50 protein-coding genes and 3 riboswitches (1 of these 53 only partly in view) are annotated in these 57,671 nt (G+C 29.0%); of the genes, 42 read left to right on the top strand and 8 right to left on the bottom strand.

What is annotated here, in order from left to right; genetic code table 11:
* The first annotated feature begins 2 nt into the window (after window positions 1-2).
* The 4 genes from ATCC9714_RS15335 to fabZ all read left to right on the top strand — a co-directional run bounded on the left by ATCC9714_RS15335 (window position 3) and on the right by fabZ (window position 2,629).
* Window positions 3-683, top strand: coding sequence for a M23 family metallopeptidase (locus ATCC9714_RS15335; RefSeq protein ID WP_021122078.1), 681 nt, complete (start codon window positions 3-5; stop codon window positions 681-683).
* Between the two features lie 97 nt (window positions 684-780).
* Window positions 781-1,047, top strand: a complete 267-nt coding sequence (spoIIID, locus tag ATCC9714_RS15330) for a sporulation transcriptional regulator SpoIIID (protein ID WP_021122079.1) — start codon at window positions 781-783, stop codon at window positions 1,045-1,047.
* Window positions 1,048-1,149: 102 nt separating this feature from the next.
* On the top strand, window positions 1,150-2,199 hold the full coding sequence (gene mreB, locus ATCC9714_RS15325) for a rod shape-determining protein MreB (RefSeq protein ID WP_196333222.1): 1,050 nt from the start codon (window positions 1,150-1,152) through the stop codon (window positions 2,197-2,199).
* A 1-nt stretch (window position 2,200) separates the two neighbouring features.
* The gene (gene fabZ / locus ATCC9714_RS15320) at window positions 2,201-2,629 is read left to right on the top strand and encodes a 3-hydroxyacyl-ACP dehydratase FabZ (RefSeq protein WP_021127432.1); all 429 of its coding nucleotides are present in this window, start codon (window positions 2,201-2,203) and stop codon (window positions 2,627-2,629) included.
* Between the two features lie 51 nt (window positions 2,630-2,680).
* On the opposite strand, the gene yyaC is transcribed toward fabZ, so the two are convergent.
* On the bottom strand, window positions 2,681-3,190 hold the full coding sequence (gene yyaC, locus ATCC9714_RS15315; protein ID WP_021122083.1) for a spore protease YyaC: 510 nt from the start codon (window positions 3,188-3,190) through the stop codon (window positions 2,681-2,683).
* A gap of 139 nt (window positions 3,191-3,329) precedes the next feature.
* Window positions 3,330-3,434, top strand: a riboswitch (SAM riboswitch).
* Between the two features lie 134 nt (window positions 3,435-3,568).
* Between yyaC and metK the strand changes: the two genes are divergently transcribed.
* The 9 genes from metK (at window position 3,569) to ATCC9714_RS15270 (ending at window position 17,244) form a co-directional block, all read left to right on the top strand.
* Window positions 3,569-4,762 (top strand): methionine adenosyltransferase, encoded by a 1,194-nt coding sequence (metK, locus tag ATCC9714_RS15310; RefSeq protein WP_021127434.1) that lies wholly within the window; start codon window positions 3,569-3,571, stop codon window positions 4,760-4,762.
* Window positions 4,763-4,891: 129 nt separating this feature from the next.
* Window positions 4,892-7,120 carry an SF1B family DNA helicase RecD2 gene (gene recD2, locus ATCC9714_RS15305; RefSeq protein WP_057545802.1) on the top strand — a complete coding sequence of 743 codons (2,229 nt, stop codon included), beginning with the start codon at window positions 4,892-4,894 and terminating at the stop codon, window positions 7,118-7,120.
* A gap of 13 nt (window positions 7,121-7,133) precedes the next feature.
* Window positions 7,134-7,865, top strand: a complete 732-nt coding sequence (locus ATCC9714_RS15300; protein ID WP_057545801.1) for a ComF family protein — start codon at window positions 7,134-7,136, stop codon at window positions 7,863-7,865.
* A gap of 619 nt (window positions 7,866-8,484) precedes the next feature.
* Window positions 8,485-9,021, top strand: coding sequence for a ribosome hibernation-promoting factor, HPF/YfiA family (hpf, locus tag ATCC9714_RS15295; protein ID WP_057545800.1), 537 nt, complete (start codon window positions 8,485-8,487; stop codon window positions 9,019-9,021).
* A 133-nt stretch (window positions 9,022-9,154) separates the two neighbouring features.
* The gene (secA, locus tag ATCC9714_RS15290) at window positions 9,155-11,827 is read left to right on the top strand and encodes a preprotein translocase subunit SecA (protein WP_057545799.1); all 2,673 of its coding nucleotides are present in this window, start codon (window positions 9,155-9,157) and stop codon (window positions 11,825-11,827) included.
* 14 nt (window positions 11,828-11,841) lie between these two features.
* A protein-coding gene (gene prfB, locus ATCC9714_RS15285; protein ID WP_193387636.1) for a peptide chain release factor 2 occupies window positions 11,842-12,955 on the top strand; the annotation gives its coding sequence in 2 pieces (ribosomal slippage) (window positions 11,842-11,904 and window positions 11,906-12,955; 1,113 coding nt in all).
* Between the two features lie 52 nt (window positions 12,956-13,007).
* Window positions 13,008-15,152 carry a Tex family protein gene (locus ATCC9714_RS15280; protein WP_057545798.1) on the top strand — a complete coding sequence of 715 codons (2,145 nt, stop codon included), beginning with the start codon at window positions 13,008-13,010 and terminating at the stop codon, window positions 15,150-15,152.
* Window positions 15,153-15,166: 14 nt separating this feature from the next.
* On the top strand, window positions 15,167-16,336 hold the full coding sequence (locus tag ATCC9714_RS15275; RefSeq protein WP_054631091.1) for an amidohydrolase: 1,170 nt from the start codon (window positions 15,167-15,169) through the stop codon (window positions 16,334-16,336).
* A gap of 61 nt (window positions 16,337-16,397) precedes the next feature.
* Window positions 16,398-16,518, top strand: a riboswitch (FMN riboswitch).
* Window positions 16,519-16,638: 120 nt separating this feature from the next.
* Window positions 16,639-17,244, top strand: a complete 606-nt coding sequence (locus tag ATCC9714_RS15270) for an ECF transporter S component (protein ID WP_021127442.1) — start codon at window positions 16,639-16,641, stop codon at window positions 17,242-17,244.
* Between the two features lie 31 nt (window positions 17,245-17,275).
* Here the strand turns inward: ATCC9714_RS15270 and ATCC9714_RS15265 are convergent, their stop codons facing one another.
* A complete protein-coding gene (locus ATCC9714_RS15265) occupies window positions 17,276-18,130 on the bottom strand; it encodes a GNAT family N-acetyltransferase (RefSeq protein ID WP_057545797.1) in 855 nt (284 codons plus the stop codon).
* Between the two features lie 172 nt (window positions 18,131-18,302).
* On the opposite strand from ATCC9714_RS15265, the gene tsaE reads away from it, so the two are divergent.
* The 10 genes from tsaE (at window position 18,303) to ATCC9714_RS15215 (ending at window position 31,098) form a co-directional block, all read left to right on the top strand.
* Complete coding sequence (gene tsaE, locus ATCC9714_RS15260; RefSeq protein ID WP_021122111.1) at window positions 18,303-18,755, top strand: tRNA (adenosine(37)-N6)-threonylcarbamoyltransferase complex ATPase subunit type 1 TsaE; 453 nt, start codon at window positions 18,303-18,305, stop codon at window positions 18,753-18,755.
* The gene (tsaB, locus tag ATCC9714_RS15255) at window positions 18,755-19,471 is read left to right on the top strand and encodes a tRNA (adenosine(37)-N6)-threonylcarbamoyltransferase complex dimerization subunit type 1 TsaB (RefSeq protein ID WP_055332818.1); all 717 of its coding nucleotides are present in this window, start codon (window positions 18,755-18,757) and stop codon (window positions 19,469-19,471) included. The genes tsaE and tsaB overlap by 1 nt, the downstream gene beginning before the upstream one ends.
* Complete coding sequence (gene rimI, locus ATCC9714_RS15250) at window positions 19,461-19,919, top strand: ribosomal protein S18-alanine N-acetyltransferase (RefSeq protein ID WP_021122114.1); 459 nt, start codon at window positions 19,461-19,463, stop codon at window positions 19,917-19,919. The genes tsaB and rimI overlap by 11 nt, the downstream gene beginning before the upstream one ends.
* A 2-nt stretch (window positions 19,920-19,921) precedes the next feature.
* Window positions 19,922-20,935, top strand: a complete 1,014-nt coding sequence (gene tsaD, locus ATCC9714_RS15245; RefSeq protein ID WP_054631097.1) for a tRNA (adenosine(37)-N6)-threonylcarbamoyltransferase complex transferase subunit TsaD — start codon at window positions 19,922-19,924, stop codon at window positions 20,933-20,935.
* A gap of 251 nt (window positions 20,936-21,186) precedes the next feature.
* A complete protein-coding gene (gene glgB, locus ATCC9714_RS15240) occupies window positions 21,187-23,094 on the top strand; it encodes a 1,4-alpha-glucan branching protein GlgB (RefSeq protein WP_261291321.1) in 1,908 nt (635 codons plus the stop codon).
* 38 nt (window positions 23,095-23,132) lie between these two features.
* Window positions 23,133-24,260: a glucose-1-phosphate adenylyltransferase gene (locus tag ATCC9714_RS15235; protein WP_155485765.1), complete on the top strand. Its 1,128-nt coding sequence runs from the start codon at window positions 23,133-23,135 to the stop codon at window positions 24,258-24,260.
* 14 nt (window positions 24,261-24,274) lie between these two features.
* The gene (glgD, locus tag ATCC9714_RS15230) at window positions 24,275-25,402 is read left to right on the top strand and encodes a glucose-1-phosphate adenylyltransferase subunit GlgD (RefSeq protein WP_057545794.1); all 1,128 of its coding nucleotides are present in this window, start codon (window positions 24,275-24,277) and stop codon (window positions 25,400-25,402) included.
* A 13-nt stretch (window positions 25,403-25,415) separates the two neighbouring features.
* A complete protein-coding gene (glgA, locus tag ATCC9714_RS15225; protein ID WP_054631101.1) occupies window positions 25,416-26,861 on the top strand; it encodes a glycogen synthase GlgA in 1,446 nt (481 codons plus the stop codon).
* Window positions 26,862-26,875: 14 nt separating this feature from the next.
* Window positions 26,876-29,296: a glycogen/starch/alpha-glucan phosphorylase gene (locus ATCC9714_RS15220; RefSeq protein WP_155485763.1), complete on the top strand. Its 2,421-nt coding sequence runs from the start codon at window positions 26,876-26,878 to the stop codon at window positions 29,294-29,296.
* 35 nt (window positions 29,297-29,331) lie between these two features.
* Window positions 29,332-31,098, top strand: a complete 1,767-nt coding sequence (locus ATCC9714_RS15215) for a glycoside hydrolase family 13 protein (protein WP_057545793.1) — start codon at window positions 29,332-29,334, stop codon at window positions 31,096-31,098.
* Window positions 31,099-31,126: 28 nt separating this feature from the next.
* Here ATCC9714_RS15215 and ATCC9714_RS15210 read toward each other — a convergent pair whose 3' ends face one another.
* Both ATCC9714_RS15210 and ATCC9714_RS15205 read right to left on the bottom strand, forming a co-directional pair.
* Window positions 31,127-32,503: an MATE family efflux transporter gene (locus tag ATCC9714_RS15210; protein ID WP_021127453.1), complete on the bottom strand. Its 1,377-nt coding sequence runs from the start codon at window positions 32,501-32,503 to the stop codon at window positions 31,127-31,129.
* Between the two features lie 109 nt (window positions 32,504-32,612).
* A complete protein-coding gene (locus tag ATCC9714_RS15205) occupies window positions 32,613-34,526 on the bottom strand; it encodes an ABC-F family ATP-binding cassette domain-containing protein (protein ID WP_057545792.1) in 1,914 nt (637 codons plus the stop codon).
* 134 nt (window positions 34,527-34,660) lie between these two features.
* On the opposite strand from ATCC9714_RS15205, the gene ATCC9714_RS15200 reads away from it, so the two are divergent.
* The gene (locus tag ATCC9714_RS15200) at window positions 34,661-35,290 is read left to right on the top strand and encodes a redox-sensing transcriptional repressor Rex (RefSeq protein WP_021122140.1); all 630 of its coding nucleotides are present in this window, start codon (window positions 34,661-34,663) and stop codon (window positions 35,288-35,290) included.
* A gap of 66 nt (window positions 35,291-35,356) precedes the next feature.
* Here the strand turns inward: ATCC9714_RS15200 and ATCC9714_RS15195 are convergent, their stop codons facing one another.
* Entirely contained in the window at window positions 35,357-35,527 is a 171-nt protein-coding gene (locus ATCC9714_RS15195) for a DUF362 domain-containing protein (RefSeq protein ID WP_021122141.1), read from the bottom strand.
* A gap of 408 nt (window positions 35,528-35,935) precedes the next feature.
* Between ATCC9714_RS15195 and ATCC9714_RS15190 the strand changes: the two genes are divergently transcribed.
* The 8 genes from ATCC9714_RS15190 (at window position 35,936) to pyrE (ending at window position 44,374) form a co-directional block, all read left to right on the top strand.
* The gene (locus tag ATCC9714_RS15190) at window positions 35,936-36,742 is read left to right on the top strand and encodes an ATP-binding protein (RefSeq protein ID WP_057545791.1); all 807 of its coding nucleotides are present in this window, start codon (window positions 35,936-35,938) and stop codon (window positions 36,740-36,742) included.
* A 129-nt stretch (window positions 36,743-36,871) separates the two neighbouring features.
* Window positions 36,872-38,158 carry a Glu/Leu/Phe/Val family dehydrogenase gene (locus ATCC9714_RS15185; RefSeq protein ID WP_057545790.1) on the top strand — a complete coding sequence of 429 codons (1,287 nt, stop codon included), beginning with the start codon at window positions 36,872-36,874 and terminating at the stop codon, window positions 38,156-38,158.
* A 431-nt stretch (window positions 38,159-38,589) separates the two neighbouring features.
* Window positions 38,590-39,801 carry a C40 family peptidase gene (locus ATCC9714_RS15180; protein ID WP_057574397.1) on the top strand — a complete coding sequence of 404 codons (1,212 nt, stop codon included), beginning with the start codon at window positions 38,590-38,592 and terminating at the stop codon, window positions 39,799-39,801.
* A 240-nt stretch (window positions 39,802-40,041) separates the two neighbouring features.
* Complete coding sequence (pyrB, locus tag ATCC9714_RS15175; protein WP_021127458.1) at window positions 40,042-40,968, top strand: aspartate carbamoyltransferase; 927 nt, start codon at window positions 40,042-40,044, stop codon at window positions 40,966-40,968.
* Window positions 40,961-42,124 (top strand): dihydroorotase, encoded by a 1,164-nt coding sequence (locus tag ATCC9714_RS15170; RefSeq protein WP_057545788.1) that lies wholly within the window; start codon window positions 40,961-40,963, stop codon window positions 42,122-42,124. The genes pyrB and ATCC9714_RS15170 overlap by 8 nt, the downstream gene beginning before the upstream one ends.
* Window positions 42,124-42,816: a dihydroorotate dehydrogenase electron transfer subunit gene (locus ATCC9714_RS15165; RefSeq protein ID WP_057545787.1), complete on the top strand. Its 693-nt coding sequence runs from the start codon at window positions 42,124-42,126 to the stop codon at window positions 42,814-42,816. The genes ATCC9714_RS15170 and ATCC9714_RS15165 overlap by 1 nt, the downstream gene beginning before the upstream one ends.
* Complete coding sequence (locus ATCC9714_RS15160; protein WP_057545786.1) at window positions 42,809-43,711, top strand: dihydroorotate dehydrogenase; 903 nt, start codon at window positions 42,809-42,811, stop codon at window positions 43,709-43,711. The genes ATCC9714_RS15165 and ATCC9714_RS15160 overlap by 8 nt, the downstream gene beginning before the upstream one ends.
* Before the next feature lie 78 nt (window positions 43,712-43,789).
* Window positions 43,790-44,374 carry an orotate phosphoribosyltransferase gene (pyrE, locus tag ATCC9714_RS15155; RefSeq protein ID WP_021122156.1) on the top strand — a complete coding sequence of 195 codons (585 nt, stop codon included), beginning with the start codon at window positions 43,790-43,792 and terminating at the stop codon, window positions 44,372-44,374.
* A 49-nt stretch (window positions 44,375-44,423) separates the two neighbouring features.
* Here the strand turns inward: pyrE and ATCC9714_RS15150 are convergent, their stop codons facing one another.
* Window positions 44,424-45,308 carry a LysR substrate-binding domain-containing protein gene (locus ATCC9714_RS15150; RefSeq protein ID WP_057545785.1) on the bottom strand — a complete coding sequence of 295 codons (885 nt, stop codon included), beginning with the start codon at window positions 45,306-45,308 and terminating at the stop codon, window positions 44,424-44,426.
* Window positions 45,309-45,439: 131 nt separating this feature from the next.
* Between ATCC9714_RS15150 and ATCC9714_RS15145 the strand changes: the two genes are divergently transcribed.
* Window positions 45,440-46,444 (top strand): YeiH family protein, encoded by a 1,005-nt coding sequence (locus ATCC9714_RS15145; RefSeq protein WP_057545784.1) that lies wholly within the window; start codon window positions 45,440-45,442, stop codon window positions 46,442-46,444.
* A gap of 26 nt (window positions 46,445-46,470) precedes the next feature.
* Here ATCC9714_RS15145 and ATCC9714_RS15140 read toward each other — a convergent pair whose 3' ends face one another.
* Both ATCC9714_RS15140 and ATCC9714_RS15135 read right to left on the bottom strand, forming a co-directional pair.
* Window positions 46,471-47,124 (bottom strand): deoxynucleoside kinase, encoded by a 654-nt coding sequence (locus tag ATCC9714_RS15140; protein ID WP_021122160.1) that lies wholly within the window; start codon window positions 47,122-47,124, stop codon window positions 46,471-46,473.
* Complete coding sequence (locus tag ATCC9714_RS15135; protein WP_057545783.1) at window positions 47,117-47,779, bottom strand: deoxynucleoside kinase; 663 nt, start codon at window positions 47,777-47,779, stop codon at window positions 47,117-47,119. The genes ATCC9714_RS15140 and ATCC9714_RS15135 overlap by 8 nt, the downstream gene beginning before the upstream one ends.
* 166 nt (window positions 47,780-47,945) lie before the next feature.
* Between ATCC9714_RS15135 and ATCC9714_RS15130 the strand changes: the two genes are divergently transcribed.
* The 9 genes from ATCC9714_RS15130 to guaA all read left to right on the top strand — a co-directional run.
* On the top strand, window positions 47,946-48,821 hold the full coding sequence (locus ATCC9714_RS15130; protein WP_021127465.1) for a DNA-3-methyladenine glycosylase family protein: 876 nt from the start codon (window positions 47,946-47,948) through the stop codon (window positions 48,819-48,821).
* A gap of 14 nt (window positions 48,822-48,835) precedes the next feature.
* Entirely contained in the window at window positions 48,836-50,326 is a 1,491-nt protein-coding gene (gene cls, locus ATCC9714_RS15125) for a cardiolipin synthase (protein ID WP_057545782.1), read from the top strand.
* A 193-nt stretch (window positions 50,327-50,519) separates the two neighbouring features.
* Window positions 50,520-50,804 carry a co-chaperone GroES gene (locus ATCC9714_RS15120; RefSeq protein ID WP_054631999.1) on the top strand — a complete coding sequence of 95 codons (285 nt, stop codon included), beginning with the start codon at window positions 50,520-50,522 and terminating at the stop codon, window positions 50,802-50,804.
* 23 nt (window positions 50,805-50,827) lie between these two features.
* Window positions 50,828-52,450, top strand: a complete 1,623-nt coding sequence (gene groL, locus ATCC9714_RS15115; protein WP_057545781.1) for a chaperonin GroEL — start codon at window positions 50,828-50,830, stop codon at window positions 52,448-52,450.
* Between the two features lie 206 nt (window positions 52,451-52,656).
* On the top strand, window positions 52,657-53,400 hold the full coding sequence (gene larB, locus ATCC9714_RS15110; RefSeq protein WP_021121773.1) for a nickel pincer cofactor biosynthesis protein LarB: 744 nt from the start codon (window positions 52,657-52,659) through the stop codon (window positions 53,398-53,400).
* A 19-nt stretch (window positions 53,401-53,419) separates the two neighbouring features.
* Window positions 53,420-54,154, top strand: coding sequence for a nickel pincer cofactor biosynthesis protein LarC (larC, locus tag ATCC9714_RS17765; protein WP_057545780.1), 735 nt, complete (start codon window positions 53,420-53,422; stop codon window positions 54,152-54,154).
* 29 nt (window positions 54,155-54,183) lie between these two features.
* Window positions 54,184-54,588, top strand: a complete 405-nt coding sequence (gene larC2, locus ATCC9714_RS17760) for a nickel pincer cofactor biosynthesis protein LarC2 (protein WP_054632011.1) — start codon at window positions 54,184-54,186, stop codon at window positions 54,586-54,588.
* Between the two features lie 63 nt (window positions 54,589-54,651).
* A riboswitch (purine riboswitch) is annotated at window positions 54,652-54,753 on the top strand.
* A 236-nt stretch (window positions 54,754-54,989) separates the two neighbouring features.
* A complete protein-coding gene (guaB, locus tag ATCC9714_RS15095) occupies window positions 54,990-56,453 on the top strand; it encodes an IMP dehydrogenase (RefSeq protein ID WP_021127472.1) in 1,464 nt (487 codons plus the stop codon).
* A 3-nt stretch (window positions 56,454-56,456) separates the two neighbouring features.
* Window positions 56,457-57,671, top strand: partial view of a glutamine-hydrolyzing GMP synthase gene (gene guaA, locus ATCC9714_RS15090; RefSeq protein WP_057545779.1) — the 5' portion only. Its footprint extends 324 nt past the window's final position; only the first 1,215 of its 1,539 coding nucleotides appear in the window; its start codon is at window positions 56,457-56,459; its stop codon lies beyond the right edge, outside the window.

The raw sequence follows: 57,671 nt of genomic DNA, 5'->3' as shown, positions 1-57,671 counted from the left end.
CCATGAAAAAGAAAAAGCTATTAGAAAAGGATGGTTTTTACTTAGCATTATTTGTATGCGTATGTTTAGTTGCTATAGGAGGAGTTTTATTTACTAAAAATAGTGTAGATGATCTAGCGACTAAGAATGGATTTGTAGATAATGAAAATAAAACTGCAAAAGGTAATGAAGATGAAGAAATACATCTAATAGAAAAAGATAAGGATGCGGTTCCAACAACTACAAATTCTAAGGAAAATTTAGAAAAAGCAAAAGAAAAAGAAGTTATTAAAGAAAAAGAAACTAAATTAAATTATTTAGGTGAGAAAGTTACGAGAGAATATTCTGAAAAAGAACCAACTTATTCATCAACATTAGATGTTTGGGAAATACATAAAGGATTAGATGTAAAAGCTAAAAAAGGTAGCAAAGTAAAATCTATAACAAATGGTAAAGTAGTAGATATTTTTAAAGATGATAAGCATGGAGTTTCTGTAAAGGTAGAATCAAAAGATAAAGTAACTGTTGTATATTCTAATTTAGATAGTAAAACTTCTGTAGAAAAGAATCAGGAAGTAAAGGATGGAGATGTTTTAGGTAAGGTAGGAGATACAAGTAGTGTTGAGAGTTTAGATGGACCACATGTTCATTTAACAGCTAGTAAAAATGGAAAATCTATAGATCCAATGACTTTAATTAAATAAAAAATATAACAAGCTTAATCAAATTTGATTAAGCTTGTTATATTTTTTATTTAATTACATATATATTACTAAGGCTAGGATTTAAGGGGGGGAAGTCTTGAGATCGCACATAGAGGAAAGAGCTATAGTTGTAGCAAAGTATATATTAGAAAAGAAAACAACAGTCAGACAAACTGCTAAAACATTTGGTGTTAGTAAGAGTACTATACACAAAGATGTAACTGAACGATTAGAGGAAATTAACCCATCTCTTGCAAAAGAGGTTAAAATGGTTTTAGAAAAGAATAAATCCGAGAGACATATTAGGGGTGGAATGGCAACAAAACAAAAATATGAAATTAAATGTGACAAAAATGTAGGTTAATGTGCCTACATTTTTTCTTGACTAAAAACAGATTTTTGTATATTTTTGTATGTAGAGTATTTAAAATAACGAAAAGTTTAGATAAATTAAAAGGAGTTGAATATGATGGCTAAAGGAGCTGAAATCGGAATAGATTTAGGAACTGCAAATATCCTTGTATATGTTAATGGAAAAGGAGTAGTCCTAGAAGAGCCCTCTGTTGTTGCTATAGATAAAAATACAAATACGGTACTAGCTGTTGGCGAAGAAGCTAGAAGAATGATAGGAAGAACCCCTGGAAATATTGTTGCAATAAGACCGTTAAAAGATGGAGTAATATCTGATTATGAAATAACTGAAAAAATGTTAACATATTATGTAAACAAAGTTATAGATAAAAAAGGCTTTGCTAGATTTTTTATGCCAAAAATAATGGTATGTGTTCCAACTGGAGTTACAGAAGTAGAAAAAAGAGCTGTAGAAGAAGCAACGAGACAAGCTGGAGCTAGAGATGTATATATAATAGAAGAGCCAATAGCGGCCGCTATTGGAGCTGGAATCGATATATCTAAACCAGATGGTAATATGGTTGTTGATATAGGCGGAGGAACTGCAGATATAGCCGTTATATCTTTAGGTGGAGATGTAGTTAGTGAATCTATAAAAATGGGTGGAGATAAGTTTGATGAATATATAGTTAACTATATGAGAAAAAAATATAACCTACTTATTGGAGATAGAACTGCAGAACAAATAAAAATGAATATAGGAACAGCATATCCTAGAGAAGAAGAAGTAAGTATGGATGTAAAAGGTAGAAATTTATTAACTGGATTGCCTCAGAAGATAAATGTAGAGTCTAAAGAGATGCTAGATGCTTTAAAAGAAGGTGTAAATCAAATAGTTGCTGCTGTTCACTCAGTACTTGAAAAAACTCCTCCAGAATTAGCGGCGGATATAAGTGAAAGTGGAATAATAATGACTGGTGGAGGGGCATTATTATATGGTCTAGATAAAAAAATAGAAGAGAGAACAGGTATAAAAGTTAAAATAGCAGACGATCCTTTATCATGTGTTGCAAAAGGAACAGGAGAATCTTTAAGTGCTTTAAGTATATTAGAATCAGGTGGTACTTTACCAGCGAAAAAACGTATAGATGAAGGAGAAAATTAATATGTTAAATATTGATCAAATAAAAGAGTTAATACCTCATAGATATCCATTTTTACTTGTAGATAGAGTTTTAGAATTAGAAGAAGGAAAAAGAGCTGTTGGAATAAAGAATGTATCTGTTAATGAGCCATTTTTTCAAGGGCATTTTCCTGACTACCCTATAATGCCAGGAGTTTTAATAATAGAAGCTATGGCACAGGTTGGAGCTGTTGCTATGATGTCTATGGATGAGAATAAAGGCAAATTAGGTGTATTTGCAGGAATAGATAAGGTAAGATTTAAAAAAGAGGTTAGACCTGGAGACACATTAAGAATGGAAGTTGAAATGTTATCATTAAGAAGAAATATAGGGAAAGCAAATGCAAGTGCCTATGTGGGTGATGACTTAGTTTGTAGTGGAGAATTAATGTTTGCATTAGTACAAAAATAAAAAGCTGTCTTTAAAGACAGCTTTTTATTTTTATACAAAAGGAAAATGAGGTCATGTTGAAAGTATAATTGAAAGAGCTATTATTTCAGACATATCTAAAATGAAGCTTAGGCGTATGTTGTTAAAGGAGAATTTATTATTTTCATCAACTTTATCAACTATTCCTACTATAGAATGATTGCCGATTTCAGGGAGTTTTTTACCTACACCTTTTCCAGGAAGAATAGGTCCTTTTCTTATTTGTAAGTTTCCTATATTACTTTTTGATCCTAAACATGCATCTATAGCCAGAAAATTTCCATCTGGATGTTTTTTCTTTATAGATTGTAAAGATTCATATATATTTAAAGCGTGGATAGGTTTATCTAAGGTACCATAAACAGGGTATTTATAATTACTGTTTTTTAACATAGTTCCAACTAAAGGGCCTAAAGAATCGCCTATAGCTCTGTCTGTTCCTATACAAACTATAACCGTATTCTCATCAATTATATTTTTTAATGTGTCACTAAGAACTTGAACAACATTGTCTTTTTTATAGTTTACTTTAGCTAAATACATAGGAACATCCCCCCTTAAGATAAATATATGAAAATTTAAAGAAAAAATAACAATGAAAATTTAAAGAAAGGTATTGATAAAAAAAATTAACAATAGTATAATTACCTTGTAAAATAAAAAATTAATAAATTTCTTAATTACCTTATTAAGAGAGGTGGAGGGACAGGCCCTGTGAAACCCAGCAACCATTCCGTACGGAAAAGGTGCTAATTCCTACAAGATAATATATCTTGAGAGATGAGGTTAGTTAATTATTGATGAATATAATTAACCTCTTCTTTTAGAAGAGGTTTTTTTAATATCAAAAAAGACTAGGCAATAAATAATTAAGGTAATGGGAGAATTTTAAGAGAAGTTAAACTTTAGGAGGATAATTAAATGGCAAAACATTTATTTACATCAGAATCAGTAACAGAAGGGCATCCAGATAAAATATGTGATCAAATTTCAGATGCAATACTAGATGCTTTATTAAAAAATGACCCATTAGCAAGAGTTGCTTGTGAGACTACAGTTACAACAGGATTAGTATTAGTTGCAGGAGAAATAAGTACTAATACTTATGTAGATATACCTAAATTAGTTAGAGAAACAATAAAAGAAATAGGATATACTAGAGCTAAATTTGGATTTGATGGAGACACTTGCTCAGTTATAACTGCTATAGATGAACAATCAGGCGATATAGCTATGGGTGTTGATGAAGCTTTAGAAAATAGAAGCGGAGAAATAACAGAAGACGAAATAGAAAAAGTAGGTGCAGGAGACCAAGGTATAATGTTTGGTTTTGCTTGTAATGAAACTGAAGAGTTAATGCCTCTTCCTATATCTCTTGCTCATAAATTATCAAGAAGATTAACTGAAGTAAGAAAAAGTGGGGAATTAGAATATTTAAGACCAGATGGAAAAACTCAGGTAACTATTGAGTATGATGGAAATAAGGCTGTTAGAGTTCATACAGTTTTAATATCAACTCAACACTGTGAGACAGTAAGTAATGAAACTATAAGAAGAGATTTAATAGAAAAAGTTATAAAAGAAGTTATACCAAGTGAACTATTAGATGAAGAAACTAAGATATTCATAAATCCAACAGGAAGATTTGTTATAGGCGGACCTCAAGGAGATACAGGTCTTACAGGAAGAAAAATAATAATAGATACTTACGGTGGATACTCTAGACATGGTGGAGGAGCTTTCTCAGGAAAAGATCCTACAAAAGTTGATAGATCAGCTGCATACGCAGCAAGATATGTTGCTAAAAATATAGTAGCTGCAGGACTTGCAGAGAAGTGTGAAATAGAACTTGCTTATGCTATAGGTGTTGCTAGACCACTATCTGTATTTATAGATACTTTTGGAACAGGAAAAGTTAGTGAAGAAAAACTTGTTGAGTTAGTAAACAAACATTTTGACTTAAGACCAGGAGCTATAATAAGAGATTTAGATTTAAGAAAGCCAATGTACAAAAATGTTGCAGCATATGGACACTTTGGTAGAACAGATTTAGATTTACCATGGGAAAGAACTGATAAGGCTGAAATATTAAGAAGCGAAGCACTAGTTAAATAAAGATATAAATAATTAAGAACATAAGAAGACTGTCATTTTACAGTCTTCTATTTTTTTTATTTGAAATAACTTGTATAATAGTAATAAATTATGTAAACGATAAGGTTAGTATTTTTTAGGAGATTATTTATGGAAAAAATAGAAGGAATGATAAGCGATATTGTATTTAAAAATGAAGACAATGGATATGTTATAGCTCATTTATCAAATGAAAATAATGATGTTGTAATTGTTGGATGTATGCCTACTTTAACAGTTGGAGAGAGCATAGAAGTAGAAGGTAAGTGGGTAAATCATAAGACATATGGGACTCAATTTGAAGTTAGTAGTTTTATGCCAGTAACTCCATCTTCTATAGAAGGTATATATGTTTATCTATCTTCTGGAATGATAAAGGGAATAGGCGAGAAGATGGCTAAACGAATAATTGATAAATTTGGAGTTGACACACTAGATATAATTCAAAATTCTCCTCATAGACTATCTGAAGTTGAAGGAATCGGAAGTAAAAAAATAAATCAGATTGCTAAAAGTTATGAAGATAATAGAGAGTTGAGAAATATAATAATGCAGTTATCTCCTTATGGTATAACTCCTAACTTATGTTTAAAAATTTATAAAAAATATAAAAATAAAGCTGTAGATGTTATAAGTAAAAATCCATATAAATTAGCAGAAGACGTAAGAGGAATTGGATTTAAAGTTGCAGATAAAATTGCAGAAAATTTAGGAATAGATAAGCTTTCAAAAGATAGAATAATGCAAGGAATATTATATTCTCTTAATCAGTCATTGGCTAGCGGACATACTTATCTTCCAAAGGATATTTTAGTACAAGAGTCAAGTAAACTTTTAGGAGTAGAAAAAGAATATATATTAGACTGCATTTTAGGGTTAGCTTACGATCAAAAAATACATATAGAAAAAGGTTTGGGACATGAAGATCATATATATCTAATACCATATTACTTATCAGAAAATGGAGTTTGTAAGCAAATCATAAAATTAGCACAATCAGATTTTAAAGATTTAAATATAGATGTAGAAAAAGAAATAGAGAAAGTAGAAGAAGAAACAGGAATAAAATTAGCAAATAATCAAGCTTTGGCAGTTAAAGAAGCTATAAAAAGTGGTTTAGTAGTTATAACTGGAGGGCCTGGTACTGGGAAAACAACAACAATAAATACCATAATTAAAGTATTTGAGAACAACGAACAAGAAGTTTTACTTGCAGCCCCAACGGGAAGGGCGGCTAAGAGAATGAGTGAGACATCTAATAAAGAAGCAAAAACTATTCATAGACTTTTGGAAATGGGATATGCTACAGACTCAGAAGAGTTGGTATTTCTAAAAGATGAAGAAGATCCAATAAAAGCTGACGTAGTTATAGTGGATGAGGTATCAATGGTGGATATAGTCCTTATGTATAGTTTATTAAAAGCTATAAAACCTGGAACTAGAGTCATATTAGTTGGCGATAGTGATCAGCTTCCATCTGTAGGTGCAGGAAATGTTTTAAAAGATATAATAGATTCAGAAGTTATAAATGTTGTTAGATTAAACGAAATTTTTAGGCAAGCTCAAGAGAGTATGATAGTAGTAAATGCACATAGGATTAATCAAGGCTTACCACTTCACTTAAATGTTAAAGGTAAGGATTTCTTTTTTATAAAAAAAGATACTAATGAAGAAATTTTAAAAGAAATAGTTGGATTAGTGAGTACTAGACTACCTAAATTCTATAATTTAGATAAATTAAAAGATATACAGGTGCTAGCTCCTATGAGAAAGGGAGATTTAGGTGTAGCTAATTTAAATATTGAATTACAAAAGTATTTGAATAAAGAAGAAAAGTATAAGGTTGAAGAGACATTACAAAAAAGAATATTTAGAGTTGGAGATAAAGTAATGCAAATAAAAAATAACTATACTAAAAAGTGGGAAACAGAAGATAAAAGTGAAAGTGGAGAAGGTATATACAATGGAGATATAGGCTATATTTATCATATAGATAAGGAAAATAAAATTATTTATGTATTGTTTGATCAAACAAAGATAGTATCATATGAGTATTCAGAATTAGATGAACTGGACCATAGTTTTTGTACAACTATACATAAGAGCCAAGGAAGTGAATTTCCAGCTATAGTTATACCTGTAACGTGGGCTCCACCAATGTTACTAAATCGTAACTTATTATATACAGCTGTAACAAGAGCGAAAAAACTTGTTGTACTGGTAGGGGATGTAAAATATCTAGAATATATGATAAGAAATAATAAAACTAATGATAGGCATTCTAATTTAAGTAAAAAGCTAAATAGATTAAAGGAAGAAGGGGTGTTGGTAAAAAATTAAACCTTTGATTAATATGTTTTTAGAAGTTCTATATCCTGAAAATATAAAATGCATTATCTGTAATAAAGCCATTGGCAAAAACAATGCATACTCTTTATGTAAAGAATGTTTTATAAATCTTAACTTTATAAGTGATGGATGCATAAAGTGCGGTAAGAGTATGATAAATCAAACAATTGAAGAATTTACTCAAGAACAATTATTATATGGATGTCCAAGTTGTTTAAATAAGGCGTACTATTTTGATAAAGCCATTGGTTGTATAGAGTATGATGAATTAAGCAAAAAAATAGTTTTTGGATTTAAATATAATAATAAGACTTTTATGTCAAGATATATAGCAAATATAATAAATGAAAAAATATATACAGAACATATAAATTATGATTATATACTTTATGTTCCACTGCATAAAAGTAGAGAAAGAAAAAGAGGATTTAATCAAGCTAGACTAATATCTAATGAGTTAAGTAAAATTACTAATATAGAAGTTTTAGATATAATAAATAGATCTAAGAGAACTGAAAGGTTATTCAAACTTAAGAACGAAGAGAGAACGAAAGAATTAAAAAATGCTTTTAGTACAGATGATAGAATTAGGATTTGTAAAAATAAAAAGGTTTTATTGATAGATGATATATTTACAACAGGATCTACTGTGAATGAAATATCTAAATTATTAAAGATTAATGGAGTAGATAAGGTCTACGTATGCACATTTTTAACTAGAATAAATTGTTATTGACATATTTTATTTAAGATATTAAAATAGATTAGTAGTATGTTAGGTCTGTGGTTGAAAGTTCATGCCAGTTGCAGGCAAAAGGACCCACGTAAGTTAATTCTAAAAATGGAATTGATGATCATGGTGCAGCTTAGAAGTAAGACCTGCCGATATTAAAGTCGAGAGAGTCAGTAGTGCGGCGAACCCAAGCGAAATCTCCAGCAGGCGAGTGTGGGGGCAAAGACCAGGTCAGCTAGGATATTACTAAAGTACCTATTTAGGTGCTTTTTTTTTACAAAAAAACAAATTTTCATAAAAATATTTGAAAATATGACATTAATAAACAAATTAATCACAAATAAACATTAGTTCTGTGGATATAAATTTATAAAAAAATGTGTAAAATCAAGGAATTCATGACTTATTAACAACTTTATACACATTATCCACAGGTAAACCTATAAAATAAATCCACAAACTGAAGAATATATATATAAAATCGACAAAAATAAATCATATTAACTTGAATATTATAATTACAAGAAGCTAACAATAAAAATAAAGGAAATCTAAATTAAGTATAGAAATTATAATATATAAGTAGTTTTTGAACTTGTATATTCTGAAGGGAGATGTTCTTATGAGAATAACAATATCTGGAAAACAAATGGAATTAACGGATGCAATAAAAGATTCAGTTGAAACAAAATTAAAAAGATTGGATTGCTACCTTCACCCAGAGACAGAAGTAAAAGTTACTGTGAGTGCAAAAAAAGCAAGGCAAAAAGTAGAAGTAACTATTATACCAATAAGTGGACCAATAATAAGAGCAGAAGATACAGAAGAAAATTTATATGCTGCAATAGATGTAGTATACGATAAACTTAATATTCAATTAAGAAAATATAAGAAAAGAGTACAAGATAGACATAAGTCTAACGAGAGTATAAGATTTAATCAAATAGAAGATTTAACTGATGAAAGTGAAAATTCTATAGATATTAAGATAGACAGACATAAAAAATTTAGTATGAAGCCAATGAGTCCAGAAGAAGCAATATTACAAATGGATTTATTAGGACATGATTTCTTTATGTTTACAAACCCACAAGATGATAAAATATCAATAGTATATAAAAGAAAAAATGGCGGTTATGGAATGATAGAACAAGATTAGAATTAAATTTGATTATTAAAAGCTATCGATAAAAATAAACATCGGTAGCTTTTTAAATATAAAAATATAAAAATACAAAGATTTTATGGTAGAATGTATATTATACATATAATGGACGAGGAGAGATAAATAGATGGGTTTCTTAGATAATATATTTAATATAGCTGATAAAAGAGAAATGAAGAAATTCAACAAAGTAGTTGATGAGATAGATGCTTTAGAACCTAAATTTCAAGAAATGTCAGACCGTGAATTAAAAAATATGACTAATGTGTTTAAAGATAGGCTTAATAATGGAGAGACAGTAGATGACATATTAACTGAGGCATTTGCAGTTGCAAGAGAAGCTTCAAAAAGAGTTCTTGGAATGAGACAATATAGAGTTCAGCTTATCGGTGGTATAGTGCTACATCAAGGAAGAATAGCTGAGATGAAAACAGGTGAAGGTAAAACTTTAGTTGCGACAGCTCCAGTTTATTTAAATGCCTTAACTGGTAAAGGGGTACATGTAGTTACAGTAAATGACTACTTAGCAAAACGTGATAAAGAGCAAATGGGAAAAATATATGAATTTTTAGGAATGTCAGTAGGAGTAATAGTACATGGACAAAATCCTCAAGAAAGAAAAGCTCAATATGACTGCGATATAACTTATGGAACAAATAATGAATATGGATTTGATTATCTAAAAGATAATATGGTTATACATAAAGAGCAGAAAGTTCAAAGAGAATTAAATTATGCAATCGTCGATGAGGTTGACTCTATTTTAGTCGATGAAGCTAGAACACCACTTATAATATCTGGACCTGGAGATAAGTCAACTCACTTATATTCAGATGCAAATACATTTATACATACTTTAAAAGATGATAACTTTGAGATAGATGAAAAACAAAAGTCTGTATCTTTAACTGAAAGTGGTATACAAAAAGCAGAAATTTATTTTGGTGTAGACAATATAACAGATATAGCGCATATAGAGCTATTCCACCATATAAACCAAGCTTTAAAAGCTCATAAAATAATGAAGTTAGATGTAGATTATGTTGTTAGAGATGGAGAAATAGTTATAGTTGATGAATTTACAGGTAGACTTATGTTTGGTAGAAGATATTCAGAAGGATTACACCAAGCAATAGAAGCAAAAGAAGGCCTAAGAATACAAAGAGAATCTAAAACTTTAGCAACTATAACATTCCAAAACTACTTTAGAATGTACAACAAGTTATCAGGGATGACAGGTACAGCAAAAACAGAAGAGGAAGAGTTTAAAGCTATATATAAAATGGATGTTGTTCAAATACCAACGAACAAACCAATATTAAGAGAAGATTTATCTGATTCAGTTTATAAAAGTGAGTTAGGTAAATTTAATGCAGTTGTAGAAGACATTATAGAGAGACACAAAAACAAGCAACCAGTTCTTGTTGGTACAGTATCTATTGAAAAATCTGAAGTTTTATCTATGCTTTTAAAAAGAAAAGGTGTAAAACATGAAGTATTAAATGCAAAGAATCACCATAAAGAGGCTGAGATAGTAGCACAAGCTGGTAGATTAGGTGCTGTTACTATAGCCACTAATATGGCTGGTCGTGGTACCGATATAGTTTTAGGTGGTAACCCAGTATTCTTAACTAAAAAAGAAATGAAAAAAATGGGGTATTCAGAAGATATAATAAATACTGTTGATGCAGACATAGAAAGTTTAGAAATTGAATTAACAGATGAAATAGTTAAAGCAAAAGCTGATTATGATAAGACGCTTGAAAAATATAAGGCGCAAACAGAAGAAGAGCAAAATCAAGTTAGAGAAGCTGGAGGCTTATCTATCATAGGAACAGAAAGACATGAGTCAAGAAGAATCGATAACCAGTTACGTGGACGTGCTGGTCGTCAAGGTGACCCAGGTAGTTCAAGATTCTATATAAGTTTAGAAGATGAACTTATGAGATTATTCGGAAGTGATAGAATTTCTGGAATGGTTGAAAAAATAGGATTAGATGAAGACACACCTATAGAAGCTAAAATGTTAACTAAATCAATAGAAAATGCTCAGAAAAAAGTTGAGGGTAGAAACTTTGGTATAAGAAAACATGTACTTCAATATGATGATGTTATGAATAAACAAAGAGAGATAATATACGAGCAAAGAGGTCGTGTATTAGAGGGAGAAAACCTACAAGAACAAATTCAAACAATGATTTCATCAATAATAGAAAGTGCATATGATGTATATGTTACAGATCAAGGATTTGATTTACATGCATATAAGGAATACTTATATCATACATTTATGCCTAAAGGTAGCTTAGAAGTAGAAGAACTTGAAAGTATGAAAAAAGAAGATCTTATAACTGCAGTATATGAAATAGCTAAAAAGATTTATGAGTTAAAAGAAGAGTCTGTTACATCTGAAAGAATGAGAGAAATAGAGAGGGTAATACTTCTTCAAGCTGTTGACTCTCATTGGATAGATCATATAGATGCTATGGATCAATTACGTCAAGGTATAGGACTTAGAGCTATAGGTCAACAAGATCCAGTTGTTGCATATAAGTTAGAAGGTTTTGATATGTTTGACAACATGACAAAAGCTATACAAGAAGATACCGTAAGATATTTATATAACTTTACAATAGAGGAACCTATACAAAGAAAGCAAGTAGTAGATGTAGATAAAATATCTTCGAATGTAGAAGAAGGACAAGGAAATAAACCTGTAAAGAAAGAAGAAGAAATAGGAAGAAATGATGAATGTCCTTGTGGAAGTGGCAAAAAATATAAAAAATGTTGCGGAAAATAATTTGGAGGATTAACATGCTTAATGTACAGGAGTATAGACATAAAATAGAAGAAATGTCTAAAAATATAGAAGAATTGAGGGCTTCTCTTTGACATAGAAGGATTAGAAGAGAAGATAATTAGAAATGAAAAAATAATGAGTGAGCAAGAATTCTGGAATGATAATGAAAAAGCTCAACAGGTACTTCAAGAAAATAAAAATTTAAAAGATGTTGTAGATGAATATAATAATCTACAATCATCTTTTGAAGATATAGAAGTTCTTTTTGAATTAGCTCAGGAAGAAGATGATATATCTCTTGAAAAAGAGGTTGAAAAAACAATAAACTCACTTGAAGAGGAAATAGATAAGGTAAAGATAAAAACATTACTTAGTGGTGAATATGATAAAAATAATGCTATACTATCTATAAATGCAGGAACTGGCGGACTAGATGCTCAAGATTGGGCAGAGATGTTGCTTAGAATGTACGATAGATGGGCTCACTCTAAGGGATTTAAGGTAAAAACTTTAGATTTGTTATCAGATACAGAAGCTGGTATAAAAAGTGCTACTATACAAATAGAAGGACTTAATGCATATGGATATTTAAAAAGTGAAAAAGGGGTACATCGTATTGTAAGGATATCTCCATTTGACCCATCTGGGAAAAGACATACATCTTTTGCATCAGTTGATGTTATACCAGAATTAGATGAAAGTATTACCGTAGATATAAACCCTTCAGATTTAAAAATAGATACATATAGAGCATCTGGAGCAGGTGGTCAACATATAAATACTACTGATTCAGCTGTAAGAATAACTCATATTCCAACTGGAGTAGTTGTTCAATGCCAAAACCAAAGATCTCAACATAGTAACAAAGATACTGCTATGAGAATGTTAATGGCAAAACTAATTGAACTAAAAGAATTAGAACAAAAAGAAACTATTGAAGACTTACAAGGTAAATATTCTCAAATAACTTGGGGAAGCCAAATAAGATCATATGTATTTCAGCCATACAAACTAGTAAAAGACCATAGAACTAATGCAGAAATGGGAAATGTAGATAGTGTTATGGATGGAAATATAGATTTATTTATAAATGAATACTTAAAAATGACTAAAGTAAATAATTCATAAAATATAAGGCTTAAGAAGTTAATTCTTAAGCCTTCTTTTAGGAGGAATTAAATTGGATATAAATCAAATTTTAAAATCAGAATTCAACTTAAGAGATTCGCAAATAGAAAATACTATAAAACTTATAGATGAAGGAAATACTATTCCATTTATAGCTAGATATAGAAAAGAAATGACAGGTGAAATGAGTGATGTAACTCTTAGAGCTTTTCATGAAAAATTAACTTACTTAAGAAACTTACAGAGTAGAAAAGATGATGTTCAAAGAATAATACAAGAACAAGGAAAATTGAATAAAGAGATAGAAAAAAGTATAGAACAAGCCAAAACGCTTCAAGAAGTAGAGGATATATATGCCCCTTTCAAACAAAAGAAAAGGACTAGAGCTACTATTGCAAAAGAAAAAGGATTAGAACCTTTAGCAATGGCTATTTTAAATGAAAATATAAATTTAAAAATTGAGATACCAAAATACATAGATGAAGAAAAAGAAGTAAACTCAGAAGAAGATGCTCTAAAGGGTGCAAAAGACATAATAGCTGAAATAGTATCAGAAGATGCTAAGTTAAGAAAATATATAAGAGAATTAGCATTAAAAGAAGGTGTTATAAACAGTAAAAGTACTAAAGATGAAAAATCTGTTTATGATATGTACTACGATTATAGTGAGGGTGTAAAACACATGGCACCTCATAGAGTTCTTGCTATAAATAGAGGAGAAAAGGAAGAGTTTTTAAAAGTAAAGTTAGAGATAAACAACGATAAGGTAGTTAATTACATATTTAATACTTATATAAATAAGAATAATAAAAATAATGAAGAAGAAATTAAATTATCTATAGAAGATGCATATAAAAGACTTATATTCCCTTCAATAGAAAGAGAAATAAGAAATCATTTAACAGAAATGGCTCATGAAAGAGCTATTAGTGTATTTGGACAAAATGTTAAGAGTTTATTACTTCAACCACCTGTAAGAGATAAGGTGGTTATGGGATTTGACCCAGCATATAGAACTGGATGTAAAATTGCTGTAGTTGATAAAAATGGAAAACTTTTAGACTATACAACTGTTTATCCAACAAAACCTCAAAATGATGTTGATAAAGCTAAGAAGACTTTAAAAGATCTTATAGAAAAATATGACATAGATATAATATCTATAGGAAATGGAACTGCATCAAGAGAATCTGAACAATTTGTTTCTGAAATGATAAAAGAAATAAATAGAGATGTTCAATATACAATCGTTAGTGAAGCTGGAGCTTCTGTTTACTCTGCATCAGAACTTGCAAATGAAGAACATCCTGATATAAATGTTTCTATAAGAGGGGCAATATCAATTGCTAGAAGATTACAAGATCCGTTGGCTGAATTGGTAAAAATTGATCCTAAGAGTATCGGAGTAGGGCAATATCAACATGACCTTAACAAAAAAAGATTAGAGGAAGTATTAAGTGGTGTGGTTGAGGATGCTGTAAACTCTGTAGGAGTAGATTTAAATACAGCATCTTACTCATTGCTTGAACATGTAGCAGGTATAAATAAAACAATAGCAAAAAATATTATTGAATATAGAGAAGAGAACGGAGATTTTACTTCAAGAGCTCAAATAAAAAAAGTTAAAAGATTAGGACCTCAAGCTTTTACTCAATGTGCAGGGTTCTTAAGAATAGTAAACTCTAAAAATCCTCTAGATAATACATCTGTACATCCTGAGACTTATGATGTATGTAAAAAACTTCTAGAAAAACTAGGATGTTCATTAGAAGATATAAAAAATAAAAATATTAATGATATAGATGACAAAGTAAGTTCTATAGGAATTGATAGTTTAAGTAAAGAATTAGAGGTAGGTATAGTTACATTAAAAGATATTATATCAGAAATAAAAAAACCAGGAAGAGATCCTAGAGAAGAAGGTATAAAGCCTGTACTTAGAACGGATGTATTAAAAATTGAAGATATAAAAGAAGATATGATATTAAAAGGTACTGTAAGAAATGTAGTTGATTTTGGTGCTTTTGTAGATATAGGAATAAAAAATGATGGATTAGTTCACAAGTCTCAAATGAGTAATAAATATGTTAAAGACCCTATGACTATAGTTACAGTAGGAGATGTAATTGATGTAAAAGTTATAGGTATAGATTTAAAAACACAAAAAGTTTCTTTAACGATGAAAGATATTAAGTAAATTAGGAGGAGTAAATGCTTTTTATAAAAAATGGAACTATAAATACAGTTACTAATGGAGTTATACAAGGAGATATACTTATAGAAAAAGGGAAAATAGTAGAAATAGGAGCAGATTTAGTGGCACCACTAGATGCAAAAACAATAGATGCCACTGGAAAATTAATTTTTCCAGGGTTTATAGATGCACATACTCATTTAGGCTTATGGGAAGATGGTATGGGATTTGAAGGTGCTGATGGAAATGAGGAAACAGATCCTATAACTCCTCACTTAAATCCTATAGATGGAATAAATCCTATGGAGAGAAGTTTTGAAGAAGCTAGAAATGGAGGAATAACATCTGTTTGTAGTACTCCAGGTAGTGCTAATGTTATGGGTGGGCAGTGTATTGCTATAAAAACTGTTGGAAGAAGAATAGATAAAATGGTTATAAAAAATCCTGTAGCTTCGAAAATTGCTTTTGGAGAGAACCCTAAAAGTTGTTATGGACAGGAAGAAAAAGCACCTCAAACAAGAATGGCAATAGCAGCTATGTTAAGAGAAACATTAAAGGAAGCAGAGGAATATTTAGATGCTATTTTAATGCATGAGGAAGATGATGAAAATGAAAAGCCAGATTATGATATAAAAATGGAGAGCTTACTACCTGTACTTAGGAGGGAAATTCCATTTAAAGTACATGCTCATAGAGCTGACGATATGTTTACAGCAATAAGAATAGCAAAAGAGTTTGACCTTAAGTTAACTCTAGATCATTGTACAGAAGGACATTTAATTGTAGATGATTTAGTAGAAGAAGGATATCCTCTTGTAGTAGGACCATCACTTTCAGAACGTTCTAAAATTGAACTTAGAAACTTAACTTTTGATACGGCTGGAATTTTATCTAATGCTGGAATGGAAATATCTTTAACTACTGATCATCCAGTTATTCCTCTACCATACTTACCTATATGTGCAGGTATAGCAGTTAAACATGGTATGAAATTAGATAAAGCTATAGAAGCTATAACTATAAATCCTGCAAAAACATTAGGAATTGATAATAGAGTTGGATCTATAGAAATAGGTAAAGATGCAGATATAGTTATATGGGACAATAATCCATTAGAAATACAAAGTAATGTTATATATACCATAATAGATGGGAAAATTGTATATAAAAAAGATTTAAGAAATTAAATGGTTGACATATTACTATATAATTAATAATATATAATTGTAAGGAAAATTAAATAGCACGTAAGATCTTCGGGGCAGGGTGAAATTCCCTACCGGCGGTATAGCCCGCGAGCTACTTTTTAGTAGCATGACTTGGTGAAATTCCAAGGCCGACAGTAAAGTCTGGATGAGAGAGGATTAGTAAATATGTATAAGATAAAAAATAAAATGTATTTATTTTTGATATACTCAAAAACTAAGCTCGAAGAGATTCTTCGAGCTTTTATTTTTCCTAATATAAAAATAAATTAGGAGGGTTTTAAATGCAACAGACAATAAAAAAAGGTAAGGTTTTTTCAACAAATACAATGACTAAGGTAGCTATATTATCTGCAATATCTTATATACTTATGTTTATAGCTGTTCCTATACCAGGGATTTTCCCAGATTTTTTAAAAATAGATATATCAGATCTTCCAGCTATATTTGGAGGATTATCTCTTGGACCAGTTGCAGGATTTGCAATAGTACTTATAAAAAATTTATTTCAAGCTATGACGGCTTCTACTACTGCATGGATTGGAGAGTTTGCAAATTTATTAATAGGTGGGTCTTATGTAATTATAGTTTCTTTAATTTATAGACAAAAAAGAAATTTAAAGGGATTAATAATGGGATTTGTATTAGGAACAATAGCTATGATATTAGTTGGATGTTTAACAAATTACTATATGTTACTACCATTCTATGGTAAGATAATGCCTATGGAAGCGATAATAAACATGGGAAATATTATAAATCCAAATGTAACTGATTTAAAAACATTTGTTATTTGGATGATAGCACCATTTAATTTATTTAAAGCTGTGCTGATATCTTTAATAACTTTACCTTTATATAAAAAAATGGAAGTTTTATTGAAAAAATAGAAAAAAGCATGCTATATTGTAGCATGCTTTTTTACTTAGATATTTCATCATAAGTATAATAAACACAGTCATTTTTAAAGTTTGATATAGATTCATATTCATTTTCTTTAAGTTTGTTTATAAGTTCATCATAAGGATTCGTTATATAAATTTCAGCTTCATTAGCTTTATATTTTAATAAAGAATATAAAGTAGCATCATTAATACCTTCAAAAGTATTATCAATACATATTATAGAAGGATAACCTTTCATTTTTATAATACACCTATGACCATTTACTATTACCAAAGAATTACTTTGTACAAGTTCGTCAAAAGTTGATTTACATAAATTTAAAAATGTAAATCCATAAGTTAACTTATTGTTACAAGTCTTAAAATAATCAAGAGATTTAAAATCTTTATATGAAATTTTCCATTTTTCTACTTTAAATCTATCCAAATTTAAATTTTTATTTTTTATAGAATTATAATTTTTAAAAGCTACAAGACAGCTTTGATTTAAGTGGAAATTTTTAGCCTCCATCATTTTTATGCTAGCTTTTGTATCTATATGTGTACACATTGCGATATTAGTTATTTTGCCATTTCTTAAATCTTCTCTAGCTAAGTTAAATAACATATCTGAAATAGCATGGCCTAATTGTTGACCTCTATAATCTATATGAACTCTAAGACCCTCAAGCCAACCTTGCTTATCTGGAAGTATTGTATACTTTCCAACTGCTACAACTTTGCCATCCTTAACTACTCCTAGAAAACATCCATCTTTTTCGTTTACCCATTTATAAAATACTTTTGGTAAGTAATCATTTCCATCCCAAATATTTTTAGAAATATCAACTATATCATTATAATCTTCATCTGTAAGAATTTTATAATTCAAATCAAAATCACCCCTTCACAATAAATAATATTACCATAAAAAGTTAAAATATATGATATGTAATAAAAACTTTGTAAATCTAAGCCTTTATAATAGTAAGAGGTTATAATATAATAATATCTGTTATATTAAAAATTAAAATAAACAAGTCTTATTTATGGAGATGATATAGATGGTTAAAATATACTTGGAAAATGAAGAACAAACTAAAGATATAGGTTATAAATTAGGACAGCTGGTAACACCTAAAAGTGTAATTTGCTTAATTGGAGACTTAGGCGCAGGTAAAACGACTATGACTCAAAGTTTAGCGAAAGCTTTAGAAGTAGATGATTATATAACAAGTCCTACGTTCACAATAGTAAATGAATATGAAGGAAGAATTCCTTTATATCATTTTGATGTATATAGAATCGGAAGTAGTGACGAAATGTATGATATAGGATTTGATGAATATATAGATGGAGACGGAGTTTGCATAATAGAATGGGCAAACTTAATAGAGGACATACTTCCAAATGAATACCTATATATAGAGATGAATTATAAAGAAACAGGAAGAGAAATGATATTAACTCCAAAAGGAGAAAAGTATGAAGAAATAGTTAAGGAGTTGACTAAGTAATGAAAATATTAGGAATAGATACTTCTACACATTCAACTAGTGTATGTATTATAGAAGATGAAAAATTAATTTGTGAATATACAGTAAATACTAAAAAAACACATTCTCAAAAACTTATGGTAATGATTGAATCTATGATAAAAGAAAGTGATTTAAATATAAAGGATATAGATTCAATAGCAATATGTATAGGGCCAGGGTCATTTACTGGACTTAGAATTTCTATGGCTACAGCAAAAGCAATAGCTCAAGTTAGAAACTTGCCAATAATAGCTGTCAATTCTCTAGAATCTTTAGCATTTAATATGAATTTATGTGATAAAATAATATGTCCTATTTTAGATGCTCAAAGAAATCAAGTTTATACAGGTAAGTATAAATTTGAAAATGGAGAATTTAAAACAATAGAAGATATAAAAGTTATTGAAATAGAAGCGTTAATAGAAGAATTGTCTAATAAAAATGAAGATTTTATTTTAGTTGGAGAAGCTACAATTTTATATAAAGAAAAGCTTGAGCCAATTAAAAATATTCATGTAGCATCAGTATCTAACAATGTTAGTAAAGCAAGTAGCCTATGTGCGATAGGAGCTATAAAATACAATAATGATAAGGATGTATATAATTGCTATACTGTGAATCCAATGTATATAAGAAAATCTCAAGCAGAAGTTCAATATGAAGAAAAAATGAAGAGGTTAGAAAATGATAAATAGCAATTTAATAATAAGGGATATGACTATAGATGATGTAGAAGGAGTTTTTCAAGTAGAGAAAAATTGCTTTGAACATTATTGGTCTAAGCCTGAATTTGAAAAAGAAATGAAAAATGATGTTGCTAGATATTTAGTGGCACAAATAGATAAAAAGATTGTTGGCTATGTAGGGATATGGTTCATAGCTGGTGAAGGACATATAACAAATGTAGCAGTACATAGTGATTATAGAGGACAAAAGATAGGCGATAAACTTATAAAGCATCTTGTTGAAAAGTGTAAAGAAAATCATATATTTGCTATGACTTTGGAGGTAAGAGTTTCTAACTTAATAGCTCAAAACTTATATAAAAAATATGGATTTAAATTAGCTGGAATAAGAAAAGAATATTACAGTGACAATAAAGAAGATGCGATGATAATGTGGAGCCAATTAAAAGAGGTGTAGTAATGAAGGATATAATAACATTAGCTATAGAATCTAGCTGTGATGAAACAGCATGTGCGGTTCTTAAAAATGGAAGAGAAGTTTTAAGTAATATAATATCAACTCAAATTGAATTACATAAAAAATTTGGTGGAGTTGTACCAGAGGTTGCATCTAGAAAACATATAGAAAATATACCTATGGTTGTTCAACAAGCTCTTGATGAAGCAAAAGTAACATTTGATGATATTGACCATATAGCAGTAACTTATGGACCTGGATTAGTAGGGGCTGTTTTAGTGGGGTTATCTTATGCTAAAGCATTAGCATATACTTTAGATATACCATTAGTAGGTGTAAATCATATAGAAGGTCATGTAAGTGCTAACTATATACAAGATAAAAATTTAAAACCCCCATTTATAACATTAATAGTTTCAGGAGGACATACTCACTTAGTAGAGGTCAAAGATTATGGTAAATATGAAATTTTAGGAAAGACTAAGGATGATGCATCTGGAGAAGCTTTTGATAAAATAGCAAGAGCTATGGGCTTAGGATATCCAGGTGGCCCAATAATTGATAGATTAGCTAAAAGTGGTAATAAAAAAGCTATAGATTTTCCAAGAGCATGTATGGATGAAGGATATGACTTTAGTTTTAGTGGTTTAAAGTCAGCCGTTTTAAATTATTTAAATGCTAAAAAAATGAAAAAGGAAGAGATAATAGTAGAAGATGTAGCAGCATCTTTCCAAGAGGCTGTAGTAGAAGTTTTATCTAAAAAAGCTATAAAGGCAGCAAAAGAAAAAGGATATGATACTATTGCCTTAGCTGGAGGAGTTGCATCAAACTCAGCTCTTAGAGAGAAGCTAACAGTTATGGGTGAAAAACAAAATATAAAAGTTAAGTATCCATCTCCTATTTTATGTACAGACAATGCAGCTATGATTGGATGTGCAGGATATTATAGTTTTATCAATGGAAGAAGAGATGATATGAGTTTAAATGCGGTTCCAAATTTAAAAATTGGACAATAAAAATGAGTTAGAAGATTTAAATCTTCTAACTTTTTTTATGTTTGGATTATATTTTATCGACAAAAAAATTTGAACTTTGTAGTTTATTGAGAGAATGTATCTTAGTTTAAAAAAATAACTAAATTTAAGTCTAAATTTTTAGATGAATACTTCAAATATTAAAGTATAAATTAATATATAATTAAAAATATATGTTTAAAAAGTTCGATAAGATAGTACTAAAGATATAGATTATTATGGGGGATTTTATATTGAGAAAATATGAAGATGTTATAAATAGCTACAATATAAATTTATTTAAAGAGGGGAAAAGTTTTAGAAGTTATAGTTTCATGGGAGCGCATAAAGTGGAAAAGGAAGGTATAACAGGGATTACTTTTTTAGTTTGGGCTCCTAATGCTAAAAAAGTTAGCTTAGTAGGGGAATTTAACAATTGGGATGAGAGCTTAAATATTATGAATGAGATTGAAGGTAGTGGAATATGGAATATATTTATACCTAATATGGAATATGGAGAAAGCTATAAATTTTATATAGAAAGTAAAAGTGGAAAAGGTAAATTAAAATCAGACCCATATGCATTTTTATCAGAAAAAAGACCAAATACAGCATCTATTGTATATAATTTAAAAAACTATAAATGGAATGATGATATTTGGATAGAGAAAAAAGAAAAGTATTCATATATTGATAGACCTATGAATATATATGAAGTTCACTTAGGTTCGTGGAAAAGAAAGTGGGATGGAGAATTTTTTACGTATGAAGAATTAGATGAGTTAATAGATTATGTTGAAGATATGGGATATACACATATAGAATTACTTCCGGTTACAGAACATCCCCTAGATATGTCATGGGGATATCAAACTGTAGGATATTATAGTGCTACTAGTAGATATGGAAATCCGGAGCAACTAATGAGATTTATTGATAAATGTCATCAAAAAAAAATAGGTGTTATATTTGATTTTGCATATAGTCATTTTTGTAAAGATGATCATGGATTATATAAGTTTGATGGAACAAATCAATTTGAATATGAAGATGAAACAAAGGCTGAGAACTTAGGTTGGGGTACTGCGCATTTTGACTTAGGAAAACCGGAGATACAAAGTTTTTTAATATCAAATGCAATTTTTTGGATGGAGAGATTCCATGTTGATGGTATTAGGATGGATGCTGTATCGAGCATGCTTTACTTAGATTATGACATAGGGCATTGGAAACCTAATAAATACGGAGGAAGAGAAAACATAGAAGCAATAGAATTTTTAAGGATGTTTAATGAAATTTTACATAAAGAAGTTAAAAATCCTATTATAATAGCTGAAGAATCTACCTCATGGCAAATGGTTACAGGTCCGGCTTATAAAGGGGGATTAGCATTTGATAATAAATGGAATATGGGATGGATGAATGATACTTTAAAATATATGGAAATGGATCCAATTTATCGTAAATACCATCACGAACTTATAACTTTTTCATTTATGTATGCATTTTCTGAAAATTTCATAATACCATTATCACATGATGAAGTAGTTCATGGCAAAAAATCTTTACTAAATAAAATGCCAGGAGATGAATGGCAGAAATTTGCTAATTTAAGATTGTTGTATGCGTATATGATGATTCATCCAGGTAAGAAACTTTTATTTATGGGCAGTGAGTTTGCTCAAGATTTAGAATGGAGATTTGAGTATGGATTAGAGTGGACTTTATTAGCTAATGAACAAAATTTAAAAATGAAAAATTATGTAAAAGATTTAAATCATCTTTATAAAGATGAAAAATCTATGTATGAGATAGATAATCATCATTCAGGGTTTGACTTTATAGATCCACACAATATAAATCAAAGTGTAATAGTAATAATGAGAAAAGGAAAGAAAAAGGAAGATTTCATAATAGCAGTTTTAAACTTTACACCTGTAGTGTATAGCGAATACCGTATAGGAGTTCCGTATAGGGGATTGTATACAGAGGTATTTAATAGCGATAATGAAAAGTATTATGGATCTGGTCAGACTATGCAAGAGCAAGTTTTAGAATCAGAAGATATAAATTGGCATAATAAGCAATACTCTATAAATATAAAAGTTCCACCATTAGGAGCAACTTTCATAAAGGGTATAAATTTAAGTTTAAATGATTAAAATTTTATTTAAAAATTATGGGGGAGTAGTAATAAATGATGAAAAAAGAAATGATAGCAATGATCTTAGCAGGGGGACAAGGTTCTAGATTGGGAGTATTTACAAAAAATATAGCAAAACCAGCAGTTTCGTTTGGAGGAAAATATAGAATAATAGATTTTGTTTTAAGCAATTGTTCCAATTCAGGAATAGATACCGTTGGGGTTTTGACTCAGTATAGACCTTTATTATTAAATTCTCATATAGGTATAGGAAGCAATTGGGATTTAAATAGAAGAAATGGAGGATTATCAATATTACAACCATATATGAATGAAAAAGAAGGTAACTGGTATAAGGGAACTGCAGATGCTATTTACCAAAATATGAACTATATAGATAGTTATGATCCTGAATATATACTTATATTATCAGGAGATCATATATATAAAATGGATTACAGCGATATGCTAGAGTTTCATAAAGCTAAAGATGCAGACGTAACAATTGCTGTAATGGAAGTTGATTGGAATGAAGCAAGTAGATTTGGAATAATGAATACTAATAAAAACAGTTTTATATATGAATTTGAAGAAAAACCTAAGAATCCAAAAAGCAACTTAGCATCTATGGGGATATATATTTTTAATTGGAAAAAGATAAAAAAATATTTTGAATCTGAGAAGATGTATTTAGACTTTGGTAAAAATTTAATTCCAAAGATGTTAGAAGATAATTTGAAAATGATTTCTTATCAGTTTGATGGATATTGGAGAGATGTAGGAACAATAGAGAGTTTATGGCAAGCTAATATGGATTTAATAAATACAGAAAATGGATTTAATTTAAATGATCCTAATTGGAAAATATATACAGATACAATGGCTATGCCACCACAATATATAGGAGAAGATGCAAATATAAAAAATTCAATTTTAGTAGATGGATGCAGGGTTTTTGGAAGCGTTGAAAATACAGTTTTATCTCATGGTGTAACTGTTGGAGAAGGAAGTATAATAAAAGATTCGGTTATAATGTCAAATGCCAAAATAGGTAAAAACGTAGTTATAGAAAAAGCTATGATAGGAGAAGGGGCTATAATAGAAGACAATTGCTATATCCACAAAGATGATGGGAGTATAAGTGTAGTGTCTGAATTTGAGGTAATAGCTATGGAATTAGTATAGGGGGATTATATTTTATGAATAAAGAATGTATGGGGATAATCAATTTAAATAAAAAAGGTGATAATTTAAGAGAGTTAAGTGATTCAAGGATAGTGGCATCAATACCTATTGGTGGAAGGTATAGAATAATAGATTTTACATTATCTAACATGGTAAATGCAGGAATGAAAAATATAGGTATATTTTCAGACCAAAAATATAGATCACTGACAGATCATTTAGGAAATGGAAGTCATTGGGACTTATCTTTAAAAAATGATGGATTATTTGTATTTAGTCCTGAAAATACAACAAAGCAGATGCATCATACTTTAAAAAAAGGTGATTTAAAAAATATATTTTCAAATATAGACTATATTGAGAAAAGTAAGCAAGAATATGTTTTAATTTCTCCAAGTTATATGATTTGTAATATCGACTATAAAAAAGCTCTTAACTATCATAAATCATCAGGTAATGATATAACTATAGTATTTAAAAATGAATCGAATATAGATGAAGAATTTTTAGGAACAACAATTTTAAATGTTGATGGGAATAAAAAAGTTTTAAGTATGGGAACTAATATTGGAAGGCAATCTACAGGAAATATATCTATGGAAATGTATATAATGAAAACTAAATTATTTATAGAGATGATATATGGGGCAGTTTCAAAAGGTGGATATGCAAATTTAGAAGATTGTATAAATGAAAGTGTAGATATATTAAATGTAGGAGGATATGAGTATAAGGGGTACTTAAGATGTATAAATTCTATTAGAACTTATTTTCAAACCAATAAGGATTTACTTAATATAGATATAGCAAATGAATTATTCTATTCTGATAGAAAAATTTATACTAAAGAAAAAAATACTCAACCAACTTTATACACAGAAACATCAAATGTAAATAACTCATTTATAGCTACAGGATGTATCATTGAAGGGGATGTGAAAGATAGTATTATATTTAGAAAGGTTCATATAAAAGAAGGCTCGGTTATTAGAAATTCTATAATTATGCAAAATAGCACAATAGAAGAAAATGCAAAATTAGATAATGTAATTCTTGATAAAAATGTAAACATATCAAGTAAAAAAGAATTAAAGGGGGATATAAAATTTCCTTTGGTAGTAGAAAAAAACGTTAGTATATAAAGGGGGATAAATTTTGAAGGTTCTTTTTGTTACAGCTGAATGTTGGCCGTTTGCTAAAACAGGTGGTTTAGGAGATGTATCATATGCACTTCCAAAGGCATTAAAAAAAGAAGGAGTAGATGTAAGGGTTATAATGCCTAAATATGTTAATATTCCTAAATATTTAAAAGATAAAATGAAAAAAGTTGCAGTGTTTAATGTAAATGTAGCATGGAGAAATCAATATTGTGGATTATTAGAATTAGAATTAGATGGAGTTAAGTTTTATTTTATAGATAATGAGTTTTACTTTAAAAGAGAAGGTGAATATGCATATTTATATGGATATGATGATGATGTAGAGAGATTTACATTTTTCAGTAATGCAGTTTTAGAATCTTTAAAAAGGATAGATTTCTATCCTGATATAATGAATTTAAATGATTGGCATACAGGAATGATACCTTTATTTTTAAAAGAGCACTACCAAGATGATGATAGATACTCAAATATAAAAACTATGTATACTATACATAATTTGAGATATCAAGGTGTATTTTCTAATAAACATATAGAAGATACATTATCTATTCCTAGGTTTCATTTAGATGAAGGTAACATAGAATATTATGGTGGAATCAATTTTATGAAGGCTGGCATAGTATATTCAGATAAAGTAAGTACTGTTAGCCCCACATATGCTAACGAGATACAAACAAAATATTATGGAGAAGGACTAGATGGACTAATAAAAGAGAATGGATATAAATTAAAAGGAATTGTTAATGGAATAGATTATGAAATTAATAATCCGGAAGTCGATAAAAATATAGTTTGTAATTTTAATATTGAATCAATAGGTAAAAAAATTAAAAATAAATTAGAATTGCAGAAAATACTAGGATTAGAAATTAATGAAAATATACCAATGATAGGGATTGTATCTAGATTAGTATCTCAAAAAGGATTAGACTTGCTTTCATATATGATGCCTGAATTAGTTGAAGAAGATTTACAACTAGTTGTACTTGGAACAGGAGAAGAACAATATCAATCTATGTTAAATTACTATTCAGGAAAGTATCCAAATAAGGTAGCAACTATATTAACTTTTGATGCAGCCTTAGCTCAACAAATATATGCATCATCAGATATGTTTTTAATGCCATCATTATTTGAGCCTTGTGGAATAGGACAAATGATAGCTATGAGGTATGGGTCAATACCTTTAGTTAGAGAAACTGGAGGGCTTAAAGACACTGTTGTCCCATACAACAAATATACTGGAGAAGGAAATGGATTTAGTTTTGCTAATTACAATGCACATGAGATGTATTATTGCATTAAATCAGCAATAGATATTTATAAACAAGATAAATTGACATGGAATAATATAGTAAGAAGTGCAATGAATACTGATAATAGTTGGAAAAAGTCCGCTAAGGAATATTTAAGGGCCTATCAAGAAATAGTTGAATAAAGGAGTTGGTAATATTGACCCTTATAAATAAAGAAGAGTTCAAATTAGAATTTAGAAATCAAATGGATTTTTTATATAAACAGACTATAAAAGAAGCTAATAGTGAGCAACTACTAAATACGCTAGTGACAGTATTAAAGTGTAAAATAGATAATATATGGAAAGAAAGTAGATTAGATAAAGAAAAAGAAGTTTATTATTTTTGTATAGAGTTTTTATTAGGACGACAATTAGAGTCTAATCTTTTAAATTTAGGTATTTTAGAAGATATAAAGTTAATTTTAAAAGAAATGGACATAAATTTAGAAGATTTAATTAATGCAGAAGTAGATCCTGCTTTAGGAAATGGTGGATTAGGAAGATTAGCTGCATGCTTTTTAGATTCTATGGCATCATTAAATATGAGCGGCCATGGTTATGGAATAAGATACGAGTATGGTTTATTTGAGCAGAAAATTGTGAATGGGCATCAAGTAGAAGTCCCAGATAATTGGTTAAAAGAAGAATCATATATATGGGAGACTGTAAGGCCTAACAAAGCAAGTATTGTAAAATTTGGAGGGAAGGTTGATTTAGTCGAAAAAAACGGTAAAATAAAGGCTATTCATAAAAATTATATTCCAGTTATGGCACTACCATATGATATCCCTATAATTGGATATAAAAATGAATATATAAATACTCTTAGGTTATTTAAATCAGATGTGCCTCGAAAAGATTTTGAGCCTATATTAAAAGAATCTAAGAATAGTTATGGAAGCTATCATGATGCACTACAGTATAGGTATTATGCTGATGAAATTTCTCAAGTTTTATACCCTAATGATTCTAATGATGCAGGTAAAATTTTAAGGTTGAAACAAGAATATTTCTTAGTAAGTGCAGGAATACAAGATATATTTAGAAAGTATAAAAAAGATAATGGAGATATACGTAAAATATATGAGAAAATTTCAATTCATATAAATGATACACATCCATCTCTATGTGTACCTGAACTAATGAGACTATTAATGGATGAAGAAGAACTTGGATGGGATGAAGCTTGGGATATAACTCAAAGAGTTATATCTTATACAAACCATACTATAATGGCAGAGGCTATGGAAAAGTGGAATATCCAGATGATTAAAGAGTTATTGCCAAGAATATATATGATAATTGAAGAAATAAATAAAAGATATATTTGTAAACTAAATAATAAATATGGAAATGACCATGAAAAAATAAGTAAAATGGCAGTGATTTATGCAGATAATGTAAATATGGCTAATTTAAGTATTATAGGAAGCCACAGTGTAAATGGAGTAGCAAAACTTCATACAGAGATCTTAAAAAAAGAAGTTCTTAAAGATTTTTATGAAGATGAACCTTTTAAATTTAACAACAAAACTAATGGAATAGCTCATAGAAGATGGTTGATATTATCTAATCCTAGATTATCTAAACTTATAAATGAGTTAATAGGTGAAAGTTGGCAAAGGAATACTATAGAACTTAAAAATTTAGAAAAATACCAAAATGATGATAGTGTTTTACAAGAATTAGAATTAATTAAACAAGAAAATAAGAAAAATTTATCTAAAATTATAAATCAAAAAAATGAAATAAATATAAATGAAAACTCAATTTTTGATGTGCAAATAAAAAGATTACACGCATACAAAAGACAACTCATGAATGCACTTCACATACTTCATATGTATCATGAACTATTAGACAATCCTAACTTAAATATTGAGCCAAGAACTTTTATATTTGGTGCTAAAGCTGCACCTGGATATTATTTTGCAAAGTGCGTTATAAAATTAATAAATGAATTAGCTCAAAAAATAAATAATGATACAAGAGTAAAAGATAAATTGAAAGTAGTTTTTTTAGAAAACTATGGAGTTTCTTTGGCAGAGAAAATAATACCTGCCACAAATGTAAGTGAGCAAATATCCACAACTACAAAAGAAGCTTCTGGAACAGGTAATATGAAGTTTATGATGAATGGGGCTATAACGATAGCAACGTTAGATGGAGCAAATATAGAAATCCATGACCAAATAGGTGATAAAAATATGGTTTTATTTGGTTTAAAGGCAAATCAAGTTTTAGAATATAGTAAATTTGGGGGATATTCTTCTGCTGATTTATATTCAAATAATTTTTATATAAAGAGGGTAGTAGATGATTTGGTTAATGGATTTATACCAAATATAGTAGAAGAAGGTAGAGAGATATATAATTCTTTAATAACATATAATGATGAATTTTTTGTATTAAGAGATTTTGAGAATTATGTAGAAGCACAGAAAAAAATTAATGACTTGTATATAGATAAAAATCATTGGAATAAGATGTCATTGATAAATATTGCGAATTCAGGGATTTTTTCAAGTGATAGAACTATAAAAGAATATGCAAATGAAATATGGTACAAAAGATAAATATTTTTATAAGGGATAAAAATAGGGGGAAATAAATGAGTATAATATACGATTCTTGGATGGAAAGTCATAAAAAGCCCTTTGGGGCATTAGAGATAGGAGAAGACATAAATATAAATATAGAAGCAATTTCTGATGTCAAAGAAATATACCTTATCCTAGAAACTAATGAAGATATAAAAAAAGAAATAAAAATGGAAAATAAATCAAATGGTATTTTTACTATAGATAAATATAAATTTGAAAAAGAAAATATTTATTTTTATTACTTTAAGTCCATAGAAGGAGAAACTCTAGATGTAAAATACTATGGGAAAAGTTATGATTGTGGAGAATGTGTAGAATACTATGACATAAATTATATAAATAAATATCAAATTACAGTTAGTAGAAAAACAGAAAGTCCGAAATGGTTTAAGGAAGGTATACTATATCATATATTTGTTGATAGATTTAATAGAACTGGTAAAATAAATAATCCTAAAAAAAATAGTTTTATATATGCAAATTGGGAAGATACTCCTATGTATATAAAAAATAAAGAAAATGAAGTTATAAGATGGGATTTTCATGGTGGAAATTTAAAAGGAATTATTAGTAAACTGAACTATCTAAAGGGTCTAGGTGTAACTGTAATATACTTAAGTCCTATATTTAAATCTCAAAGTAATCATAAATATGATACAGGAGATTATAAAACTATTGATCCTATGTTTGGTGATGAAGAAATATTTAAAGAATTAATATATAAGGCAAGTAAAAAAGGAATAAATATTATTTTAGATGGCGTATTTAGTCATACTGGAGATGATAGTATTTATTTTAATAAATATGGAAATTATGATTCTTTGGGTGCTTATCAATCTAAAAATTCTAAGTTCTTTTCATGGTATAATTTTAAAGACCATCCAAATGAATATGATTGTTGGTGGGGAGTTAAATCACTACCAAATGTAAATGAAACGGAAAATTCTTATATGGACTATATTATAAGAGATAAAGATAGTGTAATAAAGAAGTGGATGAACTATGGAGTTAAAGGATGGAGACTTGATGTAGTAGATGAGCTTCCTTCTAAATTTTTAGAAGCTTTAAAAAAAGAGACATTAAATATAGATAATGAGTCTGTTATTATAGGAGAGGTATGGGAAGATGCATCTAATAAAATTAGCTATAATGAAAGGCGTAAATACTTTTTAGGAAATCAATTAAATGGTGTAACCGGGTATGTATTTAAAAATATAGTGGTGGATTTTTTGAAAGGAAATGTAAATTCACAGGATGTATATAATAGATTTATGACAATAAAAGAAAATTACCCTAAGGATGCATTTAAATCCAATTTGAATTTATTAGGGACACATGATACAAGAAGAATTTTAACTGAGTTAAATGAAGAAAAAGAACTTCTTAAATTAGCTGTATTTATTCAAATGACATTTGAGGGAGTACCATATGTTTACTATGGAGATGAAGCAGGATTAATAGGAGAAACAGATCCTGATAATCGAAGAACATATCCTTGGGAAAATGAAGATAAAGATATATTAAATTTTTATAAAAAAATAATTAAGGAAAGAAAAAATAATAAGTTACTATCAAGTGGAGAAACTAAATTTTTAAAATTATCAAATCAAAACATACTTGGGTATATTAGATATATTAAAACCGATAAAATTTTAGTATTAATAAATAGATCAAATGTTAAAGAGAAAATTGAGATAGAAGGTAATAAATTTATAAAGAAAAAGTTATTAATTACTTTAGAGCCTAAATCCCATAATTTAATAAAAATAGATTAAAAAGAGATGCCTTAAATGGCATCTCTTTTTAATTAATTTCTTTTACTATATTAGCAACCCATTTTTTGGACATAGCTCGAGGAACACCAAATATGAATTTTACAATTTCTTCAGAATAAGTAAGAAGAACAAGTACGTAAATAGGAGCTCCTTTAATAGCGAATATAAAAGTAAGAGGAAGTGAAACTAACCACATACATCCTAATTCTAAGAATAAAGAGTATTTAGTATCTCCACCACTTCTTAATACACCTATAATTAAAAGTGTATTAAAAGACTTAAGTCCCATTAATAGTCCCATAATAACAAATATCTTAATAATATCAGGAGCTAGACTATCAGATACGCTAAACATTTTAAGTAACATAGGAATATTAAATATAAGTAGTATGCCTAATATTGTACCTACAATAAATACAATCTTAGAAAACTTTTTAGCATAATCAATAGCAACTTCTTTATTATCTGCTCCAAGTTCATTTCCTAGCATGATAGAAGCTCCTATGGCTACGCAAACAGCAGTCATTATAAAAAAGTTACCTGTACTTGTAGCTATTTGACTTGCAGCAATAGCAGAAGTACCTGCTTTAGAATATGCTACAGAATATAACACAGTTCCTATAGCCCATCCAGAATCATTTAATAATATTGGTGTACTTTTAGTAAAAAACGCATTTATAAATGATTTATCTATAGATTTTAAATTACTTAAATTGAATCTTAAAATATAATTCTTTTTAAACACATAAACATAGCTAACTAAAAGTAAAAATTCAATTAATCTAGCAATAACAGTTGCTAAGGCTGCGCCTTTAACTCCTAATGCAGGTAATCCTAAGTTACCAAAAATTAATCCGTAATTTAATATTATATTACTTATAAGAGCTATTGCACTACAAATCATTCCTAATTTAGGATTTCTAACACTTCTAGATCCCATACTAAAAACAGTACTAACTGCAATTAAAGGATAACAAAATGCTATTATGCTAAAGTAGTCGATACAAAGTTTTATTACATTAGTATCATAAGAGAAAAAGTGTATTATAAGCTTAGGGAAGAAAAGTGCAGGTATAAAAAATATCAGTCCAAGTATTATTCCAAGTAAAACATTCAAACCTGTAACCTTTTTTATATTATTAGTATCGTTCTTCCCATAAAATTGAGATATAAATAATCCAGCCCCACCTGTTAAACCAGATAGAGTCATATTAAATAAAAAGAAAAATTGATTAGCTACTCCTATAGAAGCAACTGAAGTTTCTCCTAAACTACTAATCATAACTGTATCTATAACATTTACTGAAGTTGATATAAGATTTTGTATTATTATAGGTATACAAAGTGAAATTAATAGTTTATAAAATCTCTTATTTTCATCATTTAAATTAAAAATATTATTCAAATAAGCACCCCCTAAATTTTAATGTCTATACTATGGTAATATAAACAATACACATATAGCAACTAATTTGTTATAGAAAAATCAGAATTATCTAAATAAAAGGAACAGCTTACATTAGCTGTTCCCATTCTTCATATAGATTATTTAAATTTTCTTCAAGATTAGATTTATTTTGACTAACTTCCTTAGATTTTTCAGGATTAGAATAAACATCTTCTTGGCACATAAGTAAATCTAGTTCTTCAATCTTAGCCTCGATTTCCTCAATTTCCTTTTCTATATTTTGCCTTCTAACTCTAGCTTTTTTTTCTATTTCTCTCTGTTCTCTTTCTTTTCTCTTTTCATCTTTTAGTTGAGTTTTTGTTTTTTCTTCAACAGTCTCTACAGTATTCATTTCTAAAGCTTGTTTTTTCTTTTCCATATAGTAGTTATAATTTCCTAGGTATTCAGTAATACCTTCAGAGTCTAAAACTAAAATTTTATCGACAACAGTATTTAAAAAATATCTATCATGAGATATTGTAAATAAAGTCCCTGTATAATTTAAAAGAGCTTCTTCTAATACTTCTTTTGAATCTATATCAAGGTGATTTGTAGGTTCGTCTAGTAATAAGAAGTTAGAGTTTGATAATATAAGTTTCAATATTGCCACTCTTGCTCTTTCACCACCACTTAGTGTAGAGATTTTTTTAAATACTTCTTCATCTTCAAATAAAAATGAACCAAGCATATTTCTAAGAGTAGTTTGATTTAGATTAGGATGATCATTCCAAATCTCATCGATTATTGTATTATCTAAGTTAAGAGTTTTTTGTTCTTGATGGAAATAGTCCACATGAACATTTGTACCTAGTTTAGTATTACCTGTTAAAGGAACAATTTCGTTCATTATAATTTTAAATAATGTAGATTTTCCTATACCATTAGCTCCTATTAAAGCTACTTTTTCTCCTCTATATATATTAAAGTTTATATCTTTAAAAAGTATTCTTTCGCCATAACCCATAGATAAGTCCTTTACTTCTAAAACATCGTTACCACTAGATACTGCAGGATTAAATTGAATGCTAGCTTTTTTTCTAAATACATCGGGTTTGTCTAATACATCAACTTTATCTAACATTTTTTCCTTGCTTCGAGCTCTTTTTAAATGTTTTTCCCGACCATAAGCTTTTAAACGTTCTATAGACTCTTCTTGCTTTTTAATTTCTTTTTGTTGATCTTCATATTTTTTTACTTCTAATTCTTTCTCAACCTTGGATAATTCTATAAACTTAGAATAATTTCCATTGTATGTTTTTAATCTTTTATTATGAATTTCAAAAACTCTATTAACTACTTGGTCTAAGAAATATCTATCATGTGAAATAATAATTACAGTTCCTTTGTATTGTTTTAAGAAAACTTCAAGCCATTCAATGGCATCTGAGTCAAGGTGGTTAGTAGGCTCGTCCAATAACAGAAGTGAAGGATTTTTAAGTAATAATTTTGAAAGAAGTACTCTAGTTTTTTCTCCTCCAGATAAAATATTTATTGGAGTTTGCATATCTTCATCAGAAAAACCTAGGCCTTTTAATATACCTTTAACTTCCGACTTATACCCGTATCCGTTTAATTCTGAAAATAATTCAAGTTTATGAGAGTATTCATTCATAAGTTTATCTAATTCCTTAGATTGTGGGTTTGAACTTTCTTCAGAAATTTTTATTTCTAAATTTCTTATATATTTTTCCATTTCCATTAAATCAGAAAATACTTCTAAAACTTCTTCATAAATGGTTTTATCGGATTGAAAGTTTGTGTTTTGTTCAAGGTATCCAATTTCAACACCCTTTCCAAGGTATATATCTCCACTATCATAACCATATATACCTGATAGAACTTTGAATAAAGTTGTTTTACCGGTTCCGTTGACCCCGATAATTCCGACTTTATCTCCTTCATTTACAGTAAAACTAATATTTTCTAATACAGTATCTATTCCAAAACTTTTATTTAAGTTATTACATGACAAAACAATCATAAATTTATACCTCCTTTAAACTATCTAAAATTATAATGTTTTGGTATAATATAATCAAGAATATATGTACTATGTTAAAAAAATAGCATAGTTTATAGGCAAATAGAGATCATGACTATATAGGAGGTGATAAAATGAGTAATAGAAATATTTCTATGGCTGTAATAAGAAGATTACCTAAATATCATAGATACTTAGGAGATTTATTAGATAAAGATATACAAAGAATATCTTCTAAAGAACTTAGTGATATAATTGGATTTACAGCATCTCAGATAAGACAGGATTTAAATAACTTCGGTGGATTTGGACAACAAGGATACGGATATAACGTTGAAGAATTATACAATGAGATAGGAAAAATATTAGGTTTATCTAGAACTTATAATTCAATAATAATTGGAGCTGGAAACCTAGGACAAGCTATAGCTAACTATGCAGGATTTACAAAAGCAGGATTTAAGATAAAAGCTTTATTTGATGCAAATCCAAGAATGATAGGGTTAAAAATTAGAGATTTTGAAATACTAGATTCTGAGAGCATCGAGGAGTTCGTGTCAGAAAATAATATTGATATAGCTATTTTATGTATACCAAAGAATGGGGCACAAGATGTTGTAGACAGACTTGTGAAAGTTGGTATAAAGGGAATTTGGAACTTTGCACCATTAGATTTAGAAGTGCCAAAGGATGTAATAGTTGAAAATGTAAACTTAACTGAAAGTTTATTTACATTATCATATCTTATGAATGAAAATGAATAGTATACAATATACAAAAAACTACCTACAAATGTAGGTAGTTTTTTGTATATAAATAATATTTAAATATTATTCTGGTTGTGGAGCATCTACTGGACAAACTCCGTTACAAGCACCACACTCAACACAAGCAGCTGCATCTATAACATATTTGTCATCTCCAGCTGATATACAGCTAACTGGGCACTCAGCTTCGCAAGCACCACAGCTTATACAAGCATCATTGATTTTATAAGCCATTTCAAAATCCTCCTAATATATGTAAATAGTATGTTCATTAGTATTATAGCAAAAAAAAGATCACATAACAATGATTAGGATTAATTGAAAAAATAAATATAGTTACAAATTTCGAATATTTAATACATTAGTAAAATTTAAATATAAAGGAAATTTAATTGGAAATTTTAAAAAAATTAAAAATATATTTACGTATTAATAATAAACTATATATAGAAGAAAAAATTTAGGGTTAAATAATGAAAATGTTATTTGTAGATTTCTAGTTATCAAAAATTGTTTAATTTTAATAGAGTATACGCATATTTTTATATATTAAAGGAAATAAAGAGTTTTGATATAATATATATTTAAGGCTATAGATATTAATATCTATAGCCTTAAATATATAAACTTAGGAGAAGTTTTATGAAAAAATTTGCTTTAGTAGGGGAAAGTGGAACTGGTAAAAGTTATAAAGCATTAGAATTAGCTTATGAAAATAACATAAATTATATAGTAGATGATGGGATATTAATAAAAAATAATAAAATACTTGCAGGAGTTTCAGCAAAACAAGCAAAAACTAAAATACAAGCTGTAAAAAGAGCTATATTTGAAAATATTGAACATAGAGAGTGTGTAAGAACAAAGTTAAAGGAAGAAAAAATAGATAAAATACTTGTAATTGGTACTTCGGATAAAATGGTAAATAAAATTGCAGAAAGATTAGGTCTTGGAAGCATAGATAAAACTATTTATATCAATGAGATATCTAAACAAGAAGAGATAGAAATTGCAAAGAAATCTAGAGAAAGAGGAAATCATATAATTCCAGTGCCAACTTTAGAGGTTAAATCTATTGCAAGTGGATTAAGTATAAATCCTATAAAAAGGTTATTTAAAAGAGGAAATAGTGAATCTATTATTGTAGAAAAAACAATAGTAAGACCTAGTTTTAGCTATATAGGAAAGTTTTATATAACTCAAAATGCTATAAATGAAATAATTTATTATGAATTATCCAAAATTAAATATATAAGTAAGATAAATAACATTCAATTTAAAGATAAAATCGGAGAATTAGAAGTGAAGATTTTAATTGAAATCAATATATTTGAAGGAATTGAAAGTATATATAAATTACAAAAACATATAATGAATGCTTTATATAAAGTTACGTTAATAAACGTAAGTAGAGTTGATATAAACATAAATAAGATAAAAAAATGTTAAATAAAAAACTAATAAAAATTATATACAAAAGCTAAAAAAACTATGTTATAATCAAACTGTAACAAAGGGAAAACATTTTCAAAAAGATTTTGGGGAGAAAAATTATAAATTTTTAAGGGGGCTTTTAAAATGGCTGAAAAAACTTTAAATGTTCTAGAGATAGCAAGATCTCAAGTGAAGACTGCTTGTGATAAGTTAGGGGCTGATCCAGCAGTATACGAAATATTAAAAAATCCAATGAGAGTTTTAGAAGTATCATTCCCGATTAAGATGGATGATGGGACTGTAAGAACATTTACAGGATATAGATCACAACATAATAATGCATGTGGACCATTTAAAGGTGGATTAAGATTCCATCCAGCAGTTTGTATGGACGAGGTAAAAGCATTATCTACATGGATGACTTTTAAGTGTTCTGTAGTAGGTATACCATATGGTGGTGGTAAAGGTGGTATGGCTATAGATCCTACAGAGTTTTCTCAAGGCGAATTAGAGAGAATATCTAGAGGGTTTGCTAGAGCTATAGCTCCAATAATAGGAGAAAAAGAAGATATACCAGCTCCAGATGTTAATACAAATGGACAAATAATGGCATGGATGGTTGATGAATATGCCAATGTTACAGGGGAGTTCCAACCAGGAGTATTCACTGGTAAGCCAGTTGATTTCTACGGATCTTTAGCAAGAAATGAAGCAACAGGATATGGTGTTGCTACAATGGCTATGGAAGCAGCTAAGAAAAAGGGAATAGATGTGTCAAATGTTACAGTAGGTCTTCAAGGATTTGGAAATGTTGGAAGCTTTGCAGGTATGTACATAGATGAAGCTGGAGCAAAGGTTATATATGTAGAAGACCATACAGGAACTATATATAATGAAAATGGAATAGATATGAAAGCTTTAATGGCTTATAATAAAGAACATAGATGTATAAAAGGATTCCCAGGGGCAGAACCTGTAGAGCAAAGTGTAATAATTACAGAAGTAGATATTTTAATGCCTTGTGCTTTAGAAAACCAAATAACTTCTGCTAATGCAGCTGATATAAAAGCTAAAATAGTATGTGAAGGTGCTAACGGGCCAACAACTCCAGAAGCAGATCATATATTATTTGAAAAAGGTGTTACATTAGTACCAGATATACTAGCTAATAGTGGTGGTGTTACTGTTTCTTACTTTGAATGGGTACAAAATTTAATGAGATACAACTGGACTTTCGAAGAAGTTCAAGAAAAACAAAAAGCATTAATGATAAAAGCTTTTGAAGAAATATGGGCATTAGCAGGTGATCGTAATGTAGAAATGAGAACAGCTGCATATATGATGTCTATAAAGAGAATAGCTGATGCAATGAAATTAAGAGGATGGTATACAGAGGCTCCTGCTCAAGAGGTAGCTCCATCTTTAGTTTAAAAATATATAATATATAATGTAGAAAAAGTATGAAGTATAGATTTTAAAATCTATACTTCATACTTTTATTTTGCATAAAAAAATAGCATGAAAAAAAGCACGCAAAAAAACATGTGCTAATATATGCTAAAATAGGTAAAATTGTTTACTTTTTGTAAATATTAGTATATAATAAATATAAAATGTATATTAAAGTTATTTTTGGATAAAATAAGAAGTTTGGTTTAAGTATTATATACAAGATAATTAACTATTGTTTAATATAAGAATACTATATAACTTATAACTTTTCGTTACAAAAAAGTTACAAGTTAAAAATATAAAATAAATAAAAATATATCTTGTGTATTAGTATTTTATCCTGCATAGGTTTCATCTATGAAAATAACACATAAGAAAACTTATTGTTAATTTTTGGAGGGAAAAACATTATGAAGAGAAAAATATTAGTACCAGTGTTTGCATCATTTATGGCATTATCGATGAACGGAATAGCTCATGCAGATGACGCAAAAACTGAAAAAGCAACAGATAAGAAAGATGCAAATGATAAAAATATAATAAATTTATCTAATTTTAAGGATATGGAATATAAAGTTGCAGTTGTTAAAGACGATGTAGCTGTAAAAGTAAGAGAACAAGGTTCTGTTCAAACAATAGCTTATTCAGGTGAAGAATTCAAAATAATCGGTGAACAAGACGGATGGTACAAAGTTCAATTAAACGATGGAAATGAAGGATGGATAGCTTCTAGATATGTTGATGTAAAAGGTGCGGATGCATACGTAACAGCTGAAAATGTAAATTTAAGAAAAGATGCACATATAGAGTCAGATGTACAAGATAATTTAGGATTATCTACAAAAGTAGAAGTATTAGGAACTCAAGACAACTGGGTTAAAGTTAAAAATGGAGATAAAGAAGGATTTATAAGAGACTTATATGTATCTGATAAAGCTCCAGAAGTTGAAAAAGAGCAAACAGATGCTAATGATCAAAAAGATGTACAAGATAAAACAGAAGAAACAGATAAAACAACAACAGATAAAATAACAACAGAAGAAACAGATAAAGCAACAACAGAAGAAACAGATAAAGCAACAACAGAAGAAACAGATAAAGCAACAACAGAAGAAACAGATAAAACAACAACAGATAAAATAAATAGTGATGTTGTAAATAACAATAATAACGATACTGATGTTGAAAAACCAGTTCAAAAACCTGTTGAGAAGCCAGCAGAAAAACCAGCACCACCAGTTAACAATACAAATGCTGCAAGTGCTGTAGTTAATATGGCTTACTCTAAATTAGGATCTCCATATGTATGGGGAGCAGAAGGTCCTAATACATTTGACTGTTCAGGACTTACATCATATGTATTTAGAAATGCTGCAGGAGTATCTTTACCAAGAACTTCAGGATCTCAATATGGAGTAGGAACATCTGTAAGTAAGGCTAACTTACAACCAGGAGATTTAGTATTCTTCGCTACTGGTGGCGGTGGAATAAGCCACGTTGGTATATATGTTGGTGGAGGACAAATGATACATGCGCCACAAACAGGTGATGTTGTTAAAGTAAGTAACATAAACTCATCTTACTGGCAAAATGCTTACGTTGGAGCTAAGAGAGTATTATAATAATAGAAATTTAAAGGATATAACTTAAATCTAATGGTTATCTGGAGAATATGTATAATTATGCATATTTTCCTTAATCATTTGTATTTGGTATGTCCTTTTTTTATACATATAACTAGTAGAGAAAAAGTTAAAAGCTATATTGACATCGATTGCTAAAGGTGATAAGCTACTATAAAAGAAAAAATTAAAAAACTTTTAAATTTAGTCCAGAGAGGCTAAAAAAGGAGGACATATAAGATGAAATTAAAAGGAAGAAATTTAATCCAACCAGAAGACTTTTCGATAAATGAAATAGATGAAATTCTATCATTATCTCAAAATATAATTGACAATCCGTCAAAATACTCAAGTGTTTGTGAAGGCAATTTACTAGCGACCTTATTTTATGAACCATCAACAAGAACAAGATTCAGTTTTGAAGCCGCAATGAATAGATTAGGTGGAAGAGTTATAGGCTTTTCAGAACCAAAATCATCATCTACAGCAAAAGGAGAAACTTTAGAAGATACCATGGAAACAGTATCTTGTTATGCTGATGCAATAGTTATGAGACATCCAAGAGCCGGTTCAGCTTTGGAAGCTTCAAGATTCGCTAGAGTACCATTTATAAATGCAGGAGACGGAGGAAATCAACATCCAACTCAAACACTTACAGATATTCTTACAATAAAATCACTTAAAGGAAAATTAGAAAATCACACTATCGGATTATGTGGAGATTTAAAAAATGGAAGAACAGTACATTCTTTAGTTAAGGCTATGTCAAGATATAAAGATACTAAGTTTGTATTTATAGCGCCCGAAGAATTAAAAATGCCTGATTATATAAAAGAGGCTATAAAAGGTCATGATTATATAGAAACTAATAACTTAGATGAAGTTATAGGTGAATTAGATGTACTTTATATGACTAGAGTTCAACAAGAGAGATTTGAAAATAAAGATGAATATGAAAGATTAAAAGATTATTATATATTAACTGCTGAAAAAATGAAAAAAGCAAAATCTGATATGTTAGTTATGCATCCATTGCCAAGAGTGAATGAAATAGATACAGAGGTTGATAAAGATAAAAGAGCTGTTTACTTTGACCAAGCTAAATTTGGTATGTACGTAAGAATGGCCTTAATAATGAAACTTTTGGGGGTAGATGCAAATGAATAAGATTTTAATAAAAAACACACGAATAGTTGATGCTAATAAAGATTTTAAAAGTGATTTACTTGTAGAAGATGGTAAGATTTCTAGAATTGATACAAATATAGACTCGATAGATGCAAAAATTATAAATGGAGAAAATTATATATTAATGCCTTCGTTTATAGATATGCATACACATTTAAGAGATCCGGGATTAACTCACAAAGAAGATTTAGAAACGGGTCAAAGGGCTGCATTAAAAGGTGGGTTTACAGTATTATGTCCTATGGCAAATACTAAACCAGCTTGTGACAATAAGGAAACTATGGAGTATATCTTAGATAAAGCTAAAACATTAGACTTATGTGATATAAACCAAGTATGCGCAATAACTAAAAATCTAGAAGGTCAGGAAATGATAGATATAGAAAGTATGAGGAAATATACTCAATTATTTTCTGATGATGGATACACACTTCATGATGAAGATATAATGAAAGACGTATTAGAGCTTTCAAAAGAACTAGATTTTAAAGTATTGACTCATTGTCAGCCGGAAGAAATAATAGTAAAAAGAGATTTAAAACTTCTCGAGAAAGTGGGGGGTAACCTTCATATATGCCATATAAGTTTAAAAGAAACTTTAGAAGAGATAAAAAAATATAAAAAAAATGGATATAAATTTACTTGTGAAGTAGGGCCACATCATATATATGGATATGGACTGGACTATAAAGTAAATCCATCTTTTGCTAAGGAGGAAGATATGAAATATCTTATTCAAGGAATTAAAGATGGATATATAGACATGATTGGAACAGACCATGCGCCTCATACTGAAGAAGATAAGAAAAATGGTTCACCTGGAATATCTAATATAGAGGTAGCTTTTGGAATGGTAAACAAGGTGTTTAGTGAAAATGAAATTTCTTTAAATAAATTAAGTGAAATGATGAGTTTAAATCCTGCTAAACTTTTAGGATTAAATCAAGGCTTAATCGAAGAAGGACTAAGAGCAGATTTAGTTTTAATAAATCCAGATTGTGATGAAGTTATAGATACAGAAAAATTTACATCTAAAGGTAAAAATAATCCATTTGATAAGCAAAAAATTGTAGGGAAAGTATTGATGACAATAAGAAACGGTAAAGTTATGTACGACATAAAGGGGGATATGTAATGTATAAAATTTTAGAAAATAGATATGTTGGGGAAGACATGTATTTTATGAAAGTAAAAGGGAACTTCAAGGCTAAAATGGGTCAGTTTTATATGTTAAGAGCTTGGGACACATATCCTTTATTATCAAGACCAATAAGTGTACATGATATAGACGAAGAAGGAATATCTTTTTTATATAAAGTAGTTGGAGAAGGCACTAAAATTTTCAGTAATTTAAAACCTAATGACTCTATTAAATTAGAGGGTCCATATGGAAACGGATATGAAAAAGTAGAAGGAAAAGTTGCTTTAGTAGGTGGTGGAATCGGAGTAGCACCATTATATTTAGTAGCTAAAAATATTAAAAGCTGTGATGCATATTTAGGATATAGAAAAGAAGCTATATTAGAAGAGGAATTTAAAGAAGTTTGTAATGAAGTAAATATAGCATTAGGGAACACATTTGTTACAGATATATTAGATGTTGAAAAATATGATTATATATTAACTTGTGGACCAACACCTATGATGGAAAAACTAGTTAAAATGACAGAAGGAACTAACACTAAAATAATGGTATCACTAGAAAACCATATGGCTTGTGGTGTAGGAGCTTGCTTAGTATGTACATGTAAAACAAAGTCTGGAAATAAAAAAACATGCAAAGATGGGCCAGTGTTCTGGGGAGAGGACGTGATATTTAATGACTAATTTGAATGTTAAATTCGGGAATATAGAGTTTAAAAACCCTTTAATTATGGCGTCAGGAACTTTTGGATTCGGAAAAGAATATGCAGAAATTTACGATATAGACAAACTTGGAGGTATAAGTAGCAAAGGACTTACGCTAGAAAAGAGAGATGGAAATAAAGGGATAAGGGTTTTTGAAACTCCATCAGGAATGATGAATAGTGTAGGACTTGAAAATCCAGGAGTAAAGGGATTTATAGAAAATGAACTTCAGTTTTTTAAAGATATAGATACGGTTAGAATTGCAAACTTAGGTGGGGGAACATTAGATGATTATATAAAAGGTGTAGAGTTATTAAATGACCAACCAATAGATATGATAGAGCTAAATATATCTTGTCCAAATGTAAAAGCAGGAGGAATGGCATTTGGAATAAAAAATGAGGTTGCAAGAGAAGTTGTAAGAGCAGTAAGATCAAAAACGAAACTTCCTCTAATAGTTAAGTTATCTCCAAATGCAGAGGATATAATTGGAATGGCTAAGGTTTGTGAAGAAGAAGGTGCAGATGGGATATCTTTAGTAAATACATTTAAAGCTATGGCTATTGATATAAATAAGAAAAAACCAGTATTTGAAAATGTATATGCAGGATTATCTGGACCAGCAATAAAACCGATAGCTCTTAGAATGGTACATGAAGTTTGTAAAGCTGTAAATATTCCTGTTATGGGTATGGGAGGAATTACAACTTGGCAAGATGCAATAGAGTTTATAATGGCTGGAGCTACATGCATTCAAGTTGGAACGGCTAATTTTATAAATCCTAGAATAGGAATAGATATTATAGAAGGAATAAAAAATTATATGAAAGAAGAAGGAATAGATTCTTTGGATGAAATTAGAGGAATTATTTGATAAGAAATTTAGGAAAAATAGTTTTATATAGACTAATATGAAAAAATCAAATTTGAGGTTAAAAGGGAGAATAAAATTATGAGTAATGTAAATGTTGTTGAAATATTAAAAGAATGTGATGCTTTATTAGAAGGACATTTTTTATTATCTTCAGGAAAGCATAGTAATAGATATGTACAATGTGCAAAGGTATTAAGATTTCCAAATCAAGCAGAAAAAGTTTTAAGCACGGTAGTTGATCAAATAAAAGATTTAGATATAGATTTAGTTGTTGGACCTGCTATGGGAGGGGTCATAGTTTCATATGAATTAGGAAGACAATTAGGGAAAGAATCAGTGTTTACAGAAAGAAAAGATGGACAAATGCAACTAAGAAGAGGATTTGAAGTTAAACCAGGGGCAAAAATAATAATAGCTGAGGATGTTGTTACTACTGGAAAATCTACTATCGAAACTAAAAAGGCATTAGAAGAATTAGGTGGAGAAGTTATAGGGGTTGCTTGTATAGCAGATAGAACTAATCATGATATAGGAATGCCTATATATAGTGCTATAAAACTAGATATAAAAGTTTATGAAGCTGACAACTGCCCATTATGCGAAGAAGGTAAAATTGAATTAGTTAAACCAGGAAGTAGAGAATTTAAAGAATTAGGGATGTAAAAAATAATGCCATAAATTTATGGCATTATTTTTTTACTATAAATTAAAGCTAGCTTCTTGATTTTGAATATTTTTCAAGTTCATTTATAAATAGAGATGTTGTATTTGAAGATTTTATTCCTTTAGGAGTGATAAATGAAAAATATCTATTATATGTATCATTTAAGTTAACAGTACATAAAGAATCACCTTCTGAATCTGTAACTAATTTAGATATTATAGAAACACCTAGGTTATTTTTAACAGCTTCTTTTACTGCATGATTGCTTCCTAATACCATTATTTGAAGAGGTGTTATTTTATTGTTACTTAAGAATATATTAAGATATTCTCTAGTTCCGGAGCCTTCTTCTCTTACAATCCACTTTTTACTTTTTACTGAATTAATAGTGAAGTTTTCAGGATCAATCTCAGTCTTTGGCGAAAAAGTTAACACCATTTTATCTTCATAAAAAAAGTTTTGATTAAAATCAAAAGAAGACAAGCTTCCTTCAACAAGACCTATATCTAAATTAGAACTTTTCACTTTTTCACAAATTTTATGTGTATTTTCAACTATCATTTCAATTTCTATATCAGGATATTTTGTTGAAAATATAGATAAAAAATCAGGTAAAAAATACTCTGCTATCGTAAGGCTAGTTCCTATTTTTATGTGCCCCTTTATGGAGTTAGAAATACTATTTATTTCATCTTTAATAGATTCTATTGAACTTATTATTTCGCGTGCTCTTTTATATAAAAGATATCCGTTATCCGTTATAGAAATAGTTTTTTGCTTAATTGACCTGTTTATAAGAGTTGTATTAAAATAAATTTCTAGATTTTTAATATGGGTACTTACTGTTGGTTGAGATAAATTTATACTTTCTCCTGCTTTAGTAAAGTTTTGATGTTCCACAACAGCTATAAAAGTTTTGAATTCTTCTATCAATTATAAAACCTCCTTTTAAATAACCATTAAGTTTAGTAATGGTTATCATGATATATATCTATTTTACCAATAATAATTAATTTGGTATACTGTTTTAGGAAAAATAAGATGAAAATTAGGAGAAATAATATATGGAAAAAGTAAATAAAATATTGCCAGGATTAATAGTATCGACAATAATAGGATTTATTAGTATTTTCTTATCTAAATTTGTGCCAAGTCTGGGCGCAGCAACTATTTCTATATTCCTTGGTATGATATTAGGAAATCTTTTCTTAAATAAAAAAGTATTTCATGAAGGTTATAAATTTTCAGAGACTGAATTATTATCATATTCAATAGTACTTTTAGGGGCGACTCTAAGTGTATCTACAATAATGGAACTAGGTTTAGGTGGAATAATATTTATAGTTATACAAATGGCTGTAACAATAGTTGGAGCTATATATATAGGTAAAAAATTAGGGTTTAGCGAGAACTTTAGATATTTAATGGCTAGTGGAAATGCAGTTTGTGGATCGTCTGCAATAGGAGCAACTGCACCGGTAATAGATGCGGATGATAAAGAAAAAGGAATTGCTATTACTATAGTTAATGTTACAGGTGTAGTTTTAATGTTATTGTTACCTGTATTAGCAGGTATACTATATAATCATGAATTGATAAAAACTTCAGCTATAATAGGTGGAACGCTGCAATCAGTTGGTCAAGTTGTAGCAAGTGGAGCGATGGTCAATGAAGCTACAAAAGACTTAGCTACTATATTTAAAATAGTTAGAGTTATATTATTAGTTGTTGTAGTATTTGTATTTGGACATTTAAAAAATAAAACAAATGCAGAAATATTAAAAGAAGAAGAAGTAGAAATAGTAAATAAAAAGATCAAAATCCCTTGGTATGTAATAGGATTCTTTGTAACATGTGCATTATTTTCTATGAATTTAATTCCAATTGAAGTTTCACATGTAGCAAAAGAATTAAGTAGTAAGCTAGAAATAATAGCACTAGCGGCAATAGGACTTAGAGTTAATTTTAAAGATCTTATTAAGCAGGGAAAAGAAGTTTCATTATATGGATTATTTGTAGGTATATTACAAATTTTAACAGCAGTAATACTAATAAGTTTCTTATTATAAAAAAAGACTCCTTAAGGAGTCTTTTTTTATATGTTTAAAAGTCTTTTTATTTCATCACACAATAAATCTAAGTGCTCTGGTTTATTTACTAAATCAACTTCGTTTATGTTGACATAAAGAACAGGAGATTGATCATATTCTCTTATCCAATTTTCATATCTATTGTGTAGATTAACCCAATAGTCTAAATCTACAGCTTTCTCCATATCCCTTCCTCTAAGATTTATTCTACTTATTATAGTATCTATTGATCCATCTAAATAAATCATTAAATCAGGTCTTCTAAGATGAGGGACCATATCATTAAATAAATCCCTGTATGTTATATAATCCCTTTTAGTCATTTTTTTATTATCGTATAAATTTCTAGCAAAAATTTCTACATCTTCATAAATACTTCTATCCTGAATGTTATTAAGACCATTACTATCTATTTCCTTTTGCTGTTTAAATCTTTGAGCAAGAAAATATAATTGCAAGTGAAACCCCCACTTATTTTGGTCTTTATAAAAGTCCTCTAAATATGGATTTTCATCAACTTGTTCATAGTGAGTTTCAAAACCTAATTTTTCTCCAACTAATTTTGTTAAAGTCGATTTACCTGCTCCAACATTTCCAGCTACAGTTATAAATAAGTCTCTATTTAAAGGTTTATTACATTGGTTTACCAATTTAAACATTAAATTGACCTCCTAGGGAATTAATTGCACTTTCAACTTTCTCTATTAAAAACTTTCTATCATTTTCATTATTTAAGAAATCTAAATTAGAATTATCGATTTCAATAACTATTGGTTTTTTACCTACAAAATTATGTTTTATAGATAATGGATCAAAATAATACTTATATTCATTTCTTAACTGATGAATATAGTTTCTATCCATTTGTCTTTCAAAGCTTCTATCACGCATAGCTATCCTATTCATTAAAACATCTGTTTTTGAATTAAGATAAACAATTATATCTGGTTGGGGTAAATCATTAATAAAAATATTATACATTTGTTTATATTTATAAAATTGCATATTATCAAGTGTTATGCCTGCAAATATTAAATTTTTAATGATATGATAATCACTAACCACACCAATTCCAGATTCTAAAATATGTCTTTCTGTATCCTCAAGTTGTTTTATTCTATTAAAAAGAAAAAATGCTTCTGTTTGTAAAGCATACTCTTTTATATCTGTATAAAATTTTGAAAGGAATGGGTTTTCTTCAACTATCTCTCTAAGTAATGTATAATTAAAATGATTACTTAGTATATTAGCTAAAGTTGTTTTCCCCACACCTATAGGGCCCTCGATAGCTATAAACACACCTCTATTATTCATATAATCACCTTCTAAAAAAAATAATGTTTCCTGTATTTTAACAAAAAAAATTTATCAATTCTACTCTAGACTTTTTAAATTAAATTTGTATTGAAAAAGTTAATTTAATTTTAATGAAATATGGGTAAAATTAAATGTATAAACTTTAATCAAGGGAGAATAAAATATGAAAATATATGAAAAAGATAATAAAGTGATTTTAGAAGGAGTATCGGATTTTGATCCAAAGCATATATTTGAATGTGGGCAATGCTTTAGGTGGAAGGATCAAGGTGATGGATCATATACTGGTGTGGCAAAAGGAAGAGTTATAAATGTATCTAGAGAAGGAGATACGATTTATTTAAAGAATACTAATTTAGAGGACTTTAACAACATATGGAAAGATTATTTTGATTTAGATACAGATTATTCAAAAATAAAAAATGAATTAAGAAATATGGATGAGTATTTAGAAAAGGCTACAGAATTTGGTTGGGGTATAAGATTATTACGTCAAGATCCTTGGGAGATGATAATATCATTTATAATATCATCTAATAATAGAATTCCTATGATACAAAAAGCTATAAAAAATTTATCAAGAGAATATGGAACTTATATAGGTAGCTATGAAGGCGAAGATTATTATGATTTTCCAACTCCACAACAATTAAGTAAAGCATCAATAGAAGAAATTAGAGCTTGTTCTACTGGATTTAGGGATAAATATATAAAATCTACGACAGAAGAAGTTATTAAAAATAATGATGATGTTTATAGTTATAGAAATTTAAGTACAGAAGACTGCATAAAAGAACTACTTAAGTTTAATGGTATAGGACCTAAAGTTGGGGACTGCATCGCATTATTTGGAATGCAAAAGTATGATACCTTCCCAGTTGATGTTTGGGTTAAAAGGGTTATGCAAGAATTTTATGTAGAAGACGATATGAGTTTACCTAAAATAAGAAAGTATGCAATAGATAAGTTTGGAGATTTATCAGGTTTTGCACAACAATATTTGTTTTATTATGCTAGAGAGTTAGGCATAGGAAGATAACTTAAGGAGGTAGCATGAGTGTTTTAGACATATTTATTTTGAGCTATGTATCAATTTCATATATAGCAAGCATTATAGTATCTATGAATATAATACTTCAAAATAGAGACCCGGCTAAAACTATGGCATGGCTATTGATTTTTTTACTATTGCCAGGAGTTGGGCTGGTGATATATGCGATACTTGGAAGAAATATAAGAAAGAGAAAGATATTTAAGACACAGAAGTTAGCAACAGATATAAGAGAACATAACTTACTTAAAAATCTAGCATCTATAGAGGAATTAGTAGATCTTGAAAAAAGTGCTATAAATAATGATGAGGTTATAAAGGATAATTCTTATGAAGGAATAAAGAAAAAAGTAATAAGTTTATTATTAAATACTGGAAAATTTCCGTTTACAACTAACAATAGTGTTGAAATCTTTATAGATGGGAATGAGAAGTTTAAAAATTTAATAGAAGATATAAAAAATGCTAAAGATCATATACATTTAGAGTATTTTATAATAAAAGATAGCGAGATTGGAAGAAAATTAAAAAATCTTCTTATAGAGAAAGCAAAAGAAGGAGTCAGTATAAAGATACTGTATGATGATGTAGGTTGCTGGAGATTTTGGTTTCATAGAAAGTTCTTTAAAGATATGAGAAATGAAGGAATAGAAATAGTTCCATTTTTACCAGCTAAATTTCCTATAATAGGAGGAAAACTAAATTATAGAAACCATCGGAAGATAGCTATAATTGATGGCTACATAGGATATACAGGAGGCATAAATATAGGAGACGAATACATGGGTAAAAATAAAAAGTTTGGATATTGGAGAGATACTCATGTAAGAATTGAAGGTAGCTCTGTTTATATGCTACAAATGGTATTTTTAATAGATTGGTATTACACTACTAAAGAAATGATATTTAGTGAAAGATATTTTCCAAGGTTAGAAGATAAAGGAAATTCTATGATACAAGTTGTTGCAACAGGGCCGGATAGTGATTGGGAAGCTATACATTATGCTTATTTTTCTGCAATATGTAAAGCTAAAGAGAGAGTATATATAGAAACTCCTTACTTTATACCAGACGATAGCTTACTGAGAGCTTTAAAAAGCGCAGCTTTAAGTGGAGTAGACGTAAGGATTATTTTTCCAAGCATTGCAGACCATAAAATAGTTCATCAAGCATCTTATTCTTATTTTGATGATATTTTAAGGTCTGGAGGAAAAGTTTACTTATATAAAAAAGGATTTATACATTCTAAGGTAGTAATTATAGATGATAAGATATCATCTACAGGATCTGCTAATATGGATTTAAGAAGCTTTATGCTTAACTTTGAAATAAATGCATTTATGTATGATAAAGAAATAATAAATAAGATTACAGAGGATTTTTGTGAGGATTTAGAAAATAGTGAGGAAATACATCTTGAAGATTTTGAAAAAAGGCCTTTTATAAAAAAATGGACAGAATCAGTTGCAAGGTTATTTTCTCCAATTTTATAATATAAAAAATATGAGAGAAATTATGTCGATGTAGATAAAAATTTATCGCATAAAAAATATAAAAAATCAGTTTAAAGGTATTGAAAAATAAAAAATTTTGAGATATTATAAAACTGTTAGCACTCTTATTAAAAGAGTGATAAGATTGCCGATTTTAAATTTACATATATAAATTTCATTAGGAGGGATAATTATGAAGATAAGACCATTGGCTGACAGAGTAGTTATAAAGAAAGTTGAAGCAGAAGAAAAAACTGCAAGTGGTATAGTTTTACCTGGTTCAGCTAAAGAACAACCTCAAATTGCTGAAGTTGTTGAAGTAGGACCTGGTGGAATAGTAGATGGAAAAGAAATACAAATGGAATTAAAAGTTGGAGATAAGGTAATTTTCTCTAAATTTGCTGGAACAGAAATTAAACTAGAAGGTCAAGAATATATAATATTAAAACAAAATGAAGTACTAGCAGTAGTTGAGTAAATTTTAAAGGAGGATATTGAGAGATGGCTAAAGAAATAAAATTCGCACAAGAATCAAGATCAGCATTAGAAGCTGGTGTAAATAAATTAGCAGATACAGTTAAGGTAACATTAGGACCAAAAGGAAGAAATGTTATATTAGATAAAAAATTTGGAGCACCTCTTATAACTAATGATGGTGTTACAATAGCAAAAGAAATAGAGCTTGAAGATAGATTTGAGAATATGGGAGCTCAATTAGTTAAGGAAGTTGCTACAAAAACTAATGATGTTGCAGGAGATGGTACAACAACTGCAACTGTTCTTGCTCAAGCTATAATAAGAGAAGGTTTAAAAAATGTAACAGCAGGATCAAACCCAGTATTACTTAGAAAAGGAATACAAAAAGCTGTTGAGGTATCAGTAGATGAATTAAAGAAACAATCAAGAACTATAGAGACAAAAGAATCTATATCTCAAGTTGCATCTATATCCGCAGGAGATGAAGAAGTAGGAAATTTAATAGCAGAAGCTATGGAGATAGTAGGTAAAGATGGAGTAATTACAGTTGAAGAATCTAAAACTATGCATACTGAATTAGATGCTGTTGAAGGTATGCAATTTGATAGAGGATTTGTTTCAGCATATATGGTTACAGATGTAGATAAGATGGAAGCTGTTTTAAATGATCCATATATATTAATTACAGATAGAAAGATAACTAATATTCAAGATATATTGCCAGTACTTGAGCAAATAGTTCAACAAGGTAAAAAATTATTAATAATAGCAGAGGATGTAGAAGGTGAAGCTTTATCTACATTAGTAGTTAATAAATTAAGAGGAACATTTGAAGTTGTTGCAGTTAAAGCTCCAGGATTTGGGGACAGAAGAAAGGCTATGCTTGAAGATATAGCTATACTTACAGGAGGAACAGTTATATCTGAAGAGTTAGGATATGATTTAAAAGAAGCTGATCTATCTATGCTAGGTAGAGCTGGATCTGTTAAAGTAACTAAAGAAACTACTACAATAGTAGATGGCTCTGGAGATAAAAAAGCTATAGAAGATAGAGTTGCTCAAATAAAAAATCAAATAGAGCAAACTACCTCTGAATTTGATATAGAAAAATTAATGGAAAGATTAGCTAAACTTGCTGGTGGAGTAGCTGTTATAAAAGTTGGAGCTGCTACAGAAGTTGAAATGAAAGAAAGAAAATTAAGAATAGAAGATGCTTTAAATGCAACAAGAGCAGCTGTTGAAGAAGGTATAGTTGCTGGAGGAGGAACTGCATTAGTTAGTGTAATCCCAGTTGTAGATAAATTAGTTGACGAACTTGAAGGTGAACTTAAAGTTGGAGCTAAGATAATAAGAAGAGCATTAGAAGAGCCATTAAGACAAATAGCAATTAATGCAGGTCTTGAGGGTGCTGTAATAATTCAAAATGTTATAAGTGAAGAAGCAGAGGTTGGATTCGATGCTTTAAATGAAAAATATGTAAATATGATAGAAGAAGGAATAGTTGACCCAACTAAGGTTACTAGAACAGCTTTACAAAACGCTGCGTCTATAGCAGGTGTATTTTTAACTACAGAAGCTGCAGTTGCAGATTTACCTGAAGCTGAGCCAGTTCCAGGAATGGGTGGCGGAATGCCTCCAATGATGTAAATTAGTTAAAAATCCTTTTATGAACACTTAATCTTAAAGTAGATTATTTAACTTATTTATATAAAACTAAAAAGAGATAGCCTAAGTTTAGGCTATCTCTTTTTAGTTTTATATATTAGGAAAAATTATATAAATTTGGATTGGTGGAAAAGGTATGCTTAGTATGATAGAATTATTTTAAACGAATTATAATGAAGGGGGTATTTATGGATATAAGAGAGTTACTTAAACAAGTAAAAAATAATGATATAGATATAGATTTAGCTATGGAGAAACTTAAAAATTTGTCTTGCGAAGATATAGGTTATGCAAATATAGATCATCATAGACAAATAAGAAATGGATACCCTGAAGTTATTTACTGTGAGGGAAAAAGTGATGAACATATTTTAGGGATTATAAATAAGATGAGTGAAAAAGGATCAAATATATTAGGAACTAGATGTAGAAAAGAAACTTATGAACAAGTAAAAAAGATTTATCCAGAATGTGAATATGAAGAATTATCTAAAATGTTAAAAATACAAAATGAGCCAATAAATAATATAGGAAAAGGTAAGATAGTAGTTATTACAGGGGGGACATCTGACATACCTGTTGCTGATGAAGCTTACTATACTGCTAAATTTTTAGGAAATGACGTTGAAAGAGTTTATGATGTAGGGGTTGCAGGAATACATAGATTATTTAATAAAATAGATATAATAAGAGAAGCTAGGGTATTAATAGTAGTAGCAGGAATGGAAGGAGCACTACCTAGTGTTGTAGGTGGATTAGTTGATGTTCCTGTTATAGCTGTACCTACATCTGTTGGATATGGAGCGAATTTTAAAGGATTATCAGCCCTTTTAACAATGTTAAATAGTTGTGCTTCAGGCATATCCGTAGTAAATATTGATAATGGATTTGGAGCTGGTTATTTAGCTGCTACCATAAATAAACTAGACTAATTTGAAAGAAGGTATTAGCATGGAGGAGAGAATTTTATACTTTGACATTGTAAATGGGATATCTGGAGATATGACTATTGCAAGTTTATTAAACCTAGGAGTTTCTAAAGAAATATTTCTAGAAGAAATGAGTAAACTCAATCTTAAAGATGAATTTAGTATAGAAATAAGTCAAAAAAATGAAAGTGGTATAGTTGGAACTAATGTAAATGTTGTAGCAAAAGAAGGTCATGCACATAGACATTTAGTAGATGTATTTGATATCATTGATAATTCATCTTTAAATGATAGTATAAAAGAAAGAGCAAAAAATATTTTTATGACTATTGGCGAAGCGGAAGCAAAAGTTCATGGAACTACTATTGATAAAATACATTTTCATGAAGTTGGAGCTATAGATTCGATTGTAGATATAGTTGGATGTTCAATATTAATAGATTTGTTAAATATTGATAAAATCTGTTCAACTGCTGTGCCTGTTGGATCGGGATTTGTAAAATGTGATCATGGCACAATGCCTGTGCCTGCTCCAGCTACTATTGAGATTTTAAAGGGTGTACCGGTTAAGTTTAATACAGTAAAAGGAGAATGTACTACACCGACAGGAGCAGCGATAATAAAGACTTTGTGTGATGAATTTGTTGATATAGTTGAATTTGAAGTAAGTCAAATTGGTTATGGCATAGGACATAATAAATTTGAAATACCTAATATGTTAAGGACTATTTTGGGTATAAAAAAAAAGAGTCAATAATCTATGAAATTAATGCTAATATTGATGATATGTCTTCAGAAATATTTTCATATTTATATGAAAAATTAATAGAAGAAGGTGCTTTAGATGTATATACAGAGAGTATATACATGAAAAAAAATAGACCAGCTATTAAGTTATCAGTATTATGTAAAGAAATAGATTTAGAAAAGTTTATTGAGATAATATTAATGGAAACAACGACCTTTGGAGTTAGATATCAAAGGTACAATAGAAACGTTTTGAAAAGAAGATTTGAAAAGTTAGATTGTGAATTTGGAGAAGTTACTATTAAGATAGGGTCATATAAAGATAAAATTATAAAAATTACACCTGAGTATGAAGAGTGTAGGATTATAGCTAAAAATGCTAATATATCCATAAAAAGTGTATATGATAGTATAAATTGCTCAATAAAAAATAAATTCGTATAAAATTGTTGACACAAGTTCGAAAATTTGATAAATTAATAAACAACTTATACAAATTGTATACAAAATTATAAATAAAAAATCACTCATATATACTCAGAAATATGGTCTGAGAGTCTCTACCGGAGTACCGAAAATACTCTGACTATGAGTGAAATTATTATAGTTAAAACTCTATCATAAAACAGTAAATTTATAGGCTGATACTAGATCCCTATAAGTTAGCTACTAGTAAAAGAGTTTTAAGAACCTGTATAGTAATTTCACTTATAAAGAAGTTATTATACAGGTTTTTTTGTACCCTTTTTTACAATTGATAAAGTTTTGTAATTAAAAAGTATAAAAAAGTTCGATTATATAAAAACTAATTAAATATTATAAAAATAATGAAGGGGGCAACCGATATGGCAAAGATATTAAAAGAAGGATTAACTTTTGATGATGTACTTTTAGTTCCTCAAAAATCAGAGGTATTACCAAAAGATGTTAGTACACAAACTCAATTAACAAAAACTATAAAATTAAATATACCATTAATGAGTGCAGGGATGGATACTGTTACTGAATCTAAAATGGCAATTTCAATGGCTAGACAAGGTGGTATAGGAATAATACACAAAAATATGTCTATAGAAGATCAAGCATTAGAAGTTGACAAAGTAAAAAGAAGTGAAAGTGGAGTTATCGTAGACCCATTTTTCTTATCAAAAGAACATACTATAAAAGATGCTGATGATATAATGGCAAGATATAAAATATCGGGTGTACCAATTGTTGATGAAGACAATAAATTAATCGGGATAATAACTAATAGAGATATAAAATTTGAAGATGACTTTACTAAAAAAGTAGATCAAGTTATGACAAGTGAAAATCTTGTTACAGCTAGAGAAGGGATAAACTTAGTAGAGGCTCAACAAATATTAAAGAAACATAAGATAGAGAAATTACCAATAGTTGATGAAGAAGGACATTTAAAAGGATTAATAACTATAAAAGATATAGAAAAGAAAATACAATATCCAAATTCGGCAAAAGATGCTCAAGGTAGATTATTATGTGGAGCAGCTCTTGGAATAAGCGCTGATTTAATGGATAGAGTAGATGCATTAGTTAAAGCAAATGTTGACGTTGTTGTTTTAGATAGTGCACATGGACATTCTATGGGTGTTATAAATGCACTTAAAAAAGTAAAAGAAAGATATCCAAAGCTACAAGTTATAGCTGGAAACGTAGCAACAGCAGCTGCAACAGAAGATTTAATTAAAGCTGGAGCAGACTGTGTTAAAGTTGGTATAGGACCTGGTTCAATATGTACAACAAGAGTTGTTGCAGGAATAGGTGTTCCACAAGTAACAGCAGTTATGGATTGTGCTGAAGTAGGACATAAGTATGGAGTTCCAGTAATAGCTGATGGAGGAATAAAGTACTCTGGAGATATAGTAAAAGCATTAGCAGCAGGAGCTTCAATATGTATGATGGGATCTATGTTTGCAGGAACTGAGGAAAGTCCAGGAGAAACTGTATTATATAGAGGAAGATCATATAAAACTTATAGAGGTATGGGATCAATAGGAGCAATGGAAAAAGGATCTAAAGATAGATACTTCCAAAATGATGCTAAGAAATTAGTTCCTGAAGGTGTTGAAGGAATGGTTGCATATAAAGGTAAAGCTGAAGACATAGTATACCAAATGATAGGTGGTATAAGAGCCGGTATGGGATATTGTGGAGCAGCTACTATAAAAGACTTAATGGAAAATTCTGAGTTTATAAAAATAACATCAGCGTCTTTAAAAGAAAGTCATCCACACGATATAACAATAACTAAAGAAGCACCGAATTATAGCACTCAAGGGGAGGTATAAAATATGAAAAAGCAACATGAATTAGTTTTAGTAATAGATTTTGGTGGCCAATATAACCAATTAATAGCTAGAAGAGTAAGAGAGAATAATGTTTACTGTGAAATATTACCTCATACTACAGATATAGAAGTAATAAAAGCAAAAAATCCAAAAGGAATAATATTTACTGGAGGACCAAATAGTGCATATTTAGAGGAATCTCCAAAAATAAGTAAAGAAATATTCGAAATAGGAGTGCCTATACTTGGAATATGTTACGGAGTTCAATTAATGGCTCACTTATTAGGTGGTAACGTAAGAAAAGGTACTAATGCAGAAAAAGAATATGGAAAAACAACTATAACATATAATGAATCAAATATATTTACAGGTATGACTACAAATACAGTTTGGATGAGCCATACTGACCTAATTGATGTTTTACCAGAAGGATTTGAAGTAGCAGCTTATACAAATGATTGTCCAGTAGCAGCTATGCATCATCCAGAGAAAAGATTATATGGAGTTCAATTCCATCCAGAAGTTGAACATTGCTTAGAAGGAGATATAGTATTAAGAAACTTCTTATACAATGTTTGTGAAGTTAGTGGAGATTGGACAACAGATTCATTCATAGAAGAAAAAATAAAAGAAATAAAAGAAACTATAGGAGATAAGAAAGTACTTTGTGCATTAAGTGGTGGAGTTGACTCATCAGTTGCAGCTGTACTTGTTCATAAAGCTATAGGTGATAATTTAACATGTGTATTCGTAGACCATGGACTTCTTAGAAAAAATGAAGGAAATGATGTTGAAAGAATATTTAGAGATAAGTTCGATATGAATTTAATAAGAGTTAACTGTGAAGATAGATTCTTATCTAAATTAAAAGGTGTAACAGAGCCTGAAGCTAAGAGAAAAATAATAGGTGAAGAGTTTATAAGAGTATTCGAAGAGGAATCTAACAAATTAGGTAAAATGGACTTCTTAGTTCAAGGAACTATATATCCAGACGTTGTAGAAAGTGGACAAGGAGAAGCTGCTACAATAAAATCTCACCACAATGTTGGAGGAATACCTGAAGACATAGAATTTAAAATAGTTGAACCTTTAAGAGAACTTTTCAAAGATGAAGTTAGAAAAATAGGTTTAGAGCTTGGTATAGATTACGATTTAATATATAGACATCCATTCCCAGGACCAGGTCTTGGAATAAGAGTTATCGGTGAAGTTACTAAA

It is taken from the genome of Paraclostridium sordellii (genome assembly GCF_000953675.1).
Lineage (GTDB): Bacteria > Bacillota > Clostridia > Peptostreptococcales > Peptostreptococcaceae > Paraclostridium > Paraclostridium sordellii.
The sequence above is the reverse complement of the archived record's forward strand: the minus strand, read 5'-3'. Positions and strand labels throughout refer to the sequence as shown.

Bases quoted from the DNA above. Each gene is read 5' to 3' on its own strand.
- ATCC9714_RS15205 (WP_057545792.1), bottom strand. From the start codon at position 34,526: ATGATTGTTTTGTCATGTAATAACTTAAATAAAAGTTTTGGAATAGAT.
- pyrE (WP_021122156.1), top strand. From the start codon at position 43,790: ATGAGTAATGTAAATGTTGTTGAAATATTAAAAGAATGTGATGCTTTA.
- glgD (WP_057545794.1), top strand. From the start codon at position 24,275: ATGAATAAAGAATGTATGGGGATAATCAATTTAAATAAAAAAGGTGAT.
- metK (WP_021127434.1), top strand. From the start codon at position 3,569: ATGGCAAAACATTTATTTACATCAGAATCAGTAACAGAAGGGCATCCA.
- ATCC9714_RS15130 (WP_021127465.1), top strand. From the start codon at position 47,946: ATGAAAATATATGAAAAAGATAATAAAGTGATTTTAGAAGGAGTATCG.
- ATCC9714_RS15335 (WP_021122078.1), top strand. From the start codon at position 3: ATGAAAAAGAAAAAGCTATTAGAAAAGGATGGTTTTTACTTAGCATTA.
- fabZ (WP_021127432.1), top strand. From the start codon at position 2,201: ATGTTAAATATTGATCAAATAAAAGAGTTAATACCTCATAGATATCCA.
- groL (WP_057545781.1), top strand. From the start codon at position 50,828: ATGGCTAAAGAAATAAAATTCGCACAAGAATCAAGATCAGCATTAGAA.
- yyaC (WP_021122083.1), bottom strand. From the start codon at position 3,190: ATGTATTTAGCTAAAGTAAACTATAAAAAAGACAATGTTGTTCAAGTT.
- ATCC9714_RS15140 (WP_021122160.1), bottom strand. From the start codon at position 47,124: ATGTTTAAATTGGTAAACCAATGTAATAAACCTTTAAATAGAGACTTA.
- larC2 (WP_054632011.1), top strand. From the start codon at position 54,184: ATGTCTTCAGAAATATTTTCATATTTATATGAAAAATTAATAGAAGAA.
- mreB (WP_196333222.1), top strand. From the start codon at position 1,150: ATGATGGCTAAAGGAGCTGAAATCGGAATAGATTTAGGAACTGCAAAT.
- rimI (WP_021122114.1), top strand. From the start codon at position 19,461: ATGATAAATAGCAATTTAATAATAAGGGATATGACTATAGATGATGTA.
- larB (WP_021121773.1), top strand. From the start codon at position 52,657: ATGGATATAAGAGAGTTACTTAAACAAGTAAAAAATAATGATATAGAT.
- ATCC9714_RS15270 (WP_021127442.1), top strand. From the start codon at position 16,639: ATGCAACAGACAATAAAAAAAGGTAAGGTTTTTTCAACAAATACAATG.
- tsaD (WP_054631097.1), top strand. From the start codon at position 19,922: ATGAAGGATATAATAACATTAGCTATAGAATCTAGCTGTGATGAAACA.
- ATCC9714_RS15180 (WP_057574397.1), top strand. From the start codon at position 38,590: ATGAAGAGAAAAATATTAGTACCAGTGTTTGCATCATTTATGGCATTA.
- recD2 (WP_057545802.1), top strand. From the start codon at position 4,892: ATGGAAAAAATAGAAGGAATGATAAGCGATATTGTATTTAAAAATGAA.
- ATCC9714_RS15200 (WP_021122140.1), top strand. From the start codon at position 34,661: ATGAGTAATAGAAATATTTCTATGGCTGTAATAAGAAGATTACCTAAA.
- guaB (WP_021127472.1), top strand. From the start codon at position 54,990: ATGGCAAAGATATTAAAAGAAGGATTAACTTTTGATGATGTACTTTTA.
- ATCC9714_RS15135 (WP_057545783.1), bottom strand. From the start codon at position 47,779: ATGAATAATAGAGGTGTGTTTATAGCTATCGAGGGCCCTATAGGTGTG.
- ATCC9714_RS15170 (WP_057545788.1), top strand. From the start codon at position 40,961: ATGAATAAGATTTTAATAAAAAACACACGAATAGTTGATGCTAATAAA.
- ATCC9714_RS15145 (WP_057545784.1), top strand. From the start codon at position 45,440: ATGGAAAAAGTAAATAAAATATTGCCAGGATTAATAGTATCGACAATA.
- tsaE (WP_021122111.1), top strand. From the start codon at position 18,303: ATGGTTAAAATATACTTGGAAAATGAAGAACAAACTAAAGATATAGGT.
- ATCC9714_RS15235 (WP_155485765.1), top strand. From the start codon at position 23,133: ATGAAAAAAGAAATGATAGCAATGATCTTAGCAGGGGGACAAGGTTCT.
- ATCC9714_RS15165 (WP_057545787.1), top strand. From the start codon at position 42,124: ATGTATAAAATTTTAGAAAATAGATATGTTGGGGAAGACATGTATTTT.
- ATCC9714_RS15300 (WP_057545801.1), top strand. From the start codon at position 7,134: ATGTTTTTAGAAGTTCTATATCCTGAAAATATAAAATGCATTATCTGT.
- ATCC9714_RS15160 (WP_057545786.1), top strand. From the start codon at position 42,809: ATGACTAATTTGAATGTTAAATTCGGGAATATAGAGTTTAAAAACCCT.
- ATCC9714_RS15120 (WP_054631999.1), top strand. From the start codon at position 50,520: ATGAAGATAAGACCATTGGCTGACAGAGTAGTTATAAAGAAAGTTGAA.
- ATCC9714_RS15275 (WP_054631091.1), top strand. From the start codon at position 15,167: ATGCTTTTTATAAAAAATGGAACTATAAATACAGTTACTAATGGAGTT.
- ATCC9714_RS15215 (WP_057545793.1), top strand. From the start codon at position 29,332: ATGAGTATAATATACGATTCTTGGATGGAAAGTCATAAAAAGCCCTTT.
- pyrB (WP_021127458.1), top strand. From the start codon at position 40,042: ATGAAATTAAAAGGAAGAAATTTAATCCAACCAGAAGACTTTTCGATA.
- cls (WP_057545782.1), top strand. From the start codon at position 48,836: ATGAGTGTTTTAGACATATTTATTTTGAGCTATGTATCAATTTCATAT.
- ATCC9714_RS15190 (WP_057545791.1), top strand. From the start codon at position 35,936: ATGAAAAAATTTGCTTTAGTAGGGGAAAGTGGAACTGGTAAAAGTTAT.
- secA (WP_057545799.1), top strand. From the start codon at position 9,155: ATGGGTTTCTTAGATAATATATTTAATATAGCTGATAAAAGAGAAATG.
- tsaB (WP_055332818.1), top strand. From the start codon at position 18,755: ATGAAAATATTAGGAATAGATACTTCTACACATTCAACTAGTGTATGT.
- ATCC9714_RS15195 (WP_021122141.1), bottom strand. From the start codon at position 35,527: ATGGCTTATAAAATCAATGATGCTTGTATAAGCTGTGGTGCTTGCGAA.
- hpf (WP_057545800.1), top strand. From the start codon at position 8,485: ATGAGAATAACAATATCTGGAAAACAAATGGAATTAACGGATGCAATA.
- ATCC9714_RS15185 (WP_057545790.1), top strand. From the start codon at position 36,872: ATGGCTGAAAAAACTTTAAATGTTCTAGAGATAGCAAGATCTCAAGTG.
- larC (WP_057545780.1), top strand. From the start codon at position 53,420: ATGGAGGAGAGAATTTTATACTTTGACATTGTAAATGGGATATCTGGA.